This window comes from Allostella sp., assembly GCF_041913585.1.
Taxonomy (GTDB): domain Bacteria; phylum Pseudomonadota; class Alphaproteobacteria; order ATCC43930; family Allostellaceae; genus Allostella.
On record NZ_JAYSFE010000016.1, the window covers coordinates 1 to 45,709 of the forward strand.

Here is a 45,709-nt window from a genome sequence, read left to right on the forward strand (position 1 = left end):
CGGCGAATCACGCCGCCTCACTCCGCAGTGACCGGACGATGACCGTTCCGTGATCCGCGGGCTGCACGCGGCGGAGAGGGAGAGGATGGGATGGCGACGACGATCCGCCTGGAACGCCCGGGCGACGCCCCTGCGATCGCCGCGGTCGTGCGCACCGCCTTTGCCGGCGCTCGCCATCGCTCCGGGACCGAGGCGGCGATCGTCGCGGCGCTGCGGGCGGCCGGCGCGCTCACCCTGTCGCTGGTCGCCTCGGAGGACGGCGACCTCGTCGGCCATGTGGCGTTCTCGCCGGTGACGGTCGACGGCCGGGCCGTCGGCTGGTTCGGGCTCGGTCCGGTCGCCGTCCGACCCGATCGCCAGGGGGGCGGCATCGGCCAGGCGCTGATCCGCGAGGGGCTGGACCGGCTCCGGCGGCTGGGAGCGGCCGGCTGCGTCGTCCTCGGCGCACCCGGCTTCTACGCGCGCTTCGGGTTCGTCACCGATGCCGGCCTCCGGTACGGCGGCGCGCCGCCCGAGTATTTCCAGCGGCTGGCGTTCACTGGCGGCCCGCCGCCGGCGGGCGAGGTCGCCTATCATCCGGGCTTCGCCGCGGAATAGGCGCCCGCCGCGGCCCGGCTATGGCTCGCCGCGTCGCCGCGCGGTTTCGCGATACCAGCGCCAAGTCGCCTCCAGCCCCTCCCGCAGGCCGATCCGCGGGCGCCAGCCGAGACTCTCGATCAGGCCGCAGTCGAGCCGCCGGTGCGGCGCCCCGTCGGGCCGGGTCGGATCGAAGCGCAGGGGGCCGCGATAGCCCACGACCTCGGCGATCAGCCGCGCGAGTTCGGCGATCGAGATGTCGGCGCCGGCGCCGACGTTGACGTGCGATTCGCCCGAATAGTGGCCGAGCAGGTGGATGCAGGCGTCTGCGCAGTCGTCGACATGCAGGAACTCCCGCCGCGGCCGGCCGGTGCCCCAGATCTCGACCGGCCCGCCCTCGACCGCGGCGCGCGCGAACTTGGCGAGGAGGGCGGGCACGACATGGCTGCCGACGGGGTCGAAATTGTCGCCGGGGCCGTAGAGGTTGGTCGGCATCGCCGAGACGAAGTCGCAGCCGTGCTGCCGGCGATAGGCCTGGCAGAGCTTGATGCCGGCGATCTTGGCGATCGCGTACCACTCGTTGGTGGGCTCGAGCGGCCCGGTCAGCAGCGCCGATTCCGGCGTCGGCACCGGCGCCGCGCGCGGGTAGATGCAGGTCGAGCCGAGGAAGAGCAGCCGCGGGACGCCGGCGCGGCGGGCGCCCTCGATCACCGTCTGGGCGATCGCGAGGTTGTCGGCGAGGAAGTCCGCCGGCCGCGTGTCGTTGGCGAGGATGCCGCCGACCGTCGCCGCCGCGAGCACGATGGCGTCGGGCCGCTGCGCGGCGAGCCAGCGCTCGACCGGCTCCTGCCGCCGGAGGTCGACCGTCTCGCGCCCGACGGTCAGGACCTCGCAGCCGGTGCCGGCGAGCCGGCGCACGATCGCGCTGCCGACCATGCCGCGATGGCCGGCGACCCAGACGCGCCGCCCGGCGAGCGGGAAGATCGCCTCAGGCATCCTCGTCCTCGCCCGGCGCGGTGCCGGCGAGATCGGCGCGGACCATCTCGCGCACGAGTTCGGCAAAGCCGCAGCTGGGTGCCCAGCCGAGTTCCCGCCGCGCCTTGGCGGCGTCGCCGATCAGCCGGTCGAGCTCGGCCGGCCGGAAGTAGCGCGGATCGACGCTGACGCGGACCCGGCCGGTCGCGGCATCGATGCCGACCTCGTCGACGCCCCGGCCGCGCCACTCGATCCGGCTGCCGATCTCGGCGAAGGCCATCTCGACGAACTCGCGGACCGTGTGGCCCTCGCCGGTCGCCAGGACGTAGTCGCCCGGCTCCGGCTGCTGGAGCATCCGCCACATGCCCTCGACATAGTCGCGGGCATGGCCCCAGTCGCGCACCGCGTCGAGGTTGCCGAGATAGATCCGTTCCGCCCGCCCGGCCGCGATCGCGGCCACGCCGCGGGTGATCTTGCGGGTGACGAAGGTCTCGCCCCGGCGCGGGCTCTCGTGGTTGAAGAGGATGCCGTTGGAGGCGTGCAGCCCCCACGCCTCGCGGTAGTTGACGGTGATCCAATAGGCATAGAGCTTGGCGACGCCGTAGGGGCTGCGCGGACGGAACGGCGTCGCCTCGTCCTGCGGCCAGGTGGCGGAGTTGCCGTAGAGTTCCGAGGTCGAGGCCTGATAGAAGCGGCAGTCGCCGACCCGGCCGAGGATGCGGATCGCCTCGACCATCCGGAGGGTGCCCAAGCCCACCGAGTCTGCGGTATATTCCGGCTCCTCGAAGCTCACCTGGACATGGCTCTGCGCGGCGAGGTTGTAGATCTCGTCGGGCCGGGTTTCCTGCACCAGGCGGATGACGTTGGTGGCGTCGGTCAGGTCCCCGAAATGCAGGAAGAAGCGCACGCCGGGCTCGTGGGGGTCGCGGTAGAGATGGTCGACGCGCCCGGTATTGAAGGATGAGGAGCGGCGCTTGACGCCGTGAACGACATACCCCTTGGCGAGCAGCAGCTCGGCCAGATACGCACCGTCCTGGCCGGTGACGCCGGTAATCAACGCAACCTTGTCGCCCATGGATTTCCCGATGCCCCTCGCACCCTTCCGACGCCGGCTCCCGCAGCATGTAGCACGAGTCGATGCCGCCGGGGCCTGCGGCGGCGGGGCCCGCGACGCCGGCGGCGGCCGATGACGGTCGGCGGCGAGACGGCGTCGGGGGCAGCCGCCGGGCTGCTGCAGCGCCTCGATCCCGCGACCCGCGCACTCGTCGAGGCGGCGGCCGGCACCATGCGGCTGACGCCGGCCGACTGGATCGACCTGCGCGTCATCCAGGGCTCGCCGCGGCCCCTGCCGATTGCGGCCGAAGCGCCGCCGGCGGTGCCGTCGCGCCCGACGGCGCCCGCCCAGCCCGAGACGGCGCCGGTCCGCGCCGAGCGCCTGCCGCTGCGCCCGGCCCGCCGCGGCTCGGTCCTGGACCGGATGCGGCGCGGCTCGGGCGCCGCGGCGGTGCAGGTCCGTGCGGTCGCCGACCGCTTCGCGCCGCGGCTCGCCGGGGTCGGCCGCCGGATCGCCGGCCACCCGCTGGTCCATCACCGGCGCCTCTCCCGGCGCGCGCTCCTGGCCGGCGCCGCCGGCATCGCGGTCCTGCTGCTCGGGTCGGTGTGGCTGATGTCGCCGGGCGACGACGCGCCCGCCGCCAGCCCGGCCGGCAGCGCCCCACCGGCGCGCGTCGCCGGGGTCGCGGCGCCGGCCGTCGGCACCTCCGGCTCGCCCGTTCCGGGCTCGGTCCCCGATTCGGCGGCGGCGCTCGCGGCGGCGACCTTCCGGGAGAAGGCCGAGAAGGGCGACGCCGCCGCCCAGCACGATCTCGGCGTGCTCTACGCCGACGGCCGCGGCGTGCCGCGCGACTATGCCCTGGCGGCCCGCTGGTTCCGCCGCTCGGCCGACTCCGGGATGGCGAACGCGCAATTCAACCTGGCGGTGCTCACCGAACGTGGCCTCGGGGTTCCGGCTGACCCGGCGGAGGCGGCCCGGCTCTATCGCCAGGCGGCCCTCCAGGGCCATGCCGGCGCCCAGTACAATCTCGGCATCGCACTGGCCGAAGGGCGCGGCATCGCCCAGGACTATGCCGAGGCGGCCTCCTGGTTCCGCCGCGCCGCCGACCAGGGCTTCGCCAAGGCCGCCTACAACCTGGGCGTCCTGCACGAGCGCGGGCTGGCCGGCAAGGTCGACGACGTCGAGGCCTACCGCTGGTACGCGCGCGCGCTCGAGGCCGGCGACGGCGACGCCAAGGAGCGAATGGAGCAGATCGCCCGCCGCCTGCCGCCGCAGGACCTCAACTTCGCCCGCCAGCGGCCGAGCGGCAGCGCCGACCCGGCCCTCGTCTCCGACATCCAGCGCCTGCTGACCGCCCGCGGCTACAAGCCCGGCGTCGCCGACGGCAGCTTCGGCGAGCGCACCGCCGACGCCATCCGCCGCTTCCAGCGCGACATCGGCGTTCCCGAGGACGGACAGCCGACGGCCGAACTGCTGCGCCGGCTGGAAGGGGCACCCGTCAGCCAGTAGCCGCCGCCCGCTCGATGACATAAAGATATCTTTATTTCTTGTTGCGTCTCCCGGCGGCCGTTGCTATTCCGGCGCTGGACATCCACGCCCCCAGGGGAGCAACCCATGGCCGCTGCCGCTTCGCCCGACTACAAAGTCAAGGACATCTCCCTCGCCGACTGGGGCCGCAAGGAAATCGCGATCGCCGAGACCGAGATGCCGGGCCTGATGGCGCTGCGCGCGGAGTTCGGCCCGTCGCAGCCGCTGAAGGGCGCGCGCATCGCCGGCTGCCTGCACATGACGATCCAGACCGCGGTGCTGATCGAGACGCTGGTGCATCTCGGCGCCTCGGTGCGCTGGAGCTCGTGCAACATCTTCTCGACCCAGGACCAGGCGGCGGCGGCGATCGCGGCCGCCGGCATCCCGGTCTTCGCCTGGAAGGGCGAGACCGAGGAGGAGTACGAGTGGTGCATCGAGCAGACGATCAAGGGCCCGGACGTCGGCGGCAAGCCCGGCTGGCGCCCGAACATGCTGCTCGACGACGGCGGCGACCTGACGATCGTCATGCATGAGCGCTACCCCGACCTGATGAAGGACGTGCGGGGCGTTTCCGAGGAGACGACGACGGGCGTCCACCGGCTCTACGAGATGGCGCGCAAGGGCACGCTCGCGGTGCCGGCGATCAACGTCAACGACAGCGTCACCAAGTCGAAGTTCGACAACCTCTACGGCGTGCGCGAGAGCCTCGTCGACGGCATCAAGCGCGCGACCGACGTCATGCTGGCCGGCAAGATCGCCGTCGTCGCCGGCTACGGCGACGTCGGCAAGGGCTCGGCCGCCTCGCTGCGCAGCCAGGGCGCGCGGGTCATGGTGACCGAGATCGACCCGATCTGCGCCCTGCAGGCGGCGATGGAAGGCTACCAGGTGGTGACGATGGACGACGCGGCGCCGGTCGGCGACATCTTCGTCACCGCCACCGGCAACATCGACGTCATCACGATCGACCACATGCGGCAGATGAAGGACCGGGCGATCGTCTGCAACATCGGCCACTTCGACAGCGAGATCCAGATCGCCGCGCTCTCGAACTACACCTGGGACGAGGTCAAGCCGCAGGTCGACGAGGTCGTGTTCCCCGACGGCAAGCGGCTGATCGTCCTGGCCAAGGGCCGGCTGGTCAATCTCGGCTGCGCCACCGGCCACCCGAGCTTCGTGATGAGCGCCTCCTTCACCAACCAGGTGCTGGCGCAGATCGAGCTCTGGAACAATTCCGGCAAGTACGAGCGCAAGGTCTACGTCCTGCCCAAGCATCTCGACGAGAAGGTGGCGGCGCTCCATCTCGACAAGCTCGGCGCCAAGCTGACGAAGCTGTCCCAGCAGCAGGCCGACTACATCGGCGTCGCCGGCCAGGGCCCCTACAAGCCCGAGCACTACCGCTACTGACCGGCGGCCGGGCTTGGCAAGCCGCCTCGGCATCGCCATTTTGATATCGTGATATCAAAGGCGGTGCCGGGATGGCGCAACTGCTCGTCCGCAATATCGACGAGAACCTGAAGGAGCGGCTGCGCCTGCGTGCGCGCAGCCGGGGCCAGAGCCTGGAAGCGACGGTTCGCGACATCCTGCGGGATGCCGTGGCCGACGCGCCGGATGCGGATGCCGGGCTGCTGGGAACCCGGATGGCGCGAGAATTCCGAACGATCGGGCTGGCGGAGGATCTTCCCGAGTTTCGCGGGACGCCCGTCCGGGCGATGGATCTGGACGAGTGATCGTCCTGGATACCAACGTGCTGTCCGGCATCATGCGGGTCGAGCCGGACGTTGCGGTCACAGCTTGGCTGGATCGGCAACTGCCGCATCGCCTCTGCGTCACGGCGATCACGGTGTTCGAGGCTCGGACCGGCATCGCGCGCATGGCCGAAGGGCGCCGCCGCGTCGAACTGGACGCCGCCTTCGCCCGCGTCATCTATCGGTATCTCGGCGGCCGCGTGCTGGACTTCGATACGGCCGCGGCCGAGGTCGCGGCCGATCTCGCTGCCCGGCGTCATCGTCAGGGCGTCAACATTGACTTCCGCGACACCGCGATCGCGGCCATCGCCATCGCCCGTGGCGCTTCGCTCGCCACCCGCAACCGCCGGCATTTCGCCGACCTCGATCTGCCGCTTCTCGATCCCTGGAACGATTGACCCGCCTGCGCTTGCCTTGATCGGGCCATCCGGCTAGCTCTATCGGCTGCGGAACGGGGCCGTCGATTCGACCAACGAGAGCACCGGCCGCGGGGGAGGCGCCAGTTGGGCGAACGGACCGCTACGCCGCAGGAACCGCTGCTCACGGTCGAGGACGTCAGCCTCGCCTTCGGCGGGGTGCGTGCGCTGACCGACGTCGGGTTCGAGGTCGGGCGCGGCGAGCTCTTCGCCATCATCGGCCCGAACGGCGCCGGCAAGACCTCGATGCTGAACTGCATCTCCGGCCGCTACCGCCCGCAGAAGGGCCGCATCCGGTTCCAGGGCCGCGACGTCACCCAGCTCTCCCCCAACGACCGCGCCAACATCGGCATCGGCCGGACCTTCCAGAACCTGGCGCTGTTCGGGCACATGAGCGTGCTCGACAACATCATGGTCGGCCGCCACCACCTCCTGCGCACCAACGTGCTGACGGGTGCCCTCTACTGGCTGGGCGGCGCCCAGCGCGAGGAACTGGCGCACCGGCGGGAGGTCGAGGAGATCATCGACTTCCTCGAGATCCAGCACGTCCGCAAGGCGACGGCGGGGACGCTGTCCTATGGCCTGCGCAAGCGCGTCGAACTCGCCCGCGCGATCGCGCTGAAGCCCGACCTCATCCTCCTCGACGAGCCGATGGCCGGCATGAACCTCGAGGAGAAGGAGGACATGGCCCGCTTCATCGTCGACCTCAACGAGGAGTGGGGGATGACGGTGGTGATGATCGAGCACGACATGGGCGTCGTCATGGACATCTCGCACCGCGTCATGGTCCTGGATTTCGGCCGCCGCATCGCCCTCGGCCTGCCGGCGGAGGTGATGGCCCACCCGCAGGTGCGGCGCGCCTATCTCGGCGTCGCCGACGACGAGGCCGCCGAGGCGGAGGTCGCCCGGTGACCTGGACGCCGGCCGACCTCGCGCGCTGCGACACGCTGCCCCGGCTCCTGCGCCACAACGGCACCGCCAATGCCGGCGCCGTCGCCATGCGCGAGAAGGAGTTCGGCATCTGGCGCACGCTCACCTGGGGCGAGGTGCTGGCGCGCACCCGGGCGCTGGCGCTGGGGCTGGAGGGGCTCGGCGTGGCGGCGGGGCAGGTCGTCGGCATCATCGGCGACAACCGGCCGGACTGGGTGATGGGCGAGGTCGCGACCCATGCGCTGGGCGCCATGAGCCTCGGCCTCTACCGCGACGCGCTCGAGGACGAGGTCGCCTACCTCGTCTCCTATGCCGACATCGCGGTGATCCTGGCCGAGGACGAGGAACAGGTCGACAAGCTCCTCGGCCTCGAGGACCGCATCCCCAGCGTCCGCCACATCGTCTATTGCGACCCGCGCGGCATGCGGAAATATGCCGACCCCCGGCTGCTGCCCCTGTCGGACCTGCTGGCCGAGGGGGAGCGGCGGGCCACGGCCGAGCCCGGCCGCTTCGACGCGCTGGTCGATGCCGGCCGCGGCGAGGACGTCGCCATCCTCTGCACGACCTCGGGCACGACCAGCCATCCCAAGCTGGCGATGCTCTCGTCGGCGGCCCTCGTCCGGCACTGCCGGTCCTATCTCGGCGCCGACCCCAAGGGGCCGGAGGACGAGTATGTCTCGGTGCTGCCGCTGCCCTGGATCATGGAGCAGATCTACGCGGTCGGAAAATGGCTGGTCGCCGGGATGCGGGTCAATTTCGTCGAAGAGCCCGAGACGACGATGGCCGACTTCCGCGAGATCGGCGCCACCTTCGTCCTCTTCGCGCCGCGCGTCTGGGAGGCGATGGCGGCCGACGTCCGCGCCCGGATGATGGACGCCTCGCCGCTGAAGCAGCGGCTCTTCGATCTCGGCATGCGGCTCGGCAACCGGGCGCTCGACGGCGGCGGACGATCCTGGCTCGCCGACCAGATCCTGTTCCGGGCGCTGCGCGACCGGCTCGGCTTCTCCCGCCTGCGCTCGGCGGCGACGGGCGGGGCGGCGCTGGGGCCGGAGACGTTCCGCTTCTTCCAGGCCTTGGGCGTGCCGCTGCGCCAGCTCTACGGCCAGACCGAGCTGCTCGGCGCCTACACCATCCACCGGCCGGATTCGGTCGATTTCGACACGGTCGGGGTCGCCTTCGACAAGGACGTCGAAATCCGCATCGACGAGCCGGACGCCCAGGGTGTCGGCGAGATCGTGACGCGCCATCCCAACATCTTCGCCGGCTACTACCGCAACGAGGCGGCGACGGTCGCCGACCTGCGCGACGGCTGGATGCACACGGGCGACGCCGGCTATTTCGACGCCAAGGGCCACCTCGTCGTCATCGACCGCATCCGCGACATGGCGACGACCGCCCGCGGCGACCGCTTCTCGCCGCAATACATCGAGAACAAGCTGAAATTCTCGCCCTACGTCGCCGAGGCGGTGATCCTCGGCGACGGGCGCGAGCATCTGGCGGCGATCGTCTGCATCCGCTTCCCGACGGTCTCGAAATGGGCCGAGAAGCGGCGCATCGCCTTCACCACCTACAGCGACCTCGCCGCCAAGGAGGAGGTCTACGCGCTCCTCGAGGCCGAGGTCGCGGCGGTCAACGCCCGCCTGCCCGAGGCGCAGCGGATCGCCCGCTTCCTCCTGCTCTACAAGGAGCTCGATGCCGACGACGGCGAGCTGACCCGCACCCGCAAGGTGCGGCGCGGCGTCATCAACGAGAAGTACGGCGACATCATCGAGGCGATGTACGGCGGCGCCCGCGAGGTGCCGGTGGACACCACGATCACCTTCCAGGACGGAACCAAGCAGCGCATCCGCACGACCCTGCGGGTGATCGATCTCGACCGCGGCGCGCCCGTCGGCGCCCGCCGGGCGGCCTGACGGGGAAGGGAGAGGGCAGCGGGATGGACTGGGGCCTCTTCGTCCAGCTCATGGTCAACGGGCTCATCGTCGGCGCGCTCTACGGCGTCGTCGCGATGTGCTTCGTGCTGATCTACAAGGCGAGCCAGGTGGTGAACTTCGCCCAGGGCGAGTTCGTGCTGATCGGCGCCTGGGTCTGCTGGTTCTTCCTGACCAAGTACCAGATCCCGTTCTTCCTCGGCTTCCTGATGACCCTGGCCTTCATGGTCGCCTTCGGAATCCTGATCCAGGTCGTCGTCCTGCGGCCGATGATCGGCGAGCCGGTGATCTCGGTCATCATGGTGACGATCGGCCTCTCGATCGTCTTCCAGGCGCTGATGAAATGGGCCTTCGGCGTCTTCGCCCAGCCGTTCCCGCCGATCTTCGCACGGGAATCGGTCGCCGTGCTCGGGCTCGAGGTCCGCACGGTCTATCTCGTCAGCCTCGTCGCCTCGCTCGGGATCATGGGCGGCTTCGCCTACTTCTTCAAGGCGACCCGGATGGGCCTCGCGATGCGCGCGACCGCCTTCGACCAGCAGGTGGCGCAGTCGCTCGGCATCTCGATCCGCAGCGTCTTCGCCATGGCCTGGGCGATCTCGGCCGCCGTGTCGGCGGTGGCGGGGGTCGTGGTCGGGGTCGTCAACGGCGTCTCCTCGGCCCTCTCCTTCATCGGCATCAAGGTCTTTCCGGCGGTCATCCTGGGCGGGCTCGATTCGATCGTCGGCGGGGTGCTGGGCGGCATCATCATCGGGCTGCTCGAGAACCTCGCCCACTTCGTCGACAGCCAGTGGCTGCACTGGGGCAACCTGATCGAGGTGGTGCCGTTCTGGGTGCTGATCGTCATCCTGATGATCAAGCCCTACGGCCTCTTCGGCACCCGCGACATCGAGCGGGTATAGGACGATGGCCGGCGCCGGTTTCCGTCCCTGCGGCGACTTCAAGCAGGACTACGCCTCCGACACCCGCATCTTCGACACCGCGGCCAGCCGCTGGTGGTGCGCGGCCGGCGTCGCCCTGCTCTGCCTGCTGCCGGTCGTGTCGGAATATGGCGGGCTCGACCTCAAGTACGAGCTCTCGCTGCTGATCCAGGTGGGCTATCTCGGCATCGCCGCGCTCGGGCTCAACATCCTGGTCGGGTTCACCGGCCAGATCTCGATCGGGCACGCCGCCTTCTTCGGCTTCGGCGCCTTCGCCTCGCCCTTCCTCAACAACAATTTCGGCGTGCCGGTCTTCTTCGCCATTCCGCTGGCCGGGCTCATGGCGACGGCGGCGGGCATGCTGTTCGGCATCCCGGCCGCCCGCCTCAAGGGCCTCTATCTCGCGATCGCGACGCTCGCCGCCCAGTTCATCCTGCAGGACTTCTTCGCCCGCGCCGACTGGTTCTCGGGCGGCACGCACGGGGCGCCGGCCAGCCCCTTCACCATCTTCGGCCTCGCCTTCGACAGCGACGCGACGTTCTTCTACGTCGTCCTCGCCTATGTCGTGATCCTCTACCTCGCCGCCGCCAACCTGATGCGCACCCGCGACGGCCGGGCCTTGGTCGCCGTCCGCGACCATTATCTCTCGGCCGAGATGATGGGCATCAACCTGACGAAGTACCGGACGATGTCGTTCGGCATCTCGTCGTTCTACGCCGGGATCGGCGGCGCGCTCTATGCCCACTATCTCGGCTTCGTCTCGGTCGAGGGCTTCACCATCCTGTTCTCGATCCAGTTCCTCGGCATGATCATCATCGGCGGTCTCGGCTCGATCATGGGCTCGCTGATGGGCACCGCCTTCATGGTGCTGCTGCCGGAGGTGATGGACGGGCTGACGGGTGCGCTCGCGGGGACGGCCGTCGACCTCGCGCTCGGCCTCAAGGACAATCTCGCCTACCTGCGCGAGATCGCGATCGGCGTCACCATCATCCTCTTCCTGGTGTTCGAGCCGGACGGGCTCGCCCACCGCTGGCGCCAGATCAAGGCCTACTGGAAGCTCTATCCGTTTTCATACTAGGCTCGCCGGAAACGACAAATTCTCGGGAGGAAATACCGATGCGCATGAAGCCCATGGTGCTGACCGCCGCGGCGGCGGCCCTGATCGCGGCCCCGGCCGCGGCCCAGCAGAAGATCAACGTCGGCCATCTCGCCGACTACAGCGGGCCGACCTCCGACGTCGGCAAGCCGTTCGGCGAAGGCGTCGCCGACGCCATGGCCTGGATCAACAAGCATGGCGGCGTCGCCAAGCGCCAGGTCAACCTCGACACCGTCGACTACGGCTACCAGGTGCCGCGCTCGATCGCGACCTACAAGAAGTGGACCGGCCGCGACAAGGTCGTCGCCATCTTCGGCTGGGGCACCGCCGACACCGAGGCGCTCATCACCTTCGTCTCGAAGGACCAGATCCCCTACGTCTCCGCTTCGTACGCCGGCTCGCTGACCGACCCGACGGGCCAGGCCGAGAAGTCGACCGCGGCCGCTCCCTTCAACTTCTTCTACGGCCCCTCCTATTCGGATGCGGCGCGGGCGCTCGTGACCTGGGCGGCCGAGGACTGGAAGAAGAAGGGCGGCCAGGGCGCGCCCAAGTACGTCCACATGGGCGCCAACCACCCCTATCCGAACGCGCCCAAGGCCGCGGCCGAGGCGCTGGCGAAGGAGCTGGGCTTCGAGGTGCTGCCGGCGATCCAGTTCGCCCTGACGCCCGGCGACTACACCGCCCAGTGCCTGACGCTGAAGCAGTCCGGCGCCAACTACGCCTATCTCGGCAACACCGCCGGCTCCAACGTCTCGGTCCTGAAGGCGTGCAAGAACGCCGGCGTCCAGGTGCAGTTCCTCGGCAACGTCTGGGGCATGGACGAGAACGCGGCCAAGGCGGCGGGCGACGCCGCCGACGGGGTGGTGATCCCGGTGCGCACCCGCGCGCTCTGGACCGACGAGGCGCCCGGCATGAAGACCGTGCGCGAGATCGGCGGCGCCGGCAGCTACCGGCCGTCGCACTACATCGCCGGCATCTGCACCGCCTTCTACATCAAGGAGTCGATGGAGTGGGCGGCGGCCAACGGCGGCATCACGGCGATCAAGATCCGCGACGGCATGTACGCCCGGAAGGACTGGGTGCCGAAGGGCATGGAGGGGGTCTGCGTGCCCTCGACCTGGACCAAGACCGACCACCGCCCGACGACCGAGGTGCTGCTCTATCGTGCCCGGGTCTCGGGCGCGACGGAGGCGCCGCTCAACGACCTCATCAAGTCGGGCGCGGTCAAGATGGAGAAGGTCACGACGGTGAACCTGCCGCGCAAGCCGGAATGGCTCGGCTGGTAGGACCGGGAACGGGGAGACGGGCATGAGCCTCGCGGCCGAGCCCGGCTCCCGGCCGGCAGCGGCGGCGCCCTCCGCGGCGCCGCTGCTCGCCGTCAACAACATCGAGGTCGTCTATTCCGACGTCATCCTGGTGCTGCGCGGCCTGTCGCTGGCGGTGCCGCCCGGGCAGATCGTGGCGCTGCTCGGCGCCAACGGCGCCGGCAAGTCGACGACCCTGAAGGCGATCTCGGGCCTGCTGAAGTCCGAGGACGGGGCGATCACCCGCGGCGAGGTCCTGTTCGACGGCCAGCCGATCCACGCCCTCGACCCCGAGGCGATCGTGCGCCGCGGCGTCTTCCAGGTGATGGAGGGGCGGCGCATCGTCTCCGACATGACCTGCCTGGAGAATCTCCGGCTCGGCGCCTTCACCCGGCCCGACCGCGGCCAGGTCGCGGCCGACATCGACATGGTCTACCAGTATTTCCCGCGCCTCAAGGAGCGGACGGGCCTCGCCGGCTATCTCTCGGGCGGCGAGCAGCAGATGCTGGCGATCGGGCGGGCGCTGATGGCGCGGCCGAAGCTGATCCTGATGGACGAGCCGTCGATGGGCCTCTCGCCCTTCCTGGTGCAGGAGGTCTTCCAGATCGTCCGGCGGCTCGTCGCCGAACTCGGCGTCACCATCCTGCTGGTCGAGCAGAACGCCCGCATGGCCCTCCAGGTCGCGAGCTACGGCTACATCATGGAGCGCGGCAAGGTGGTGCTCGACGGCACCGCCGCGGCGCTGGCCGAGAACGAGGACGTCAAGGAGTTCTATCTCGGCGGTGGCGGCGGCGAGGATCGCAAGTCCTTCAAGAACCTGAAATCCTACAAGCGGCGGAAGCGCTGGCTGTGACCGGACCCTTCTTCGACGAACTCGAAACGCGCGACCCCGAGGCCCGCGAGCGGGCGCTGATGGCGGCCCTGCCGGGCCAGATCGCCCACGCCCGGGCGCACGCCGCTTACTATGCCGATGCGCTGGCCGGGATCGACCCGGCGGCGGTTTCCAGCCGGGCCGCGCTCGCCCTCCTGCCGGTCACCCGCAAGAGCGACCTCATCCGGCAGCAGCGCCGGGTGCCGCCCTTCGGCGGCCTCAACGCGACGGCGCCGGCCGGGCTCGCGCGCCTCTTCGCCTCGCCCGGGCCGATCTACGATCCCGAGGGGCATGGGCGCGACTGGTGGCGCTTCGCCCGCGCGCTCTTCGCCGCCGGCTTCCGGACGGGCGAGATCCTGCACAATTCCTTCAGCTACCACCTGACGCCGGCCGGCGCGATGCTGGAATCGGCCGCGCACGCGCTCGGCTGCGCTGTCATTCCGGGCGGCGTCGGCCAGACCGAGCAGCAGGTGCGGGCGATCGCCGACCTGCGGCCGGACGGCTATGCCGGCACGCCCTCCTTCCTGAAGATCCTCCTGGAGAAGGCGGCCGAACTCGGCGCCGACGTCTCGTCCCTGACCAAGGCGCTGGTCTCGGGCGAGGCCCTGCCGCCGCCGCTCCGCCAGGACCTGGCCGACCGCGGCGTCGCCGTGCTGCAATGCTACGGCACCGCCGACCTCGGCCTCGTCGCCTACGAGAGCCCGGCGCGCCAGGGCATGATCGTCGACGAGGGTGTGATCGTCGAGATCGTCCGCCCCGGCACCGGCGAGCCGGTGCCGGACGGCGAGCCGGGCGAGGTCGTCGTCACCACCTTCAACCGCGACTATCCGCTGGTCCGCTTCGCCACCGGCGACGTCTCGGCGATCCTCGCCGGCGCCAGCCCGTGCGGTCGCACCAACGCCCGCATCAAGGGCTGGATGGGCCGCGCCGACCAGACGACCAAGGTCCGCGGCATGTTCGTCCACCCGGCCCAGATCGCCGAGGTGGTGCGCCGGCACCCGGAGATCGAGCGGGCGCGGCTGGTGGTTTCGGGCGAAGCCGGGCGCGACCGGATGGTGCTGGAATGCGTTTCGGCGATGCCCGGGAGCGCCCTGGCCGAACAGGTCGCCGCGACGCTGCAGTCGGTCACCAAGCTCCGCGGCGCGGTCACCTTCGCGACCGCCGCGGAGGCGGAGGGCTGGAGCGCGACCATCGTCGACCGCCGGTAGCGCGGCACGGCCGGGCGCCGTGCCGCCAACGGGTCAGGAGCCGATGCAGTTCTGGATTCCGACCTGCAGTGCCGCAGGGTCGGCGGGCATGTCGTAGACGGGAAGATAGGGCGGCATCGCGGCGGTCAGGTCGGCGGTCTGCGCGAACGTGTACCCGACCGAGCGACCCTTCTGGAGATAGTGGTCGAGAAGCGGGTTCATGGCGATCCATGGCGCCTCGACCTTGCCGACCGTGATCTTCACGGACAGCGCGCCGTCATACAGGTTGAAGATGCGGAACGAGAGATAGCGCGGGCTGGTGCCCACGGTCGTGATCTCCAGGCGGGCCGCGGTCTGGCACGACAGCGTTTGGGCCTGCGCCGGGGCAGCCGTCGCAGCGGCCGCGATCGCGATCAGAGGTAGCGCGGCGCGACGGCCCGCGCGACGGAGGAAGCCCAGCGAAACCGTCTTCATCGTCACTCACCTGCGGTCGGTGTTTGCAACCCAGCGCAAACCTACTCGACGAACGGGCGATTGCGATAGGGCGCTATGCGCGCAAGGCGCGCCGACGATAGCAATGCTTCGTCGGCGCGGCCGCAGGTCTCAGCAGACCGTGTGGACCCAGCCGTAGGGATCGGCGGCCTTGCCGGTCTGGATGTCGACGAGCTGCTTGCGCAGCCGCTGGGTGACCGGGCCGCCCGCGGGGCCGGCCGCCCCGGCGACGAACTCGCCCTCGGGGCTGCGGATGCGGCCGATCGGCGTGACGACGGCGGCGGTGCCGCAGGCGAACACCTCCTGCAGGCGGCCCGAGGCGGCGTCGGCCTTCCACTGGTCGATCGTGTAGGCCTCCTCGCGCACCGTCATGCCGGCGTCGCGGGCGAGCCGCAGGATCGAATCGCGGGTGATGCCGGGCAGGATGGTGCCGTCGAGCGGCGGCGTCTGCAGCGCGCCGTCCTGGAAGACGAAGCAGACGTTCATGCCGCCCAGCTCCTCGATCTTCCGGCGCTCGAGCGCGTCGAGGAAGACCACCTGGTCGCAGCCGTTGCGGATCGCCTCGGCCTGGGCACGCAGGCTGGCGGCGTAGTTGCCGCCGCACTTGGCGGCGCCGGTGCCGCCGCGCGCCGCGCGGGTGTCGTCCTGCGACACCCAGACGGTGACGCCGTCGGCGCCCGTCTTGAAGTAGGCGCCGACCGGCGAGGCGATGACCATGTAGAGGTAGGTCGCCGACGGCTTGACGCCGAGGAACACGTCGTCGGCGATCATGAACGGCCGGAGATAGAGCGTGCCGACGTCGGCGGCCGGAATCCAGTCGCGGTCGGCGGCGACGAGGCGGCGCAGCGATTCGACGAACAGGCCCTCGGGCAGGGGCGCCATCGCCAGGCGCTCGGCCGACTGGCGGAAGCGGCGGGCATTGGCGTCCGGCCGGAACATGGCCGCCCCGCCCGAAGGCGTGCGGTAGGCCTTGAGGCCCTCGAAGATCTCCTGCGCGTAGTGCAGCACCGCCGTCGCCGGGTCGAGCGTCAGCGGCCGGCGTGCCTCGACGCGGGCGTCGTGCCAGCCCTTCCCCTCGGTGTAGCGGATGGTGACCATGTGGTCGGTGAAGACGCGGCCGAAGCCGGGTGCCGCCACCAGCTTGTCGCGCTCGGCCGCCGGGGTCGGCGCGGCATGCGGGACGAGGTCGAACGGGATGCGGTCGAGGCCATCCATGGGGCGCTTCCTCTTGTGAACGGGCCGTCCCTGGTCCCGGAGGCGACGCCTGCGGGGCCGGCGGCGGAATTCGGCTGCGCCGGATCATCGCCGACGGGCGCGGGCGATTCCAGCGGCAACTATCCGGTTCGTCGCAATCCAGCAGCGAGTTCTTGATTTGTTCTCACGGCCGCGCCACCATCCGGGCATGGACGCCATCGCCGACCGGGCCAGGAAGGGGCGGGGTGCGGTCTCCAACGCGACCGGCCGCTACGAGCCGACGCAGCGCGTCGCCGTCGACGACGGCTGGGGGGCGGCCGATGCCGAGCCGCCACCCCTGCGCACGACGGTCGGCATCGACCGGGCGCGGCGGGTCATCACCACCAACGATTCCCCGGACGTTCCCTTCGACCGCTCGATCAACCCCTATCGCGGTTGCGAGCATGGCTGCGTCTACTGCTTCGCGCGGCCGACCCACGCCTGGCTCGGCCTGTCGCCCGGCCTCGATTTCGAGAGCCGGCTCTTCGCCAAGCCGGACGCGCCGGCGCTGCTGGCGGCGGAGCTGCGCCATCCGCGCTACCGCTGCCAGCCGATCGCCATGGGCACCAACACCGATCCCTACCAGCCGGTCGAGCGGACGATGGGGATCACCCGCGGCATCCTGGAGGTGCTGGCGGCCTGCGATCATCCCGTCACCATCGTCACCAAGTCGGCGCTGGTGCTGCGCGACCTCGACCTCCTGGCGCCGATGGCGGCCAAGGGGCTGGCCCAGGTCGCGCTCAGCGTCACGACGCTGGATCGCGACCTCGCGCGCCGGATGGAGCCGCGGGCGGCAACGCCCGAGCGGCGGCTCGACGCGATCCGCGAATTGGCCCGCGCCGGTGTCCCGGTCGGGGTGCTGACGGCGCCGATGATCCCGGCCCTCAACGACTGGGAGCTGGAGCGGATCCTGGCGGCGGCGGCCGCCGCCGGCGCCACGACGGCGGCCTATGTGCTGCTGCGCCTGCCGCTCGAGATCGAACAGCTCTTCGCGGAATGGCTGGCCGAACACGCGCCCGGCCGTGCGGCGCACGTCATGGCGATCGTGCGCGAGATGCGCGGTGGCAAGGCCTATGACAGCCGCTGGGGCAAGCGGATGCGCGGCACCGGCGTCCATGCCGAGCTGCTCGCCCAGCGTTTCCGGCTCGCCGTCCGCCGGCTCGGGCTCGGGCGGCGCGACTGGCGGCTCGACACCAGCCGCTTCCGCCCGCCCGAGCGGGCGGGCGACCAGCTGTCTCTGCTATAGGCTCAGCGGCGCAGGGCCTCGACGCCCGGCAGCTTGCGGCCTTCCAGCCATTCGAGGAAGGCGCCGCCGGCGGTCGAGACGTAGGTCAGCCTCTCCTCGACTCCGGCCGCGGCCAGCGCCGCCACCGTGTCGCCGCCGCCGGCGACGCTGACGAGGCCGGCCTCGGCCGTCAGGCGCGCCGCCTCCTGGGCGACGGCGACGGTCGCGGCGTCGAAGGGCTTGGTCTCGAAGGCGCCGAGCGGACCGTTCCAGACCAGTGTCCGCGCCGCCGCGAGCGCGCCATTGACCGCCGCCACGGTCGCCGGGCCGATGTCGAGGATCATGCGGTCGGCCGGCACCGCACCGATCGCGACCGTCGTCGTCTCGACGCCCGGCGCGAGCTTCGCCGCCACCACGGCGTCGACGGGCAGGACGAGCTCGCAGCCGGCCGCCTTTGCCGCCGCCTCGATCTCGCGGCAGGTGTCGACCATCTCGCGTTCGCAGAGCGAGGCGCCGACATCGACGCCGCGGGCGAAGAGCAGCGTGTTCGCCATCGCCCCGCCGATGACCAGCCGGTCGACCCTGGCGACGAGGTTGCGCAGCAGGTCGAGCTTGGTGGAGACCTTGGAACCGCCGACGATGGCGACGACCGGCTTTTCGGGCGTCTCCAGGGCGCGCGCCAGCGCCTCGCACTCGGCCTGCATCAGGCGACCGGCGGCGGACGGCAGCAAGTGCGCCAGCCCCTCGGTCGAGGCGTGGGCGCGGTGGGCGGCCGAGAAGGCGTCGTTGACGTAGATCTGGCCGAGTTCCGCCAGCGCCCGGGCGAACTCGGGATCGTTCTTCTCCTCGCCCTTGTGGAAGCGCAGGTTCTCCAGCAGGGCCACGCCGCCCGGCGGCAGCGGGTCGATGACGGCGGCCGCCGGCAGGCCGACGCAGTCGATGCCGAAGGCGACCGCACGGCCACCCAACGCCGCCGAGAGGGGGGCGACCAGGGGTGCCAGCGAGAGCGCCGGGTCCTTGCCCTTCGGGCGCCCGAAATGCGACAGCACGACGACCCTGGCGCCGCGGTCGGCGAGCTCGACGAGGGTCGGCGCCAGCCGCTCGATGCGGGTCGCATCGGTCACCCGGCCATCGGCCATCGGCACGTTCAGGTCCGCGCGCACCAGCACGGTGCGGCCGGCGACGTCGAGATCGTCGAGGGTGCGGAAGGGCGCGGTCATGGTGCTTGGGCTCCGGGCGAGGGCGTGGGTGCGCGCCCGTCATATCCGCGGGCGCCGCGGCGAGTCCAGCTTGACCCGGTGCCGGCGGGCCCCACATCGCCGGCATGCCGAACGCACTGGAACGCATCGCCTTCCACGCCGCCGAGCGCCTGCGCCGGTCCTGGTTTCGCGGCCACTGGCTGGCGGCGGCGGCACTCGACCGCGGGCGGCGGCCGTCGGGCGAGGGCGGACCCGGCCGCGCCGCCATCGACGCCGATCTCGACGCGCTGGTGGCGGCCGACTGGGCGGCCGTCGAGGCCGGCCACTATCTGCTGCCGGCGAGCCTGCTGGAGCGGCCCGGGCGGGCGATCGCCGACAGCCGGGCCTTCCTCATGGATCTGCCGAAGGTCGCCCGCCGCCGCCGCGAGCAGGGCGTCCGCGAGGCCGCGGCGGAGGCGGGGGCGGCGCGACTGCCGTCCTACTACCGGCAGAACTTCCATTTCCAGACGGGCGGCTGGCTGACGGCGGAATCGGCCCGGCTCTACGACTTCCAGGTCGAGGTGCTGTTCGCCGGCGCCGCCGACGCGATGCGCCGAGGCGCCCTGCCGCCGCTCGGCGACGCGCTGCGGCGGGCGGGGCCCGGCGCCCGCATGGCCGACCTCGCCTGCGGCACCGGCCGGTTCCTGGAAGCGGTCAAGGACAACTGGCCGCGGACGGCGGCGCTCGGCTTCGACCTCAGCGCCGCCTACCTCGCCGCGGCGGCGCGGCGTCTGGCCGGCCGCCGCCGCCTCGGCCTCGTCCAGGCGCCCGCGGAACGGCTGCCGCTCGCCGACGGCAGCCTCGACGCCGTGACCTGCATCTACCTTTTCCACGAACTCCCGCCGCGGGTGCGGACCGCGGTCGCGGCCGAGATCGCCCGGGTCCTGCGGCCGGGCGGCCGGCTCGTCCTGGTCGACGCCCTGCAGACCGGCGACCACCCGCCCTTCGATCCCTTGCTGGCCCGGTTCCCGGCGATGTTCCACGAGCCCTATTTCGGGAGTTGGCTGGCGCTCGATCTCCCCGGGCTGTTTGGCGCCGCCGGACTGTCGCCCGGCCCGGCCGAGCGCCGCTTCCTGTCGGCGACCCGGGTCTTCGACAAGCCCGCCGCTTGAGATTTGGGCCGTTTCGGCCGAGTGTGCCGGCGGTTCGATCCAGGGAACGGGCGGTACCGGCATGTCCGGGACGGGACTATTCGATCTGGCCGTCATCGGCGGCGGCATCAACGGCGCGGGCATCGCCCGCGACGCGGCGGGGCGTGGATTGTCGGTCCTGCTGGTCGAGGCGGACGACCTGGCGCGCGCGACCTCCTCGGCGTCGAGCAAGCTCATCCATGGCGGCCTGCGCTACCTGGAGCAATACGAGTTCCGCCTCGTCCGCGAGGCGCTGACCGAGCGCGAGGTGCTGCTGGCGATGGCGCCGCACATCATCTGGCCGCTCGCCTTCGCGCTGCCGCACCAGCCGCACCTGCGGCCCGCCTGGATGATCCGTGCCGGGCTCTTCCTCTACGACCATCTCGGCGGCCGGAGGAAGCTTCCGGGTTCGCGCGGGGTCGACCTGCGGCGCACCGGTTACGGCGCCGGCCTGCGGCCCGAACTGACGCGAGGCTTCGTCTATTCCGACTGCTGGGTCGACGACGCCCGGCTGGTGGTGCTGAACGCGATGGACGCGCAGCGCCTCGGCACCGACGTCCGCACCCGCACCGAATGCGTCTCGGCGCGGCGCGCCGGCGGGCACTGGGAACTGCGGCTGCGCCGCCGCGACGCGACGGAGGCGGCGGTCGCCGCGCGGGCGCTGGTCAATGCCGCCGGCCCCTGGGCCGACCGGGTGGCGGGCACCGTCATGGGCGCCAACCGGACGCCGCCGCTCCGCCACATCAAGGGCAGCCACATCGTCGTGCCGCGCGTCCACGACGGCGACCATGCGCTCATCCTGCAGAACCAGGACCGGCGCGTCGTCTTCGTCATTCCCTACGAGGGCCGGTTCTCCCTCATCGGCACCACCGACGTCGCGATCGCGGGCGATCCCGCCGGGGTCTCCGCCAGCCCGGAGGAGATCGCCTATCTCTGCGGCGCCGCCTCGCAGTACCTGGCCAAGCCGGTGACCCCGGCGGACGTCGTCTGGACCTACGCCGGCGTGCGGCCGCTCTACGACGACGGTTCGGCCAACCCGTCGGCGGTGACCCGCGACTATGTCCTGAAGCTGGAGGCCGACGCCGGCGAGGCCCCGGCGCTGCATGTCTTCGGCGGCAAGATCACCACCTACCGGCGCCTCGCCGAGCACGCGCTGGAGAAGCTCGCGACCGTGCTGCCGGGGCTGAAGCCGGCCTGGACCGCCGGCTCGTCCCTGCCCGGCGGCGACATGGCGGACGCCGATTTCGACGGCTTCTGTACCGGCCTCGCACGCCGCTATCCCGGACTCGACCCCGCCTGGCTGCGTCGGCTGGCGCGCCGCCACGGCACCATGGCGTCGGACGTGCTGGGGGACGCCCGGACCCCGCCCGACCTCGGACAGCATTTCGGCGCCGGCCTCTATGCGCGCGAGATCGATCGCCTGCGCCGCGCCGAATGGGCCGAGGCGGCCGACGACGTCCTGTGGCGCCGCACCAAGGAGGGCCTGCACCTGACGGCGAACCAGCGCGCCGCCGTCGCCCGCTACATGGCCTGAGGCCCCGATCCGCCCCCCATTCCCTTCCAGTCCAGCGAGTTCCGGCATGACCCAGCATTTCGACCTAATCGTCCGCGGCGGCACGCTCTACGACGGCACCGGCGCGCCCGGCCGGTCGGCCGATGTCGGCGTGGTCGGCGACCGCATCGCGGCCGTCGGCGATCTCTCCGCGGCGACCGCCGGCGAGGTCTGCAACGCCGCCGGCAAGGCGGTGGCGCCCGGCTTCATCGACGTCCACACCCACGACGACCGGGCGCTGCTCTCCAATCCCGACATGACGATGAAGACGAGCCAGGGGGTGACCACGGTCGTCGTCGGCAATTGCGGGGTCAGCCTGTCGCCGCTCGCGATCGACCGGCGCCCGCCGCCGCCGCTCGACCTGCTGGGCGACCAAGAATGGTACCGTTTCCCGCGCATGGCCGACTACATGGCGGCCGTCGACGCGGCGCCGGCCGCGGTCAATGCCGCCTGCCTCGTCGGCCACGGCACGCTGCGCGTCGGGGCTATGGACGATCTCCTGCGTCCGGCGACGGAGGCGGAGATCGCGGCGATGAAGGAGCGCCTGGCCGAGGGGCTGGCGGCGGGCGCGATCGGCATGTCGACCGGGCTCTTCTACCGGCCGGCCAACGCCGCCCCGACCGAGGAGGTGATCGCGCTGGCCGAACTGCTGGAACCGGCCGGCGCCCTCTACGCCACCCACATGCGCGACGAGGGCGAGGGGGTGATGGACTCCCTGCGCGAGACCTTCCGCATCGGCCGCGAGGCTGGCGTGCGGGCCATCGTCAGCCACCACAAGGTGATCGGGAAGCCGAACTTCGGCCGCTCCGAGGAGACCCTGGCCCTCATCGACCGCACCCGTCGCGATCAGGACATCGGCCTCGACTGCTATCCCTACGTCGCCGCCTCGACGGTGCTGGATTCGAGCCGGCTCGAGCGCAGCAGCCGGGTCATGGTCACCTGGTCGACGAAGCACCCCGAGGTCAGCGGCCGCGACCTCGCCGACATCGCCGCCGAGTGGGGCGTCAGCCAGGTCGAGGCCGTCGACCGCCTGAACCCGGCCGGCGCCATCTATTTCATGATGGACGAGGCCGATGTCCGCCGCATCCTCTCCTATCCGCACACGATCGTCGCCTCCGACGGCCTGCCGCACGACAGCCACCCGCATCCGCGCCTGTGGGGCACCTTCCCGCGCGTGCTCGGCCACTATGCCCGCGACGTCGGCCTCTTCCCGCTCGCGGAGGCGGTGCGGCGGATGACGTCGCTGCCGGCCGAGCGCTTCCGGCTGACCGGACGCGGCACGATCGCCGTCGGCGCCCATGCCGACATCACCGTGTTCGACCCGGCGACGGTGATCGATTCGGCGACCTTCGAGGCCCCGGCCACGCCCGCCCGCGGGATCGAGCGCGTGTTCGTCAACGGGCGTGCGGTCTGGGCCGACGGCGCCGCCACCGGCAACCGCCCGGGCCGCCTGCTGCGCCGGCAGGACCTGCAGGGCGCGGCGGCCTGACGCGCCGTCCGCCCGGCTCCGGCGACCGCAAGCCGGTCGACGGGTCGGGCGGCCGGCGGCAGAATACGGGGCATGAGCAGCAGCAACGGTCATAGCGGCGACGGCAATGCCGACGGCCGGCCCGAAGGACGGTCCGCCGCGGCCGACCGCCCGCCGGCCGACGGACCCGTTGCCGATCTCCTCGACCGGCTGATCGAGGCGGTCGCGGTCGTCGATGCCGGCGGCGGGCTCGCCTATGCGAATGCGGCCTGGCGCGGCCTGATGGCGACGCCGGACGAGGCGCCGGCCGCGACCGCCGCGCGCCTCGCCACGCTGCCGCATTTCGTCCTGCGGTCCCTGCCGTTCGGCCCGGACGGCACCGCTCTGCTCGCCCGCCAGGACGAACCGCACCTGCTGCGCGAGATCCTGGACCATCTCGGGAGCACCGTCGCCGTCTACGACGCGGGCGAGCACTACCGCTACGGCAACGCCGCCTTCCATGCGCTCTACGGCCATCACGGTGCCGAAGAGAAGCTCGTCGGCAAGACGTTCGAGCAGATGCTGCGCGCCACCCTCGCCGCCGGCGTCGCGACCGATGTCCAGGCCGTGCACGACCCCGAGGGGTACGTGCAGCGGCGCCTCGCCGAGTTCCGCGACCACCGGCCGGGGGAATCCGAGCGGCTGTCGCCGTCGGGCCGCTGGGACCTGCTCCGCACCACCTACACGCCGTCCGGCCTGCGACTGTCGATGCGCACGGAGATCACCGGGCAGAAGCGCATCCAGGAGGAACTCCGGCGCGCCAAGGAGCGGCTGGAGGTCGAGGGGGCCGCCCAGGCCCGCTTCGTGGCGCGCCTGAGCCACGATCTGCGCACGCCCCTGTCGGCGGTCCTGGGCTATGCCGAACTCATCGAGTCGGAAGTGCTGGGACCGCTCGGCTCGCCCAAGTACCAGGAATATGCGGCACTGATCCGGCAGTCGGGCCGCCAGCTCCTCGCTCTCGTCGAAGGCCTGCTGGAGATGAGCCGGACCCAGGCGCGGCGCGGCGAGATGCGCGAGGAGCCGGTCGACCTGGGGGAGCTGCTGCGCGCCGAGATCGCGGGCTTCGAGCAGCCGGCGCGCGACAACGGGACCCAGCTCGCGCTGATCCTGCCGAGCGGGCTCCCGCACCTGCGGAGCGACCCCCGGATGCTGCGGCAGATGGTCCAGGCGCTGGTCGGCAACGCGATCCGCCACACCGCCGACGGCGTCGTCTCGGTTTCGCCGCGCCTGCGCGAGGACGGCGGCATCGACGTGACGGTGCGCGACACCGGTGCCGGCATGTCCGAGGCGGTGCTGGCACGGATCGGCGAGCCCTATTTCCAGGGTCCGGGATCGGGCCCGGTCGCGGAGGCCGGCGCCGGGCTCGGGATCGCCATCGTCAAGGAACTGCTGCTCCAGCATCAGGGATGCTTCCATGTGACGAGCGCCCTCGGCAGCGGCACGGCGGCGACCCTGTCCTTCCCCGCCGAGCGCTCGATCGTCGGAACGGCGACCACGCCATGACCACTCGGCCGAGGGACGAGCGCGAGCAGCTGGCCGACTGGCTGGACACGGTGCTCGACGCGGTCCGCGCCGACGCGGCCGGGCGCGACCTCTCGTCCGGTGCCGCGCTCTATCGGGAGGTCTTCGACTGCCTCGACGACTCGGTCGTGGTCTTCAGCCCCGACGACCGCTACATGATCGGCAACGAAGCCTACCATCGGCGCTATCCCCACCTCGCCGACGACGCGGAACTGGCCGGCCGCTCCTTCACCGAGATCGTCCGCTACGCCATGGACCGCGGCGACATCGTCGACAAGCAGGCGATCGAGGACCCCGAAGCCTATCTCGCGCGGCGGCTCGAGCAATTGCGGCAGCCGGACGGAACGCGCCGGGAACAGCTCAATTCCGACGGCACCTGGGACATCCTGCGCCTGGTCCTGACCTCCGACGGCTTCCGGCTGTCGATCCGCAGCGACGTCACCGAGCAGAAGCGGGTTCAGGAGGAACTGCGGGGTGCCCTCGAGGGGCTGGAGCGCGAGGGCGCGCAGCGCGTCTCGTTCATCGCCAAGCTCAGCCACGAACTGCGGACCCCGCTCACCGCCATCCTCGGCTATGCGGGCATGATCGAGGGCGAGGTGGTCGGGCCGGCCGGGCCCGAGCGCTATCGCGAGTACGGTTCGGCCATCGTCCAGGCGGGGCAGCGGCTGCTCGACCTCGTCAACCAGATCCTCCAGCTCAGCCGCATCGAGGCCGGCCGGATGGAGGTGGCGGAGGGCGCGATTGACCTCGTCGACACGCTCCGGCGCGAGATCACCGTCGTCGAACCGGCGGCCCGCGACAACCGCACGCTCCTCGCCCTCGACCTGCCGCGCGCCTTCCCCCGCCTGCGCGGGGACGTGCGCCTGGTCCGGCAGATGATCCTCAACCTGCTGTCGAACGCCGTCCGCTTCACCCGCCGGGGCACCGTGTCGGTGTCGCTCGCCCAGCGCGCCGACGGCGGCATCGACCTCTCGATCGTCGATGACGGGGCCGGCATGGCGCCCGACATCCTGGCGCGCGCGGGCGATCCCTATTTCCGCGGCCCGGCCCAGGCCGCCGGCGGCGACACGGGCGCCGGCCTCGGCCTGGCCGTGGTCAAGGAACTGATGGCGCTGCACCAGGGCCGGCTCGTCCTCGCCAGCACGCCGGGCCAGGGGACGACGGCCACGCTGTCGTTCCCGGCCGAGCGCACGGCGGCCCTGGTCGAGGCGGCGTAGCCGGCGCCATGGCCAAGGACAAGGACGCGGCACCGGAGTCCGGCCCCGGCGGCGATCGCGACGACGGCGATCCCGTCGCCCGGCTCGCCGGCCTGACGGCCGACCTCGACCGTGAGGGAACCGGGGTCGCGGTATTCGCCCCCGACGGCCGGCTGGTCCATGCCAACGCCAGCCTGCGGCGTTTCCTGGCCGGCCGCGACCCCGAGGCGGCGCTGCAGCCGGACGATTCCGGCCGCGTCCATCTGCCGGACGGCCGGACCGCCGCGGTCCGTCGGCTGCCGCTCGCCGGCGGCGCGTGGGCGGTTCTCGTCCCCTCGCCCAAGGACGACGCCGACTTCCTCCGCCAGGTGCTGGACAGCATCGACACCAGCACCGTCGTCTACGATGCGGAGGACCGCTATCTCTTCGGCAACGTCGCCTATCACCGCCGCTACCCGCATCTGCCGCCGGAGGAGGAACTGGTCGGCCAGACCTTCGAGCAGATGCTGCGGCGGACAATCGCCGCCGGCGCCTTCGCCGACGCCCAGGCCGAGCACGACCCCGATGCGTTCGTCCGGCGGCGGGTCGCGGAATTCCGGGCCAACCAGCCCGGCATGACGGAACGGATGACCGATTCCGGCGAGTGGGAGAAGGTCCGTGTCGTCACCACGCGGCACGGGCTGCGGCTGTCGCTGCGGACGCGGATCACCGAGATCAAGCGGGTGCAGGACGCGCTGCGCCAGGCCAAGGAACGCCTCGAGGGCGAGGCCAGCCAGCGCATCGCCTTCGTCCGGCGGCTGGGCCACGAGTTCCGCACCCCGCTGTCGGCCGTCCTCGGCTATTCGGAGATGATCGAGCAGGAGGTCCTGGGGCCGCTCCCGACGCCGAAGTACCGGGACTATGCATCGCTGATCCACCAGTCCGGCCAGCACCTTCTCGAGCTCGTCTCCGGCCTGACGGACGAGGCCGACGACCGGCGCCCCGTGCTGCGCGAAGAGGCGATCGACCTGGCCGACCTGCTCGGCCGGGAGATTCCGGTGGTGGCGCCGATCGCCCAGGCCGGTGCCGTGCAACTGGTCGTCGCCGTCGAGGACACGGTGCCGCGCCTGCGGGGTGACCCGCGCATGGTGCGCCAGATGCTGTTCAACCTGCTGTCGAACGCCGTCCGCTTCAGCCCCGGCGGGATCGTCAGCACGTCGGCGGTGCGGCGCGAGGACGGCGGCATCGCCGTCCGGGTCGAGGACAACGGCGTCGGCATCCGGCCCGAGGTGCTGGCGCGCCTCGGCGAACCCTACTATCGCGGCCCCGACAGCCCCGGCCAGCCGACGGGGACCGGCCTCGGCCTCGGCGTCGTCAAGGAACTGATCGCCCTGCACCAGGGACGACTGGTCCTCGACAGCGTGCCCGACAAGGGAACGACTGCGATCCTCGAGTTCCCACCGGAGCGGTCCGTCGCGCCCGACGAACCGCTCCGGGAGAAGGCGCCCCTACCGGGTTAGCGCAGGTCGGGCCAGGGTCGGCCGCCTCAGGGCAGGGGATCGAGCGGCCAGATCGGCCGGCGCAGTTTCGAGAAGTCGAAGCGCGACAGCTCCGGCGTGGTGAGCGCCCCCGTGTCCACGGTCAGTACGCGCCGCGCCATCGGCGCGAAGGTGGCGCGGAAGTGCTGGGAGGATTTTACCACCAGCACGTTCTTCTTGGTCGGGTCGATGCCGACCGAGAGGAAATGCTGGCGGTCGATCGTCTGGAAGCGGTTGCTGGCGAGGATGATCTCCATCTCGCCGACCTGCAGCACCGCGACCTTGCCCATGTTCGAGCGCACGCCCTTCGACATCGGTCCGTCGAAGGTGAGTTCGCCGTCGCCGAGATACCGGACGACGCCCTTCACCGGCAGCGGCGGGCCGCCGAACTCGGGGTCGATCTTGCCGCCGATCGCGAGCTCGACGGTGGCGCCGACGCCGGCCTTGCGGCAGGCCTCGACCGCCTCGGGATCGGTGATCGAGGACACGGCGACATCCCTGACGCCGCCGGCGAGCAGGCCACGCAGCAGGTTGGTGGCATCGCCGTAGCCACCGCCGCCGGGGTTGTCGGTATAGTCGGCCAGCACCAGCGGCTTGCCGCTCGCGTCCGGCCGGCGCGCGATCGAGACCGCCTCGCCGACCGTCGTTCGCTGGGTCGAGCTGTTGGCCCGGTTCTCCCAGCAATAGTCCATGAGCGCGTCGGCGATGGCGCGGGCGCGCTCCGGCTGGCCGTCATGGGTGACGGCGACGGACGGCCCGGCGTCGCGGATGTTGGACCGGGTGAAGCCGGCATGGACGCTGACCACGAGGATGCCCGGCTCCTTCTCGAAGGCGTCGGCGCGGCGCAGCGCCTCGGTCATCACGCCCTCGATGGTCGTCTTGCCGCCGTCGAAGCCCAGCAGCGTCGGCCGGTTGACGACCACCGCCTGCGGCCGGATCTCGCCGTCCAGCGTCCGCTTCATCAGGGCGGCGGCCTGCTGTGCCCGCTCGTACTGGTCGATGTGCGGATAGGTGCGGTAGGCGATGACGATGTCGGCGTGCCGGCACATCGTCTCGGTCACGTTGGCGTGCAGGTCGAGCGTGATGGCGATCGGCACCTTGGGGCCGATGCGCTCGCGGATGCGGGTCAGGAGTTCGCCCTCCGCATCGTCCGCCCCCTCCGCCACCATGGCGCCGTGGAAGGCGATCAGGATGCCGTCGAACGGTTCGGCGAGGGCGTCGAGGACGGGGCGGGTCAGGGCCTCCCAGGCCTCTTCCGTCACCGTGCCGTTGGGCGTGGCGGCGGCCGAGATCGGCAGCCGCACGTCCCAGCCGTAGGTTTCCGCGGCGTCGAGGAACCCGGCGATCTCCGTCCGGGTCCCGCGCATCGCCTGGATCACCGAGGCGTCGCCGAGATGGAACATGCGGCGCTGGAACGCGGCGAGGTCGGTCTTCAGCCGGGAGAAGGTGTTGGTCTCGTGGGAGATGTGGACCAGCAGCAGGCGCGGCATGACAGGGGTCCTCACTTCTTCAGCTTGGCGAGGTCGGGGATCGGGCGCGCGGTGCGCGGGTCGCGCTCCAGCACCTGCTCGAGGGCGTTGGCGAAGGCGAGCAGCTTGAGGTCGCCGCGATGCGGTCCGATCACCTGGAGACCGAACGGCGTCCCGGTGGGCTCCAGCCCGCACGGCATGCTGAGCGAGGGATGGCCGGTCAGGGTGATGCCGTAGGTCAGCGCCAGCCAATGGAAGTAGTGGCGCAGCGGCTCGCCGTTGACGTGGGTGACGTAGAGCTGGTCGACCGGGAAGGGCGGCACCGGCACGGTCGGCGAGATCAGGAAGTCGAACTCGCGGAAGAACTCCTGGAACGACCGGAAGATGCGGGTCTGCGCCTTGTGGCCCTCGGCGATGTCGAGCGCGGTGAACTTCAGCCCCTGCTCGTAGTTGGCGACGATGTTGGGGCCGAGCTTGTCGCGGTGCTTCTCGTAGCGCTCGCGGTGCGAGGCGAGGAAGTTCTGGGCGCGCATGGTGTCGAAGGCGAAGTCCGCCCCCTCCATGTCGGGATCGCGCCAGGCGGCCTCCTTGAAGACGTGCTTGAAGAGGTCGACGCGCTCGCGGAAGGTCGCGCGGATGCGGTTGTCGACCGGCGCGAAGCCCAGATCCTCGGAGAAGGCGACGCGGAGCGAGGCGAGGTCGCAGCGACCGGGCCGCGCGAAGGCCGCCGGGTCGACGGGGCCGGCGAAGGGGTCGCGGCTGTCGTCGGAGACCATGGCCTCCATCAGGAGGCAGGTGTCGGCGACGTTGCGGCCCATCGGCCCGACGACCGAGAGCGCGGTCCAGCCGAGACCGCGCCGCTCCGACGGCACCAGGCCCGGCGACGGCCGGTAGCCGACGATGCCGGAGAAGGCGGCGGGGATGCGCAGGCTGCCGCCGGTGTCCGAGCCGGTGCAGATCGGCAGCATCGAGGTCGCGAGCGCGACGCCCGAGCCGCCCGACGAGCCGCCGCAGATGCGGGTCGGATCCCAGGCGTTGCCGGTCGGTCCATAGACCGGGTTGTTGGTGTTGGCGCCCGCCCCCCATTCGGGGACGTTGGTCTTGCCGACGACGATGGCGCCGGCGGCGCGCACCCCCGCCACCATCCGCTCGTCCTTGGCCGGCACATAGTCGGCGAAGAGCGGCGAGCCCCAGGTGGTGCGGAGGCCGCCCGTCTCGTTCAGGTCCTTGATGCCGACCGGCAGGCCATGCAGCGGCGGCAGCGGGTCGCCGCGCATCACCGCCTCCTCGGCCCGCCGCGCCTCGTCGCGGGCGCGGTCGACGCACATCGCGGTGACGGCGTTGAGGACCGGGTTCACTTCCGAGATGCGGACGAGGCAGGCTTCCAGCAGTTCGACGGGCGAGAGCTGGCGGGTTCCGATCAGGCGGCGCAGTTCGACGGCGGGCTGGTCGACGAGCTGGGTCATGGGAATGTCCTTTCGAGCGGTCGAATTCCGTGTGGGATGGCGGCCCGTGGCAGCGGGCGAAGGCATGCTTCCGGTCGGCGGCTCAGGCGGCGCGGGCCGGCGTGCCCGGCTCGCCGAGGTCCCAGAAGATGCCGGCCATCATGCGCAGGCCCTCGCGGGCGATGGGCGCCAGCATGTGTTCGTCCGGCGCGTGCTGGGAGCACGAGGCATAGGAGTGCGGGACCCAGACCGTGGGCGTGGCGAGCGTCAGCGCGAAGGCGTGGTTGGGCAGCGTGCCGCCGAGGTTGGGCAGCAGCGCCGGCCGTCGGCCGAGGGTGCGCTCGACCGAGTCCGCGGTCCAGACGACCCAGGGATGCTCGGGATCGAGCCGGGTGGCGGGTGCCGCCTCGCCGCGCGACCGGCTGACCTGCACCATCGGGAAGCCGTGGGCGTCGAACCAGCGGCGCAGCGCCGGCAGGAACTCCTCCGGGTCGGAGCCGACGACGTAGCGGATCTGGCAGTGGGCGGTGGCCCTGGGCGGGATGGCGTTGACCGGCTTGTCGGGGTTGCCGGTGCGCATCGCCAGCACCTCGAAGCTGTTCCAGCCGAAAACCCGCTCGGCCGGCGACATCCCGGGCTCGCCCCAGTCGGGGTCGATCTCCGGCCCGTCCTCGCCGCCGTCGACGATGAGGCCGGAGAGTGCGGCGCGCACCGAGTTCGTCATCGGCGCGGGGCGCCATTCCGGCACGCGGATGGCGCCGGTCGGGCTGGTCAGGCTGGCCAGCGCATGGGCCATCAGGATGCCGGGATTGGCGAGCAGCCCGCCCCAGTTGCCGGAATGGTGGCCGCCCTGGCGCAGGTCGATCGTGAGGTCGAAGTTGAAGGCGCCGCGCGTGCCCATGTAGAGCGTCGGCTGTCCGGGCTGCAGGCGCGGCCCGTCCGAGCCGATCAGCACGTCGCTCGCCAGCCGGTCGCGATGGGCGGCGCAGAAGGCGTCGAGCCCGGGGGAGCCGACCTCCTCGCCCATGTCGATGAGGATGCGGGAATTGAAGCCGAGCCGGCCGCGCAACTTCAGGACCGCGGCGATCGCGGCGAGGTTGATCGTGTGCTGGCCCTTGTTGTCGGCGGTGCCGCGGCCATAGATGCGCTCGCCGTCGAGGTCGAGCTGCCAGGGCCCCTTGCCTTTCGTCCACTGCTCCTCCTGGCCACGGACGACGTCGCCATGGCCGTAGGTGAGCACCGTCGGCAGATGGTCGCCCTCGTGGCGCTCCGCCACCAGGAAGGGCGGGCCGCCGGCGACCGGGTTCTCCAGCACCTCCCAGCGATAGCCGAGCCCGGCCAGCGCCGGCCCGATCTCCGCGTTCAGGTACTGGTAGAGGACGGGGCGCCGGTCGGGGTTCTGGCTCTCCGTCGGGATGGCGACGCGGCGCGCGAGGTCGGCATGGAAGGCGCCGGAATCGAAGTGCCGCTCGATTTCCTGGATGACGGCATCGCGGGACATGGCAAGGGCCTCGCCGGTTCGGATCGAATCGGAATGTCGTGGCGCGGCCGCGCGGGACCGCTCGCGGAAGGACCTCGACAATATGCCGGAAATGATGCGACCGGCCAGCGGGAAGCCCTTGGAAGGGTCGGGCCGGCGAACCAGAATGACGGCGAGTCGAGGCCCGCTCCGGGGCGGCGCCGTCGTCGGAACGAACGATCCAGTCCGGGGTGGAAGCGATGAATCTCGAGCGTGCCGTCAATCTCGACGACCTGCGCCGCATGGCCAAGCGGCGGCTGCCCAGGATCTGCTACGACTTCATCGAGGGCGGCGTCGACGGCGAGGACGGGCTCGACCGGGCGGTCGACGCGTTCCGCAACTACCGCATCGTGCCGCGCTTCATGGTCGACGTGACCCAGCGCAGCCAGAAGACGACCCTCTTCGGCCGGGAATATGCCAGCCCCTTCGGGATCGCGCCGACCGGCCTCGCCGGCCTCTTCCGTCCCGGCGCCGACATGATGCTGGCCGAGGCGGCGCGCGACGCCGACATCCCCTTCATCATGTCGGGCAGCGCCACCGGCTCGATCGAGGACCTGGCGCGGGTCGCGCCCGAGCACGGCTGGTACCAGCTCTATCCGGCCAAGACGTGGAGCATCTCGGAGGGGATGGTGGCGCGCGCCCGCGACGCCGGCCTCTCGACCCTGGTGCTGACCGTCGACGTGCCCTGTCCTTCGAACCGCGAGCGCAACATCCGCAACGGCTTCGCCCGCCCGCTCCGGATGAGCCTGCGCACCCGTCTCGAGGCGCTGCTGCACCCGGGCTGGATGATGGAGTACCTGCGCACCGGCACGCCGATGTTCGACAACTGGGCGCCCTATGCGAAGCCGGGCGCCACCGCCGACGAGGTGGCGGATTTCGTGGTCGCGGAATCCTATCCGCCGCTGACCTGGAGCGACGTCGAGAAGCTGCGCCGCCTGTGGCCGCGCAACCTCGTGCTGAAGGGCATCATGCATCCCGACGACGCGATCCGGGCGGCCGACCTCGGGGTCGACGGGATCATGGTGTCGAACCACGGCGCCCGCCAGCTCGACCGGTCGCCGGCGCCGCTCGACGTCCTGCCGGCGGTGGTCGAGGCGGTGGGCGAGCGGATGACGGTGATGCTCGACGGCGGCGTCCGCCGCGGCAGCGACGCACTGATCGCCCAGTGCCTCGGCGCCAAGCTGGTCTTCATGGGCCGGGCAACGCTCTACGGCGCGGCGGCGGCCGGCAAGCCGGGCGTCGACAAGGCGCTCGCCATCATGCGCCGCGAGGTCGACCTCGCCATGGCGCAGATGGGCTGCCCCGCGATCGACCGGCTCGGGCCCGACTTCCTGATGTGGGAGAAGCCGGAGGACCGGCTGCGCAACCGGCGGATCTGAGGGTCAGCCCGGGGCGGCGACCGCTGCGCGCAGGAATTCCGGCGCGATCATCCGCCGGCAGACGGCGTGGTCGAAATAGCGGAAGTCCGGGTGGTTCCGCACCGATACCCCCGGCGGCAGCAGGGCCCCGGAAACGGCGCCGGAGCGTGCGAGCGCGTAGCCGAGGGACAGCTGGTCGCGGCGGCTGTGGCGGGCGATCTCGTGCCACCACAGCCGGCATGCGGCGCGGACGCCGGGTTCGCCGGGACGCAGGACGAAGAAGTTGGTTTCCCACAGGCCGGCGCCTGCCGGGACCCCCAGCGCGCGATAGCGCTCCATCTGCGCGTCGATGATTGCGGGATCGTCGCGCGCCATGGCCTTGCAGGCCTCGGCCTCGGCGAAGACGCAGTCGCGCTCGGGATGGGGCACGAGCCCGATGCCCCAGCCGGCGGCGGCCACGCGCTCGGCATGGGCCAGAGGGTCGCCGCGAAGCAGCACGTTGCCGTCGATCCAGGCGATCGCCTCGTAGCCCTCCGCCAGCGTCGTCAGATGGGTCTTGGCGAAGCGGGCGACGCGCACCGGATCCTCGTGCCGGAAGGGGATCGGACGCACGTCCCACAGGCCGTAGCCGTCGGTCGGACGATCCGAGAAGCAGAGATAGTCGACGGCCGGGTCCGGGCGGTCCGGCACCATCAGCGTCTCGTAGCCGCCGACGATCGCCGTGCAGACCGCCATCGGCGCCCGGGCGCCGCGCGGCCGGGCGCGGTAGCGGGCGAGGCGCCGCTCCAGGTCCGGCGGCGGCTGCCAGTCCTGGACGACGGGCAGGGCGCGACCTTCGCGCCGGCCGTGCCGGAGATAGTGGACGAGCGGATTGAGCCCGGCCGCATCGACGTCGGGATGGTCCGCCAGATAGGCGGCGCCGTGGAAGCGCGGCCCCGTCGCCCGGTGCCACAGGGCCGGTTCGGAAAGGTAGGCCCGGAGCAGCGCCTCGGCCGAACCGGGTTCGCCCGGATGCCGGCGCCGATACCAGTCCGCATCGAATAGTCCGGACCGCTGGGCGAGGCGAAGCGCATGGTCGGCACAGGCTTCGCGCCCTTCGGCGGCGCCGAAATCCCGATAGTGCCGGACCGGGTCCTGCCCCGACGCGGCGACGTCGGGATAGCGGGCGAGGTACCAGGCGGGATCCAGCAGGTCGGTGTCCATGGCCGCGGCCGGCGTCGGCGGCCGCGGCAGCCGCCCTTCCCGCGCGCCGAAGCGCAGATAGTGGTGCAGCGGGTCGATCCCGGCGGCCGCCACGTCCGGGTAGCGCGCCAGATACCAGTTCGCGTCGACGACGGCGGCAACGGTCGCGGGGCCGGGCGCGTGGAACTCGAAGACGAGGTAGCGGGCGGGCTCCGGTCCGGGGTTCTCCATCCCGTGCGGTTCGCCCGCCGGATGGAACAGCACGGCCCCGGCGCCGACCTCCCGGCCCAGCGTGCGGACGCGGCCGGACAGCACGAAGATGACGATGTCGTGCGGATCGACATGGGCGGGATAGCCGCCGCCCGGCCGGACGGTGGTGCGGTGGGCATGCAGCTTGCCGAGAAACTGCGTCGGGCCCTCGAAGATCGGCCGGATGGCGACGCCGTCCCGGCCGGGCGTCGCGGCCGCGCCGGGATCGGCGTCGGACTGCACGGCCAGTGCCGTGTCCACGGCCGCGGCCGGTCCCGACCACTTGATCATCGCGTAGCTGAGAGGCCCGGGGCCGGCATTGCGGATCGTGTGGTGCTGGTAGGCGGGATAGTAGGCGGCGTGGCCGGTCCCGGCGGCGATCCGCCGCGGCGCCGGGTCGTCCGGGCTCGCGGCGATCGTCAGTTCCGCCGCGCCGTCGAGGACGACCAGGATTTCCTCCTCGATGTGCCTGTGCGGCGGATGCGGCTGGTGGCCGGGGGCCAGCACCGAGGCGTGGCAGGTGAAGGCGGCGAGATTGGGCGCCCGCCCCGACAGCAGGGGATGCGGCTGCCAGGCGGCCCCGGCCGGGCGCGGCAGTGGCAGGGCGAGGGGGAACACCCGCTCCCGCGGCAGGCTTCCGGCCCGTTCGGGCGGCAGGACCAGCCGGTTCGCGCGCGCGTCGCCCGCCCCGAGCACGGCCAGGACCGGCGGTCGCGGCTGGTCGAGGAAGGCGAACGGCCATTCCAGGCGGCGCGAATCGAGAATGCGGACCGGAGTGGCCGCCGCGGCGTACTGCAGCAGGAGGGCGCTCCGCGGCGGCCCGCCGCGCCGGTTGCGCGAGCCGTGCCAGGTGCGCCCGTGGAACAGGATCGCCAGCCCGTCGGCGACCGGCGGGGTCTCCAGCGTCGCCTCGGGATCGGTCTCGCGGGCGATCGCGAGAACGTCGGCGTCGGCGAGCTCGCTCCGTCGCAGGCCGCGGCGATGCAGTTCCTCCTGGATCGTGCGCGGCAGCCGGTGCGAACCGCGGACCAGGGTCAGCCCCGACGCGACGCCGGTGTTCTCCAGTCCGATCCAGACCGAGACGAACCGCCCGTCCGGGGCCGACGTCTCGATGTCCGTGTGCCAGGTGTGGACGTCGCCCGGGCCGCGGCGGACGATCGAGGCTCCCCAGAGGATCACCTCGTCGCCGAGCAGCGGGCGCAGGAGGCGCAGGATCGCCGGGGTGCGCGCGATGTCGGCGAACAGCGGATCGGTGGCGGCGCGACCCTTGTTCCAGTCGAGCGGGGGCGGATGGGAGCCGGCGGCTTCGTGGCGAAGCAGAAGCGCGCACTGCGCCGCGGTGAGCACTGCCGCCGGTCCGACGAAGCCGTCGCGCGCGAACCGCTCGCGCCCCGTCAAGGGCTCCGGCATGACGGGGAATGCGGCGTCAGGACGCCTCTTTCATCTGGGTGTCGTAGAGATGGCACTCGACATGTCCGGTCGCGGTCGGCAGCGGCTTCGGCGCGATCGTCCGGCACACGGCCATGGCGTGCGGGCAGCGCGGATGGAAGGTGCAGCCGGGCGGCGGGTCGATCGGGTTCGGGAAGGCGGTGCCGAGATGGGCGTCGGGGACGCCCAGTCCCGGCTCCGGCGTCAGCACCGAGGCGAGCAGCGCCTGGGTGTAGGGGTGCTGCGGGTCGCGGAAGAGCTGGTCGGTCTCCGCCTCCTCGACGATGCGCCCGAGATACATGACGGCCACCCGGTGGGCCATGTGCTCGACGACGGCGAGGTTGTGGCTGATGAGCAGGTAGGTCAGCCCGAGCTCGCGCTGGAGGTCGAGCAGCAGGTTCAGGATCTGCGACTGCACCGAGACGTCCAGCGCCGAGGTCGGCTCGTCGCAGATCACCAGTTCCGGCCGCATGATGAGCGCGCGCGCAATCGCCACGCGCTGGCGCTGGCCGCCGGAGAGCTGGCTCGGGTAGTTGTCGGCGTAGCGGTGGGGCAGGCCCACCATGTCCATCATCTCGCGGACCTTGGCCGGCCAGTCCGACGGCGACCCGACGCGGTGGACCTTGAGCGGCAGCTGGATGATGTCGCCGATCGTCTTGCGCGGGTTGAGCGAGGAGTAGGGGTCCTGGAAGATCGGCTGGATGCGCCGCGCCGTCGCCCGCCGGTCGAGCGTCGACAGTGCCTGGCCGCCGATCAGGATGTCGCCCGAGGAGGGCGGCAGCAGGCCGAGCAGCATGCGCGCCAGCGTCGACTTCCCGCAGCCCGATTCCCCGACCAGCCCCAGCACCTCGCCCTTGGCGAGCCGGAGCGTCACGCCGTTGACGGCATGGAGCGGGCGCTTCGGCTTGAGGAAGCCGGTGCCGATCTGGAAGGTGCGGAAGACGTTGGCGGTTTCCAGGATCGGGGTCATGCGGCCACCGGACGCGCCTGGTTGGCGATGCAGGTTTCGACCGGCAGGACGCAGCGGTAGGCGCGGCCCTCGCCGAGCGCGGTGAGCGGGACCGGTCCGGCCGTGCAGGCCGGGGTCGCGTGCTCGCAGCGGTTGGCGAAGCTGCACTGCGTCGGATCGCCGAAGAGTGCCGGAACCACCCCCGGGATCGAGCCCAGATGCGCACCCCGCTTCGTCCGGCCCGGCACCGGGATGCAGCGCAGCAGCCCCTGCGTGTAGGGGTGGAGCGGACGCGAGAAGACCTCGTGGACCGTGCCGCTCTCGACGATCTCGCCGGCATACATGACGGCGACCCGGTCGGCGACGCGGGCGACGATGCCGAGGTCGTGGGTGATGAGCATCACGCCCATCTGCAGCTCCCGCTGCAGGGAGGCGAGCAGGTGGAGGATCTGTGCCTGGATGGTGACGTCGAGCGCCGTCGTCGGCTCGTCGGCGATGATGAGCTCGGGCCCGCACATCAGCGCCATGGCGATCATCACCCGCTGCCGGAGGCCGCCGGAGAGCTGGTGCGGATACTGGCCGAGGCGGCTGGCGGCGGCGCTGATGCCGACCTTCTCGAGGAGGAAGACGGCCCGTTCCCGCGCCTCCCGCCGCGACGCCCGGCGGTGGCGCAGATAGGCCTCCTCGAGCTGGTTGCCGACCGTGTAGGCCGGGTTGAGGCTGGTCATCGGCTCCTGGAAGATCATCGCCATTCGGTTGCCGCGGGCGTCCGACATGGCGCGCTCGTCCATCGCCTGGAGGTCGGCGTCGCCCAGCATGAGTCGGTCGGCGGTGCGCTTCGCCCGCTTCGGCAGGAGATTCATGATCGACAGCGAGGTCAGCGACTTGCCGCAGCCGGACTCGCCGACGATGCAGAGCGTCTCGCCGCGCTGGACGCTGAAGCTGATGCCGCGCACCGGCACCAGGGTGCCGGTGGCGATCGGGATTTCGACCCGGAGGTTCTGGACTTCGAGGATGGCGCTCATCGGTTCCCAGTCAGTTCCGGTTCTCGGGCGCGGTGACGTCGCGCACGCCGTCGCCCAGCAGGTTGATCGAGAGGACGAGGAAGAAGAGGCAGATGCCCGGCAGCGTGATCATCCACGGGCTGAAGAACATGTCCTCCTTCGCTTCCGACAGCATCAGGCCCCAGGACGGCAGCGGCGGCTGGACGCCGAGGCCGAGGAAGGACAGGGCGGCCTCGAGCAGGATGGCGTTGGCCATCTCGACCGTCGCCACCACCACCAGCGAGTTCAGGATGTTGGGCAGGATCTCGCGCAGAAGGATGTAGGGCGTCGAGCAGCCGATCGCCTGCGCCGCGGTGACGTAGTCGAGCGAGCGCGCCTGCATGGTGACGCTGCGCATGACGACGGCGAAGCGGTCCCAGAGGAGGAAGCCCAGGACCAGGATCACCACCTCCAGCGATCCGCCATAGAGCGCGACCACCGCCAGCGCCACCAGCACCACCGGCATCGACAGCCGCGTGGTGACGAGGAAGGTGACGACGAGGTCGACGCGGCCACCGAAATAGCCCGCGAGCACGCCCAGCGTCGTACCGATGATGCCCGACAGCAGCATCGTCGCGACGCCGATCAGGAGCGAGATGCGGGCGCCGTAGATGAGGCGCGAGAGATAGTCGCGCCCGACCTTGTCGGTGCCCAGGACATGGTCCCAGGTCGCCTTCGGGTCGTCCCAGAACCAGGCGTGCCAGATCGGCGGCAGGCGCCTTGTGGCGAGGCTCTGGGCATAGGGGTCGTGCGGGGCGATGAACCAGGCGCCGGCCGCCATCGCCAGCATGAGGCCGAGGACGACGATGCCGAACATCAGGCTGCGATGGCCGAAGATGCGGCGGCGGAGCAGGGCCGCGGGGCTTGGCGCCAGCATCTGCTCGGGCGACAGGCGGCCGGGGCCGATCAGGGTCGAGGTCGACATGGCCGTCACGCCACCCGGATGCGGGGATCGAGGTAGGCGTTGAGGAGGTCCGCCACCAGCGTCAGCACGATGTAGAAGAGCGAGATCAGCAGCACGATCGCCTGCACCACCGGGATGTCGGAGCGGCTGATCGATTCCCAGGCGAGGAAGCCGACGCCATGCAGGGCGAAGATCGTCTCGATGACGACCGAGCCGCCGAGCATGAAGCCGAACTGCACCGCCGCCAGCGACACCACGGGGATGACCGCGTTGCGCAGCGCGTGCTTGAAGAGGACGGTCCCCGGGCGCAGGCCCTTCGCCCGCGCGGTCCGGATGTAGTCGGAGGCCAGCACCTCGATCATGCCGGCGCGCGTCAGCCGCATGAAGGCCGGCGTCGCATAGTAGCCGAGCGCCACCGACGGCATGACGAAGTGCAGCCAGGTGTCCGAGCCGGAGATCGGCAGCCAGCGCAGCACCACGCCGAACAGGATGATCATCATCAGCGCGAACCAGAAGGTCGGCAGGGCCTGCCCGAGCACGGACAGGGAGAGCGCGACCCGGTCGACGGCGGAGTTCGGCTTCAGCGCGGCGACCACGCCGAGCGGGATCGACAGCAGGAGCGCGAAGGCGAGGGCGCAGACGCCGAGCGTCATGGTCACCGGCAGCCGCTCCGCGAGCAGGGTGGCGACCGGCCGGCGCATGCGGAAGGATTCGCCGAACTGGCCGGTGAGCGCGCTGCCGAGCCAGTCGGCATACTGGACGATGTAGGCCCGGTCGAAGCCGTAGGCCTTGCGGATCGCCTCGATGTCGGCGGCGGTGGCGGACTCGCCGGCCAGCGCCTTGGCCGGGTCGATCGCCGCATTCGTCAGGGTGAAGGTGATGCCGGAAACCGTCAGCACCACGAGGAAGGCCAGTACGAGACGCTTCAGGGAGTAAGCGAGCATCGGGTCGCCCGGGGCTGGAGAGGAAGGACGCTCGGAAGCGCCGCTCGGGATCGGTACTCGTGCCGGGACTCGTGGCAGTCGACGGGGGCGGCCTGCCGCCCCCGTCGCATCCTGCCGGTTACTTCCAGCCGTAGAGGTAGTAGCGCGGCAATTCGTCCGCGAAGGGCGTGAAGTCGAGATCCTTGGTGTAGGCGTAGTTGGTCACGAAGCTGAACATCGGCAGCCAGTAGACGCGCTCGGTGATGCGCTTGATGGCGTTGGAGTAGTTCTCCTTGCGCGCCTTCTCGTCGACGGTCGAGCCGCCGGCGGCGAGCCACTTCTGGACGTCGGGGTCGCGGGCGAAGTCGTCGGGGCTGCCGCCGAAGAAGTTCGGCATGATCGCCGAGACGTCGTTGATCGAGTACGAGCCCCAGTCCATGAAGTACATCGGGGTGACGCCCTCATGGTTCTTGTCGCGCACCGCGATGTAGGTCATGTGCTGCAGCTTCGGGCGGATGCCGACCGCGGTCAGGTAGCCCATGATCGCCTCGGCCCAGTCGCGCGGCCGGTAGGCATAGAAGTCGAGGTCGAAGCCGTTGGCGAAGCCCGCCTCGGCGAGCAGCTTCTTCGCCTTGGCCGGATCGTACTCGTACTTCGTCGCCACCGAATCGTCGCAGCCGAACTGCGTCGGGAAGCAGGGCGCGTGGATCTTGCGCGAGGCGCCGCCGATCAGGTTCTTGATGATGGCGTCGCGGTCGATGGCGTGCGCGATCGCCTGCCGCACGCGGACGTCGTTGATCGCCTTGTTGCTGGTGCGGTTCGAGGCGTCGAAGCCGATATAGCCCGTCCGCATCGTCTCCGCCCGGTCGACCTTCAGGCTCGGCACCCGCTCCAGGCGGTCGGCCTGGTCGGTCGGGACGTACCAGATCCAGTCGACGCCGCCGGCCAGCAGCTCGGCGATCTGGGTCGACATCTCGGGGATGGTGCGGATGACGATGTTCTTGATCTTCGCGTGCGGCTTGGAGCCGCCCGAGAAATGCCCTTCCCAGCGCTCCAGCGTGTATTCCTTCGCCGGCTCGATCTTGGTCACCTTGTAGGGACCGGTGCCGACCGGCTTCAGGCCCATCTCCTTCGGGCCGACCTTGGCGTAGTACTCGTTCGGGTACATGACGATCGGGATCGTCAGGAACTCCAGCGCCGCCGGGAACGGCTTCTTGCTGATGATCCGGACCTTGAACTTGTCGATCTTCTCGACCTTCTCGATCCAGCTCACGTTCGACTGGTTGAGGACCTTGTTCTCGGGGTTGGACACCCAGTTCAGCGTGAAGACGACGTCGTCGGCGTCGAACTCCTCGCCGTTGTGGAACTTCACGCCCTGGCGCAGTTCCATCTCCAGGGTGCGGTCGTCGGCCCATTTCCAGGCCGTCGCCAGGTTCGGGATCGTCTTGAAGGTCTTGGGGTCGCGATCGACCAGCGTGTCCCAGACCATCCGCGAGAAGAGGATGCCTTCGCGGTTGGTGTTGAAGTAGTTGTCGACGTTCTCGACCGTGTACTGCCAGGCTACGCGCAGCGTGTCCTTGGACTTCTGGGCGGCTGCGTCGGGCGCGCCCCACGAAACCGCCAGCGCCGCCGCGGATGCGGCGATTGCCCATTGCTTCATCATGCTTCCCCTTCCCCATTTGCTCCCCCACGGCGGAGGAGCGCTCCGAACGGTCGTCGATCCCTGCGGATCCCGCGCGTTCTTGTTCCTTGGCAGCTACAATAACCCGGCCGTCGGACCTGACAAGCGTCGAGGTCCAGCGGCACGGGCCCGCCTGCCGGCGACGCGCGAAGCCTCCGCGCCCCGTCAAGCAAGACCCGTGCCCGGCCGGCCGTCAGATCTCCGCCGCGCCGTCGCCCCACGGCTGCGACGGCTCGGCGGTGCCGAGCCGCTCGCCCGTCGCCGGGTCGACCGCGACCGCGACCGGGCAGGCGTAGTTCTTGGGATAGACCATGCGCGGCTGGACGCTGAGCGGGAACTCGGCGGCGAGCGCGTCCAGCGTCGCCTGCGGCAGGCGCGGCTCGGCGGTGACCCCGTCGAGGCCGCTGACGTCGAGCCGCGGCTGCGCAAAGGCCTCCCCGAAGCCCATGCCGTAATCCATCTGGAAGGCCGAGATCTGCATCACCGCCGGCATGATCCGGCGTCCGCCCGAGGCGCCGATGGCGAACCGCGGCGCGCCGTCCTTGGTCACCACCAGGGGGCACATGTTGTTGAGCGGCCGCCGGCCGGGGGCGATCGAGTTCGGCCGGCCCGGCCGCGGGTCGAACCACATGATGCCGTTGTTCATCAGGATGCCGGTTTCGGGCAGGGTCACCTTGCTGCCGAAGAGCGACAGCAGGGTCTGGGTGATGGTCACCATGTTGCCCTCGCCGTCGATGGCGGCGAGATGGGTGGTCGAGACCGGCTCCTTGGTGCCCTCGGCCTCGCCCATCGTCTCCAGCCGCTCGGCATAGGCGTCGTGCAGCGTGCGGGCATAGGCGAGGTAGCGCTCGGTGTCGGGGGCGCCGTCGCCGCCCGCCGCCTCGGCCGCCAGCCGGGCGAAGCACTTGGCGACGGTCGGGCCGGCGGTGAGGCCGGACATGGCGTGGACGTCGAAGCCGCGGTAGGGCAGGCGGATCGACTCGACCAGCCGCGCCTCGTAGCGCGCGAGGTCGTCGAGCGTGATCTTCGCGCCGACGGCCTGCATGTCGGCCACGACCTTGCGGGCCATGGCGCCCTTGTAGAAGTCCTCCGCACCATGGGCCGCGATGTGCCGCAGCGTCGCCGCCAGCTTCGGGAAGGGCAGCATCTTCGGCGGACCCGACCAGTTGCCGACCGGCGGCACGCCGCCGTCGAGCCAGATCGCGGCACTTCCGGGGTATTTCAGCAGGTCCTTGGCGCCGGTCGAGATCAGGAGCGTCGCATACCAGTCGACCATCAGCCCCTGCTCCGCATGGCCGATGGCGGGCGCCATCAGTTCCGCCAGCGGCTTCGAGCCGAAGGTGCGGCGCGCCAGGTCGATGCCGGCGAGGTAGCCCGGCACGGCGATCGACAGCGGCCCGTGGACGTTGCGGTCGCCCAGCACCCCCGGCCAGCCGAAGAGATCGGCCGCACCGCCGGTGCCGGTCAGCGGATAGTCGGCGGGATCGATGCCGAGCGGCGCCACCATCGTGAAGTCGATGGCGTGGACGCGCTTCTCCTTCGCGACATAGACCAGCATGCAGCCGCCGCCGCCGATGCCGTTCATCCAGTTCTCCAGCACGCCGACCGTGAAGGAGGCGGCGATGGCGGCATCGACGGCGTTGCCGCCGGCGCGCAGCACGGCCGCGCCGGCATCGGCCGCGCGCCGGCTCTGCGAGGCGACGACGCCGCCCCTGGAGCGGACGACCGCCTTGGTCATCTGCAGGTTGTGGCTGAACGAATGATCGATCATGGCGGGCTCCCGGAGGGAATGGCGGGATCGGCAGCGGAGGGACGATTCCCGTACCGCGCGCGGGAGCGGTGCCACAAGGGCCAATCGGCGCTTCCCCTCGCCCACGACGCGGCAGCCGGGTTAATGTCCCGCCGCCATGACGACCGCCATCCCCCACCGCCTCTTCCCCAACCCGCGCGCCGCCGGGCCGGCCGCGTCCTATGGGCCGGCCCAGAGCGCCGTCCTCAATGCGGCCGCCTTCACCGCCGCCCGCGACGAGATCCGGCAATGGCCGGGCTACGCGGCGACGCCGCTGGTGGCGCTGCCCGGGCTGGCCGGCGACCTCGGCGTCGCCGCCGTCTGGTACAAGGACGAGAGCGGCCGCTTCGGCCTCGGCAGCTTCAAGGCGCTGGGCGGCGCCTACGCCGTGTTCCGGCTGCTCCAGCGCGAGATCCGCGCCCGCACGGGGGAGACCGTCGGCGCCGCCGACCTCGCCGCCGGCCGCCACCGCGACCTCGTCGCCGGCATCACCGTCACCTGCGCCACGGACGGCAATCATGGCCGCTCGGTCGCCTGGGGCGCCCGCACCTTCGGCTGCCGCTGCGTCATCTATATCCACGAGACGGTGAGCGACGGCCGCCGCGACGCCATCGCCGCCTTCGGCGCCGAGGTCGTGCGCACCCCCGGCAACTACGACGATTCGGTCCGCCGGGCGGCCGAGGACGCCGCCCGCAACGGCTGGTTCGTCGTCTCCGACACCTCCTACGAGGGCTATGTCGACGTGCCGCGCGACGTCATGCAGGGCTATGCCCTGATGGCCGACGAGGCGATGGCGCAGCTGCCGCCGGGCGAGCGGCCGACCCACTGCTTCGTCCAGGCCGGCGTCGGCGGCCTCGCGGCCGCGATCTGCGGCCATTTCTGGGAGCGCTGGGGCAGGGACCGGCCGCGCTTCGTCGTCGTCGAGCCGGAGCGGGCGGCCTGCCTCTTCGCCAGCGCCCAGGCCGGGCGGCCCGCCGTCTTCCCCGGCGCGCTCGACACCATCATGGCCGGGCTCGCCTGCGGCGAGGTCTCGCTGATCGCCTGGGCGGTGCTGGAGACCGGCGCCGACGCCTTCATGACCATCCCCGACGCGGCCGCGGTCGCGGCGATGCGGGCGCTGGCCGCCGGCACGCCGCCGGTGGTGGCGGGCGAGTCCGGGGTCGGCGGCCTCGCCGGGCTGATGGCGGCGGCCGCCGATCCGGCGGCGCGCCTGCGGCTCGGCCTCGACGCAGGCTCGCGGGTGCTGCTCTTCGGCAGCGAGGGCGACACCGACCCGGCGCTCTATGCCGAGCTGGTCGGCCGCCCGGCCGCCGCCGTGCGGGCCGCGGCATGACCGCCGCCGGCCCCCGCATCGCCGATTTCCGCATCGACGGCGCGCGGCTCACGGCCCGACTCGACGCCCTGGCCCAAGTCGGCGCGATCGAGGGCGGCGGCTGCTGCCGGCTGGCGCTGACCGACGCGGACAAGGCCGGCCGCGACCTCGTCGTCGAGTGGATGCGCGAACTGGGTCTCTTCGTGCGGATCGACGCGATCGGCAACATCTTCGGCATCCGCGCCGGCCGCGAGGATGGGCCGCCGGTGATGACCGGCTCGCACATCGACACGGTGCGCACCGGCGGCCGCTACGACGGCAACTACGGCGTGCTCGCCGGGCTCGAGGTCGTGCGGGTCCTCAACGCGGCCGAGATCCTGACCCGGCGGCCGCTCGCCGTCGCGGTCTTCACCAACGAGGAGGGCGCGCGCTTCGCCCCCGACATGATGGGCAGCCTCGTCCATGCGGGCGGCCTGTCGCTGGCGGAGGCGCTGGCCGCGCGCGGCATCGACGGCGCCGTCCTCGGCGACGAGCTGGCGCGCATCGGCTATGTCGGCGACATGCCGGTCGGCACCATCCGGCCGCGCGCCTTCGTCGAGCTCCATATCGAGCAGGGGCCGGTCCTCGACGCCGAAGGGGTGACGCTGGGCGCCGTCGACAGCCTGCAGGGCATCTCCTGGCAGGAGCTGACGATCGAGGGCCAGTCGAACCACGCCGGAACCACGCCGTTGCGCCTGCGCCGCGACGCCGGGTTCGCCGCCGCCGCCATCGCGCTCTTCCTGCGCGAGCTGGCGCAGCGCATGGGCGGCAACCAGCTCGCCACCGTCGGCCGGGTCGAGCTCGTGCCCAACATCATCAACGTCATCGCCCAGCGGGCGACGATGACGGTCGACCTGCGCAACACCGACGCCGACGCCCTGCGCGAGGCGGAGCGCCGGCTCGCCGCCTTCACCGCCGACCTCGCCCGGGCGGAGAAGGTCGAGATCCGTGCCCGCCGCCTCGCGCGCTTCGACCCCGTCGTCTTCGACGCCGGCATCGCCGCCCGCATCGAGCGGGTGGCCGGCCGGCTCGGCCACTCGATCCGCCGCATGACCTCGGGCGCCGGCCACGACGCCCAGATGATGGCGCGGCTGTGCCCGGCGGCGATGATCTTCGCGCCCTCGGTCGGCGGCCTCAGCCACAACGTCCGCGAGTTCACCCGGCCCGAGGATCTGGCGGCGGGCGCCGACGTGCTGCTGCACACGCTGCTCGAGTTGGCCGAGGAATAGGGCTGGCCGAGGAACAGGAGAGAGGGAACCGATGTCGCGCATCCTCACCG

General features: G+C 71.5%; 37 protein-coding genes. 22 read left to right on the forward strand and 15 right to left on the reverse strand.

Annotation, left to right across the window (positions count from 1 at the left end; translation table 11 throughout):
* Positions 1-90: 90 nt before the first annotated feature.
* Complete coding sequence (locus ACE3Q3_RS04920) at positions 91-597, forward strand: GNAT family N-acetyltransferase (protein ID WP_374442753.1); 507 nt, start codon at positions 91-93, stop codon at positions 595-597.
* 18 nt (positions 598-615) lie between these two features.
* Here ACE3Q3_RS04920 and ACE3Q3_RS04925 read toward each other — a convergent pair whose 3' ends face one another.
* Both ACE3Q3_RS04925 and gmd read right to left on the reverse strand, forming a co-directional pair.
* The gene (locus tag ACE3Q3_RS04925; protein WP_374442756.1) at positions 616-1,572 is read right to left on the reverse strand and encodes a GDP-L-fucose synthase family protein; all 957 of its coding nucleotides are present in this window, start codon (positions 1,570-1,572) and stop codon (positions 616-618) included.
* A complete protein-coding gene (gene gmd, locus ACE3Q3_RS04930) occupies positions 1,565-2,626 on the reverse strand; it encodes a GDP-mannose 4,6-dehydratase (protein WP_374442759.1) in 1,062 nt (353 codons plus the stop codon). The genes ACE3Q3_RS04925 and gmd overlap by 8 nt, the downstream gene beginning before the upstream one ends.
* Before the next feature lie 111 nt (positions 2,627-2,737).
* Between gmd and ACE3Q3_RS04935 the strand changes: the two genes are divergently transcribed.
* The 11 genes from ACE3Q3_RS04935 (at position 2,738) to ACE3Q3_RS04985 (ending at position 14,550) form a co-directional block, all read left to right on the forward strand.
* Positions 2,738-4,114, forward strand: coding sequence for a peptidoglycan-binding protein (locus ACE3Q3_RS04935; protein ID WP_374442761.1), 1,377 nt, complete (start codon positions 2,738-2,740; stop codon positions 4,112-4,114).
* Between the two features lie 105 nt (positions 4,115-4,219).
* Positions 4,220-5,536 (forward strand): adenosylhomocysteinase, encoded by a 1,317-nt coding sequence (gene ahcY / locus ACE3Q3_RS04940; RefSeq protein ID WP_374442764.1) that lies wholly within the window; start codon positions 4,220-4,222, stop codon positions 5,534-5,536.
* Between the two features lie 71 nt (positions 5,537-5,607).
* A complete protein-coding gene (locus tag ACE3Q3_RS04945) occupies positions 5,608-5,859 on the forward strand; it encodes a plasmid stabilization protein (RefSeq protein ID WP_374442766.1) in 252 nt (83 codons plus the stop codon).
* The gene (locus tag ACE3Q3_RS04950; RefSeq protein WP_374442768.1) at positions 5,856-6,275 is read left to right on the forward strand and encodes a PIN domain-containing protein; all 420 of its coding nucleotides are present in this window, start codon (positions 5,856-5,858) and stop codon (positions 6,273-6,275) included. Before ACE3Q3_RS04945 ends, ACE3Q3_RS04950 begins: the two co-directional genes overlap by 4 nt.
* Before the next feature lie 105 nt (positions 6,276-6,380).
* Positions 6,381-7,205 carry an ABC transporter ATP-binding protein gene (locus tag ACE3Q3_RS04955; protein ID WP_374442772.1) on the forward strand — a complete coding sequence of 275 codons (825 nt, stop codon included), beginning with the start codon at positions 6,381-6,383 and terminating at the stop codon, positions 7,203-7,205.
* Positions 7,202-9,136 (forward strand): long-chain fatty acid--CoA ligase, encoded by a 1,935-nt coding sequence (locus tag ACE3Q3_RS04960; protein ID WP_374442775.1) that lies wholly within the window; start codon positions 7,202-7,204, stop codon positions 9,134-9,136. The genes ACE3Q3_RS04955 and ACE3Q3_RS04960 overlap by 4 nt, the downstream gene beginning before the upstream one ends.
* Before the next feature lie 23 nt (positions 9,137-9,159).
* Positions 9,160-10,053 (forward strand): branched-chain amino acid ABC transporter permease, encoded by an 894-nt coding sequence (locus ACE3Q3_RS04965; protein WP_374442778.1) that lies wholly within the window; start codon positions 9,160-9,162, stop codon positions 10,051-10,053.
* 4 nt (positions 10,054-10,057) lie between these two features.
* Entirely contained in the window at positions 10,058-11,149 is a 1,092-nt protein-coding gene (locus ACE3Q3_RS04970; RefSeq protein WP_374442780.1) for a branched-chain amino acid ABC transporter permease, read from the forward strand.
* Between the two features lie 38 nt (positions 11,150-11,187).
* Positions 11,188-12,453 carry an ABC transporter substrate-binding protein gene (locus tag ACE3Q3_RS04975; RefSeq protein ID WP_374442783.1) on the forward strand — a complete coding sequence of 422 codons (1,266 nt, stop codon included), beginning with the start codon at positions 11,188-11,190 and terminating at the stop codon, positions 12,451-12,453.
* A gap of 22 nt (positions 12,454-12,475) precedes the next feature.
* Positions 12,476-13,324 (forward strand): ABC transporter ATP-binding protein, encoded by an 849-nt coding sequence (locus ACE3Q3_RS04980; protein WP_374442786.1) that lies wholly within the window; start codon positions 12,476-12,478, stop codon positions 13,322-13,324.
* Positions 13,321-14,550, forward strand: a complete 1,230-nt coding sequence (locus tag ACE3Q3_RS04985; RefSeq protein ID WP_374442789.1) for a phenylacetate--CoA ligase family protein — start codon at positions 13,321-13,323, stop codon at positions 14,548-14,550. Before ACE3Q3_RS04980 ends, ACE3Q3_RS04985 begins: the two co-directional genes overlap by 4 nt.
* Before the next feature lie 33 nt (positions 14,551-14,583).
* Here the strand turns inward: ACE3Q3_RS04985 and ACE3Q3_RS04990 are convergent, their stop codons facing one another.
* Together ACE3Q3_RS04990 and ACE3Q3_RS04995 are read right to left on the reverse strand one after the other, a co-directional pair.
* Positions 14,584-15,003: a hypothetical protein gene (locus ACE3Q3_RS04990; protein ID WP_374442792.1), complete on the reverse strand. Its 420-nt coding sequence runs from the start codon at positions 15,001-15,003 to the stop codon at positions 14,584-14,586.
* A gap of 129 nt (positions 15,004-15,132) precedes the next feature.
* The gene (locus tag ACE3Q3_RS04995; protein WP_374442795.1) at positions 15,133-16,236 is read right to left on the reverse strand and encodes a branched-chain amino acid aminotransferase; all 1,104 of its coding nucleotides are present in this window, start codon (positions 16,234-16,236) and stop codon (positions 15,133-15,135) included.
* A 187-nt stretch (positions 16,237-16,423) separates the two neighbouring features.
* Between ACE3Q3_RS04995 and ACE3Q3_RS05000 the strand changes: the two genes are divergently transcribed.
* Positions 16,424-17,500, forward strand: coding sequence for a PA0069 family radical SAM protein (locus tag ACE3Q3_RS05000; protein ID WP_374442797.1), 1,077 nt, complete (start codon positions 16,424-16,426; stop codon positions 17,498-17,500).
* A gap of 2 nt (positions 17,501-17,502) precedes the next feature.
* Here the strand turns inward: ACE3Q3_RS05000 and pgk are convergent, their stop codons facing one another.
* Positions 17,503-18,699, reverse strand: a complete 1,197-nt coding sequence (gene pgk / locus ACE3Q3_RS05005; protein ID WP_374442800.1) for a phosphoglycerate kinase — start codon at positions 18,697-18,699, stop codon at positions 17,503-17,505.
* Between the two features lie 104 nt (positions 18,700-18,803).
* Here pgk and ACE3Q3_RS05010 point away from each other — a divergent pair, with 104 nt between their 5' ends.
* The 6 genes from ACE3Q3_RS05010 to ACE3Q3_RS05035 all read left to right on the forward strand — a co-directional run bounded on the left by ACE3Q3_RS05010 (position 18,804) and on the right by ACE3Q3_RS05035 (position 27,122).
* Entirely contained in the window at positions 18,804-19,829 is a 1,026-nt protein-coding gene (locus ACE3Q3_RS05010) for a class I SAM-dependent methyltransferase (protein WP_374442803.1), read from the forward strand.
* Between the two features lie 61 nt (positions 19,830-19,890).
* Entirely contained in the window at positions 19,891-21,381 is a 1,491-nt protein-coding gene (glpD, locus tag ACE3Q3_RS05015) for a glycerol-3-phosphate dehydrogenase (RefSeq protein ID WP_374442806.1), read from the forward strand.
* Positions 21,382-21,427: 46 nt separating this feature from the next.
* Entirely contained in the window at positions 21,428-22,888 is a 1,461-nt protein-coding gene (locus ACE3Q3_RS05020) for an amidohydrolase family protein (protein WP_374442813.1), read from the forward strand.
* A 72-nt stretch (positions 22,889-22,960) separates the two neighbouring features.
* A complete protein-coding gene (locus tag ACE3Q3_RS05025; protein WP_374442832.1) occupies positions 22,961-24,409 on the forward strand; it encodes an ATP-binding protein in 1,449 nt (482 codons plus the stop codon).
* Positions 24,406-25,644, forward strand: coding sequence for a sensor histidine kinase (locus ACE3Q3_RS05030; protein WP_374442835.1), 1,239 nt, complete (start codon positions 24,406-24,408; stop codon positions 25,642-25,644). Before ACE3Q3_RS05025 ends, ACE3Q3_RS05030 begins: the two co-directional genes overlap by 4 nt.
* A gap of 8 nt (positions 25,645-25,652) precedes the next feature.
* Positions 25,653-27,122, forward strand: coding sequence for an ATP-binding protein (locus tag ACE3Q3_RS05035; protein ID WP_374442839.1), 1,470 nt, complete (start codon positions 25,653-25,655; stop codon positions 27,120-27,122).
* Positions 27,123-27,148: 26 nt separating this feature from the next.
* Here ACE3Q3_RS05035 and ACE3Q3_RS05040 read toward each other — a convergent pair whose 3' ends face one another.
* From ACE3Q3_RS05040 to ACE3Q3_RS05050, 3 genes are all read right to left on the reverse strand, one after another.
* Positions 27,149-28,630, reverse strand: coding sequence for a M81 family metallopeptidase (locus ACE3Q3_RS05040; protein ID WP_374442842.1), 1,482 nt, complete (start codon positions 28,628-28,630; stop codon positions 27,149-27,151).
* 11 nt (positions 28,631-28,641) lie between these two features.
* Positions 28,642-30,075 (reverse strand): amidase, encoded by a 1,434-nt coding sequence (locus ACE3Q3_RS05045; RefSeq protein WP_374442848.1) that lies wholly within the window; start codon positions 30,073-30,075, stop codon positions 28,642-28,644.
* 82 nt (positions 30,076-30,157) lie between these two features.
* On the reverse strand, positions 30,158-31,555 hold the full coding sequence (locus tag ACE3Q3_RS05050; protein WP_374442853.1) for a M20 family metallopeptidase: 1,398 nt from the start codon (positions 31,553-31,555) through the stop codon (positions 30,158-30,160).
* A 218-nt stretch (positions 31,556-31,773) separates the two neighbouring features.
* Here ACE3Q3_RS05050 and ACE3Q3_RS05055 point away from each other — a divergent pair, with 218 nt between their 5' ends.
* On the forward strand, positions 31,774-32,952 hold the full coding sequence (locus ACE3Q3_RS05055) for an alpha-hydroxy acid oxidase (RefSeq protein ID WP_374442859.1): 1,179 nt from the start codon (positions 31,774-31,776) through the stop codon (positions 32,950-32,952).
* Between the two features lie 3 nt (positions 32,953-32,955).
* Here ACE3Q3_RS05055 and ACE3Q3_RS05060 read toward each other — a convergent pair whose 3' ends face one another.
* From ACE3Q3_RS05060 to ACE3Q3_RS05090, 7 genes are all read right to left on the reverse strand, one after another.
* Complete coding sequence (locus tag ACE3Q3_RS05060) at positions 32,956-35,772, reverse strand: cupin domain-containing protein (RefSeq protein WP_374442864.1); 2,817 nt, start codon at positions 35,770-35,772, stop codon at positions 32,956-32,958.
* A 16-nt stretch (positions 35,773-35,788) separates the two neighbouring features.
* Positions 35,789-36,760 (reverse strand): ABC transporter ATP-binding protein, encoded by a 972-nt coding sequence (locus ACE3Q3_RS05065; protein ID WP_374442867.1) that lies wholly within the window; start codon positions 36,758-36,760, stop codon positions 35,789-35,791.
* Positions 36,757-37,764: an ABC transporter ATP-binding protein gene (locus ACE3Q3_RS05070; protein ID WP_374442870.1), complete on the reverse strand. Its 1,008-nt coding sequence runs from the start codon at positions 37,762-37,764 to the stop codon at positions 36,757-36,759. Before ACE3Q3_RS05070 ends, ACE3Q3_RS05065 begins: the two co-directional genes overlap by 4 nt.
* A 10-nt stretch (positions 37,765-37,774) precedes the next feature.
* Positions 37,775-38,707: an ABC transporter permease gene (locus ACE3Q3_RS05075; protein WP_374442874.1), complete on the reverse strand. Its 933-nt coding sequence runs from the start codon at positions 38,705-38,707 to the stop codon at positions 37,775-37,777.
* A gap of 5 nt (positions 38,708-38,712) precedes the next feature.
* A complete protein-coding gene (locus ACE3Q3_RS05080) occupies positions 38,713-39,630 on the reverse strand; it encodes an ABC transporter permease (RefSeq protein WP_374442877.1) in 918 nt (305 codons plus the stop codon).
* A 118-nt stretch (positions 39,631-39,748) separates the two neighbouring features.
* Complete coding sequence (locus ACE3Q3_RS05085) at positions 39,749-41,272, reverse strand: ABC transporter substrate-binding protein (RefSeq protein WP_374442880.1); 1,524 nt, start codon at positions 41,270-41,272, stop codon at positions 39,749-39,751.
* Positions 41,273-41,483: 211 nt separating this feature from the next.
* Positions 41,484-43,061: a gamma-glutamyltransferase family protein gene (locus tag ACE3Q3_RS05090; RefSeq protein ID WP_374442883.1), complete on the reverse strand. Its 1,578-nt coding sequence runs from the start codon at positions 43,059-43,061 to the stop codon at positions 41,484-41,486.
* 136 nt (positions 43,062-43,197) lie between these two features.
* Here ACE3Q3_RS05090 and ACE3Q3_RS05095 point away from each other — a divergent pair, with 136 nt between their 5' ends.
* Both ACE3Q3_RS05095 and ACE3Q3_RS05100 read left to right on the forward strand, forming a co-directional pair.
* The gene (locus tag ACE3Q3_RS05095; RefSeq protein WP_374442886.1) at positions 43,198-44,412 is read left to right on the forward strand and encodes a diaminopropionate ammonia-lyase; all 1,215 of its coding nucleotides are present in this window, start codon (positions 43,198-43,200) and stop codon (positions 44,410-44,412) included.
* On the forward strand, positions 44,409-45,659 hold the full coding sequence (locus ACE3Q3_RS05100) for a Zn-dependent hydrolase (RefSeq protein WP_374442889.1): 1,251 nt from the start codon (positions 44,409-44,411) through the stop codon (positions 45,657-45,659). Before ACE3Q3_RS05095 ends, ACE3Q3_RS05100 begins: the two co-directional genes overlap by 4 nt.
* Positions 45,660-45,709 lie beyond the last annotated feature (50 nt).

Coding starts and splice junctions, on each gene's coding strand:
- ACE3Q3_RS04920 (WP_374442753.1), top strand. CDS start 91: ATGGCGACGACGATCCGCCTGGAACGCCCGGGCGACGCCCCTGCGATC.
- ACE3Q3_RS04925 (WP_374442756.1), bottom strand. CDS start 1,572: ATGCCTGAGGCGATCTTCCCGCTCGCCGGGCGGCGCGTCTGGGTCGCC.
- gmd (WP_374442759.1), bottom strand. CDS start 2,626: ATGGGCGACAAGGTTGCGTTGATTACCGGCGTCACCGGCCAGGACGGT.
- ACE3Q3_RS04935 (WP_374442761.1), top strand. CDS start 2,738: ATGACGGTCGGCGGCGAGACGGCGTCGGGGGCAGCCGCCGGGCTGCTG.
- ahcY (WP_374442764.1), top strand. CDS start 4,220: ATGGCCGCTGCCGCTTCGCCCGACTACAAAGTCAAGGACATCTCCCTC.
- ACE3Q3_RS04945 (WP_374442766.1), top strand. CDS start 5,608: ATGGCGCAACTGCTCGTCCGCAATATCGACGAGAACCTGAAGGAGCGG.
- ACE3Q3_RS04965 (WP_374442778.1), top strand. CDS start 9,160: ATGGACTGGGGCCTCTTCGTCCAGCTCATGGTCAACGGGCTCATCGTC.
- ACE3Q3_RS04970 (WP_374442780.1), top strand. CDS start 10,058: ATGGCCGGCGCCGGTTTCCGTCCCTGCGGCGACTTCAAGCAGGACTAC.
- ACE3Q3_RS04975 (WP_374442783.1), top strand. CDS start 11,188: ATGCGCATGAAGCCCATGGTGCTGACCGCCGCGGCGGCGGCCCTGATC.
- ACE3Q3_RS04980 (WP_374442786.1), top strand. CDS start 12,476: ATGAGCCTCGCGGCCGAGCCCGGCTCCCGGCCGGCAGCGGCGGCGCCC.
- ACE3Q3_RS04990 (WP_374442792.1), bottom strand. CDS start 15,003: ATGAAGACGGTTTCGCTGGGCTTCCTCCGTCGCGCGGGCCGTCGCGCC.
- ACE3Q3_RS04995 (WP_374442795.1), bottom strand. CDS start 16,236: ATGGATGGCCTCGACCGCATCCCGTTCGACCTCGTCCCGCATGCCGCG.
- ACE3Q3_RS05000 (WP_374442797.1), top strand. CDS start 16,424: ATGGACGCCATCGCCGACCGGGCCAGGAAGGGGCGGGGTGCGGTCTCC.
- pgk (WP_374442800.1), bottom strand. CDS start 18,699: ATGACCGCGCCCTTCCGCACCCTCGACGATCTCGACGTCGCCGGCCGC.
- ACE3Q3_RS05010 (WP_374442803.1), top strand. CDS start 18,804: ATGCCGAACGCACTGGAACGCATCGCCTTCCACGCCGCCGAGCGCCTG.
- glpD (WP_374442806.1), top strand. CDS start 19,891: ATGTCCGGGACGGGACTATTCGATCTGGCCGTCATCGGCGGCGGCATC.
- ACE3Q3_RS05020 (WP_374442813.1), top strand. CDS start 21,428: ATGACCCAGCATTTCGACCTAATCGTCCGCGGCGGCACGCTCTACGAC.
- ACE3Q3_RS05025 (WP_374442832.1), top strand. CDS start 22,961: ATGAGCAGCAGCAACGGTCATAGCGGCGACGGCAATGCCGACGGCCGG.
- ACE3Q3_RS05030 (WP_374442835.1), top strand. CDS start 24,406: ATGACCACTCGGCCGAGGGACGAGCGCGAGCAGCTGGCCGACTGGCTG.
- ACE3Q3_RS05035 (WP_374442839.1), top strand. CDS start 25,653: ATGGCCAAGGACAAGGACGCGGCACCGGAGTCCGGCCCCGGCGGCGAT.
- ACE3Q3_RS05040 (WP_374442842.1), bottom strand. CDS start 28,630: ATGCCGCGCCTGCTGCTGGTCCACATCTCCCACGAGACCAACACCTTC.
- ACE3Q3_RS05045 (WP_374442848.1), bottom strand. CDS start 30,075: ATGACCCAGCTCGTCGACCAGCCCGCCGTCGAACTGCGCCGCCTGATC.
- ACE3Q3_RS05050 (WP_374442853.1), bottom strand. CDS start 31,555: ATGTCCCGCGATGCCGTCATCCAGGAAATCGAGCGGCACTTCGATTCC.
- ACE3Q3_RS05055 (WP_374442859.1), top strand. CDS start 31,774: ATGAATCTCGAGCGTGCCGTCAATCTCGACGACCTGCGCCGCATGGCC.
- ACE3Q3_RS05060 (WP_374442864.1), bottom strand. CDS start 35,772: ATGCCGGAGCCCTTGACGGGGCGCGAGCGGTTCGCGCGCGACGGCTTC.
- ACE3Q3_RS05065 (WP_374442867.1), bottom strand. CDS start 36,760: ATGACCCCGATCCTGGAAACCGCCAACGTCTTCCGCACCTTCCAGATC.
- ACE3Q3_RS05070 (WP_374442870.1), bottom strand. CDS start 37,764: ATGAGCGCCATCCTCGAAGTCCAGAACCTCCGGGTCGAAATCCCGATC.
- ACE3Q3_RS05075 (WP_374442874.1), bottom strand. CDS start 38,707: ATGTCGACCTCGACCCTGATCGGCCCCGGCCGCCTGTCGCCCGAGCAG.
- ACE3Q3_RS05080 (WP_374442877.1), bottom strand. CDS start 39,630: ATGCTCGCTTACTCCCTGAAGCGTCTCGTACTGGCCTTCCTCGTGGTG.
- ACE3Q3_RS05085 (WP_374442880.1), bottom strand. CDS start 41,272: ATGATGAAGCAATGGGCAATCGCCGCATCCGCGGCGGCGCTGGCGGTT.
- ACE3Q3_RS05090 (WP_374442883.1), bottom strand. CDS start 43,061: ATGATCGATCATTCGTTCAGCCACAACCTGCAGATGACCAAGGCGGTC.
- ACE3Q3_RS05095 (WP_374442886.1), top strand. CDS start 43,198: ATGACGACCGCCATCCCCCACCGCCTCTTCCCCAACCCGCGCGCCGCC.
- ACE3Q3_RS05100 (WP_374442889.1), top strand. CDS start 44,409: ATGACCGCCGCCGGCCCCCGCATCGCCGATTTCCGCATCGACGGCGCG.